The 55057-nt window shown below is 71.5% G+C and carries 58 protein-coding genes and 2 tRNA genes (1 of these 60 cut by a window edge); 43 read left to right on the top strand and 17 right to left on the bottom strand.

The window, feature by feature from the left end; translation table 11 throughout:
* From ACFQO7_RS31805 to ddaH, 3 genes are all read left to right on the top strand, one after another.
* On the top strand, positions 1 to 198 hold the 3' end of the coding sequence (locus tag ACFQO7_RS31805; RefSeq protein WP_376809845.1) for a hypothetical protein. Its footprint begins 783 nt before the window's first position; the window shows 198 of its 981 coding nt (coding positions 784-981); its start codon lies off the left edge, out of view; its stop codon occupies positions 196 to 198.
* A gap of 13 nt (positions 199 to 211) precedes the next feature.
* On the top strand, positions 212 to 2494 hold the full coding sequence (locus ACFQO7_RS31800) for a heavy metal translocating P-type ATPase (RefSeq protein WP_376809844.1): 2283 nt from the start codon (positions 212 to 214) through the stop codon (positions 2492 to 2494).
* A gap of 152 nt (positions 2495 to 2646) precedes the next feature.
* Positions 2647 to 3492, top strand: a complete 846-nt coding sequence (gene ddaH, locus ACFQO7_RS31795; RefSeq protein ID WP_376809843.1) for a dimethylargininase — start codon at positions 2647 to 2649, stop codon at positions 3490 to 3492.
* A 255-nt stretch (positions 3493 to 3747) separates the two neighbouring features.
* Here ddaH and ACFQO7_RS31790 read toward each other — a convergent pair whose 3' ends face one another.
* Entirely contained in the window at positions 3748 to 4701 is a 954-nt protein-coding gene (locus ACFQO7_RS31790) for an HpcH/HpaI aldolase/citrate lyase family protein (protein ID WP_191840206.1), read from the bottom strand.
* Between the two features lie 72 nt (positions 4702 to 4773).
* Here ACFQO7_RS31790 and ACFQO7_RS31785 point away from each other — a divergent pair, with 72 nt between their 5' ends.
* Entirely contained in the window at positions 4774 to 5586 is an 813-nt protein-coding gene (locus ACFQO7_RS31785; RefSeq protein ID WP_376809842.1) for an SDR family NAD(P)-dependent oxidoreductase, read from the top strand.
* Positions 5587 to 5686: 100 nt separating this feature from the next.
* Here ACFQO7_RS31785 and ACFQO7_RS31780 read toward each other — a convergent pair whose 3' ends face one another.
* Positions 5687 to 6256, bottom strand: a complete 570-nt coding sequence (locus ACFQO7_RS31780; RefSeq protein WP_376809841.1) for a DUF4190 domain-containing protein — start codon at positions 6254 to 6256, stop codon at positions 5687 to 5689.
* A gap of 12 nt (positions 6257 to 6268) precedes the next feature.
* Entirely contained in the window at positions 6269 to 6808 is a 540-nt protein-coding gene (locus tag ACFQO7_RS31775; protein ID WP_376809840.1) for a DUF4190 domain-containing protein, read from the bottom strand.
* A 162-nt stretch (positions 6809 to 6970) separates the two neighbouring features.
* Here ACFQO7_RS31775 and ACFQO7_RS31770 point away from each other — a divergent pair, with 162 nt between their 5' ends.
* The gene (locus ACFQO7_RS31770; protein WP_376809839.1) at positions 6971 to 8170 is read left to right on the top strand and encodes an acyl-CoA dehydrogenase family protein; all 1200 of its coding nucleotides are present in this window, start codon (positions 6971 to 6973) and stop codon (positions 8168 to 8170) included.
* A 5-nt stretch (positions 8171 to 8175) separates the two neighbouring features.
* Here the strand turns inward: ACFQO7_RS31770 and ACFQO7_RS31765 are convergent, their stop codons facing one another.
* On the bottom strand, positions 8176 to 8859 hold the full coding sequence (locus ACFQO7_RS31765) for a hypothetical protein (RefSeq protein ID WP_376809838.1): 684 nt from the start codon (positions 8857 to 8859) through the stop codon (positions 8176 to 8178).
* A 79-nt stretch (positions 8860 to 8938) separates the two neighbouring features.
* On the opposite strand from ACFQO7_RS31765, the gene ACFQO7_RS31760 reads away from it, so the two are divergent.
* Both ACFQO7_RS31760 and ACFQO7_RS31755 read left to right on the top strand, forming a co-directional pair.
* Positions 8939 to 9346: a hypothetical protein gene (locus ACFQO7_RS31760; protein WP_376809837.1), complete on the top strand. Its 408-nt coding sequence runs from the start codon at positions 8939 to 8941 to the stop codon at positions 9344 to 9346.
* Complete coding sequence (locus ACFQO7_RS31755) at positions 9343 to 9666, top strand: DUF3817 domain-containing protein (protein ID WP_203698679.1); 324 nt, start codon at positions 9343 to 9345, stop codon at positions 9664 to 9666. Before ACFQO7_RS31760 ends, ACFQO7_RS31755 begins: the two co-directional genes overlap by 4 nt.
* Here the strand turns inward: ACFQO7_RS31755 and ACFQO7_RS31750 are convergent.
* Complete coding sequence (locus ACFQO7_RS31750) at positions 9653 to 11719, bottom strand: intein-containing Rv2578c family radical SAM protein (protein WP_376809836.1); 2067 nt, start codon at positions 11717 to 11719, stop codon at positions 9653 to 9655. The two genes, ACFQO7_RS31755 and ACFQO7_RS31750, sit on opposite strands and share 14 nt — an antisense overlap.
* A gap of 27 nt (positions 11720 to 11746) precedes the next feature.
* The gene (locus tag ACFQO7_RS31745) at positions 11747 to 12103 is read right to left on the bottom strand and encodes a thioredoxin family protein (RefSeq protein ID WP_360536966.1); all 357 of its coding nucleotides are present in this window, start codon (positions 12101 to 12103) and stop codon (positions 11747 to 11749) included.
* A 151-nt stretch (positions 12104 to 12254) separates the two neighbouring features.
* Between ACFQO7_RS31745 and ACFQO7_RS31740 the strand changes: the two genes are divergently transcribed.
* Complete coding sequence (locus ACFQO7_RS31740) at positions 12255 to 12638, top strand: thiol-disulfide oxidoreductase DCC family protein (RefSeq protein ID WP_376809835.1); 384 nt, start codon at positions 12255 to 12257, stop codon at positions 12636 to 12638.
* A gap of 101 nt (positions 12639 to 12739) precedes the next feature.
* Here the strand turns inward: ACFQO7_RS31740 and ACFQO7_RS31735 are convergent, their stop codons facing one another.
* Positions 12740 to 13204: a MaoC family dehydratase gene (locus ACFQO7_RS31735; RefSeq protein ID WP_360536970.1), complete on the bottom strand. Its 465-nt coding sequence runs from the start codon at positions 13202 to 13204 to the stop codon at positions 12740 to 12742.
* A 217-nt stretch (positions 13205 to 13421) separates the two neighbouring features.
* Between ACFQO7_RS31735 and ACFQO7_RS31730 the strand changes: the two genes are divergently transcribed.
* The 10 genes from ACFQO7_RS31730 to ACFQO7_RS31685 all read left to right on the top strand — a co-directional run bounded on the left by ACFQO7_RS31730 (position 13422) and on the right by ACFQO7_RS31685 (position 21314).
* Positions 13422 to 13955, top strand: a complete 534-nt coding sequence (locus ACFQO7_RS31730) for a hypothetical protein (RefSeq protein WP_376809834.1) — start codon at positions 13422 to 13424, stop codon at positions 13953 to 13955.
* A gap of 26 nt (positions 13956 to 13981) precedes the next feature.
* Positions 13982 to 14620, top strand: coding sequence for a TrmH family RNA methyltransferase (locus ACFQO7_RS31725; protein ID WP_361043892.1), 639 nt, complete (start codon positions 13982 to 13984; stop codon positions 14618 to 14620).
* Positions 14621 to 14682: 62 nt separating this feature from the next.
* Entirely contained in the window at positions 14683 to 15339 is a 657-nt protein-coding gene (locus ACFQO7_RS31720; RefSeq protein WP_376809833.1) for a DUF6758 family protein, read from the top strand.
* Between the two features lie 155 nt (positions 15340 to 15494).
* The gene (locus ACFQO7_RS31715) at positions 15495 to 15653 is read left to right on the top strand and encodes a hypothetical protein (RefSeq protein ID WP_170213147.1); all 159 of its coding nucleotides are present in this window, start codon (positions 15495 to 15497) and stop codon (positions 15651 to 15653) included.
* Between the two features lie 5 nt (positions 15654 to 15658).
* Entirely contained in the window at positions 15659 to 16561 is a 903-nt protein-coding gene (locus ACFQO7_RS31710) for a PH domain-containing protein (RefSeq protein ID WP_361043463.1), read from the top strand.
* Positions 16562 to 16797: 236 nt separating this feature from the next.
* Positions 16798 to 17505 carry a SigE family RNA polymerase sigma factor gene (locus tag ACFQO7_RS31705; protein WP_376809832.1) on the top strand — a complete coding sequence of 236 codons (708 nt, stop codon included), beginning with the start codon at positions 16798 to 16800 and terminating at the stop codon, positions 17503 to 17505.
* Complete coding sequence (locus tag ACFQO7_RS31700) at positions 17502 to 18734, top strand: hypothetical protein (protein ID WP_376809831.1); 1233 nt, start codon at positions 17502 to 17504, stop codon at positions 18732 to 18734. The genes ACFQO7_RS31705 and ACFQO7_RS31700 overlap by 4 nt, the downstream gene beginning before the upstream one ends.
* The gene (locus ACFQO7_RS31695; RefSeq protein WP_376809830.1) at positions 18731 to 19597 is read left to right on the top strand and encodes a PHP domain-containing protein; all 867 of its coding nucleotides are present in this window, start codon (positions 18731 to 18733) and stop codon (positions 19595 to 19597) included. The genes ACFQO7_RS31700 and ACFQO7_RS31695 overlap by 4 nt, the downstream gene beginning before the upstream one ends.
* A 28-nt stretch (positions 19598 to 19625) precedes the next feature.
* Positions 19626 to 20243, top strand: a complete 618-nt coding sequence (locus tag ACFQO7_RS31690) for a MarC family protein (protein WP_360536984.1) — start codon at positions 19626 to 19628, stop codon at positions 20241 to 20243.
* 243 nt (positions 20244 to 20486) lie between these two features.
* Positions 20487 to 21314 carry a RecB family exonuclease gene (locus tag ACFQO7_RS31685; RefSeq protein WP_376809854.1) on the top strand — a complete coding sequence of 276 codons (828 nt, stop codon included), beginning with the start codon at positions 20487 to 20489 and terminating at the stop codon, positions 21312 to 21314.
* Between the two features lie 106 nt (positions 21315 to 21420).
* Here ACFQO7_RS31685 and ACFQO7_RS31680 read toward each other — a convergent pair whose 3' ends face one another.
* Positions 21421 to 21885, bottom strand: coding sequence for a Fur family transcriptional regulator (locus ACFQO7_RS31680; RefSeq protein ID WP_376809829.1), 465 nt, complete (start codon positions 21883 to 21885; stop codon positions 21421 to 21423).
* Between the two features lie 148 nt (positions 21886 to 22033).
* On the opposite strand from ACFQO7_RS31680, the gene ACFQO7_RS31675 reads away from it, so the two are divergent.
* Positions 22034 to 22519: a DUF2231 domain-containing protein gene (locus tag ACFQO7_RS31675; RefSeq protein ID WP_376809828.1), complete on the top strand. Its 486-nt coding sequence runs from the start codon at positions 22034 to 22036 to the stop codon at positions 22517 to 22519.
* A gap of 4 nt (positions 22520 to 22523) precedes the next feature.
* Here the strand turns inward: ACFQO7_RS31675 and ACFQO7_RS31670 are convergent, their stop codons facing one another.
* Positions 22524 to 22811 (bottom strand): translation initiation factor 2, encoded by a 288-nt coding sequence (locus ACFQO7_RS31670; RefSeq protein WP_376809827.1) that lies wholly within the window; start codon positions 22809 to 22811, stop codon positions 22524 to 22526.
* Between the two features lie 62 nt (positions 22812 to 22873).
* Between ACFQO7_RS31670 and ACFQO7_RS31665 the strand changes: the two genes are divergently transcribed.
* A complete protein-coding gene (locus tag ACFQO7_RS31665) occupies positions 22874 to 23047 on the top strand; it encodes a hypothetical protein (RefSeq protein ID WP_376809826.1) in 174 nt (57 codons plus the stop codon).
* A gap of 73 nt (positions 23048 to 23120) precedes the next feature.
* On the opposite strand, the gene ACFQO7_RS31660 is transcribed toward ACFQO7_RS31665, so the two are convergent.
* Positions 23121 to 23435 (bottom strand): FmdB family zinc ribbon protein, encoded by a 315-nt coding sequence (locus tag ACFQO7_RS31660; protein ID WP_376809825.1) that lies wholly within the window; start codon positions 23433 to 23435, stop codon positions 23121 to 23123.
* A 171-nt stretch (positions 23436 to 23606) separates the two neighbouring features.
* Positions 23607 to 24197 (bottom strand): 5-formyltetrahydrofolate cyclo-ligase, encoded by a 591-nt coding sequence (locus tag ACFQO7_RS31655; protein WP_376809824.1) that lies wholly within the window; start codon positions 24195 to 24197, stop codon positions 23607 to 23609.
* A 163-nt stretch (positions 24198 to 24360) separates the two neighbouring features.
* On the opposite strand from ACFQO7_RS31655, the gene ACFQO7_RS31650 reads away from it, so the two are divergent.
* The 6 genes from ACFQO7_RS31650 (at position 24361) to ACFQO7_RS31625 (ending at position 31080) form a co-directional block, all read left to right on the top strand.
* Positions 24361 to 26949 (top strand): GGDEF domain-containing protein, encoded by a 2589-nt coding sequence (locus tag ACFQO7_RS31650; protein WP_376809823.1) that lies wholly within the window; start codon positions 24361 to 24363, stop codon positions 26947 to 26949.
* A gap of 9 nt (positions 26950 to 26958) precedes the next feature.
* Positions 26959 to 27909, top strand: a complete 951-nt coding sequence (locus ACFQO7_RS31645; protein WP_376809822.1) for a UTP--glucose-1-phosphate uridylyltransferase — start codon at positions 26959 to 26961, stop codon at positions 27907 to 27909.
* A gap of 1 nt (position 27910) precedes the next feature.
* A complete protein-coding gene (locus ACFQO7_RS31640) occupies positions 27911 to 29212 on the top strand; it encodes a molybdopterin molybdotransferase MoeA (RefSeq protein ID WP_376809821.1) in 1302 nt (433 codons plus the stop codon).
* 55 nt (positions 29213 to 29267) lie between these two features.
* Entirely contained in the window at positions 29268 to 29894 is a 627-nt protein-coding gene (locus ACFQO7_RS31635; protein WP_376809820.1) for a GNAT family N-acetyltransferase, read from the top strand.
* A 129-nt stretch (positions 29895 to 30023) separates the two neighbouring features.
* Positions 30024 to 30788, top strand: coding sequence for a divisome protein SepX/GlpR (gene sepX / locus ACFQO7_RS31630; protein WP_376809853.1), 765 nt, complete (start codon positions 30024 to 30026; stop codon positions 30786 to 30788).
* A 218-nt stretch (positions 30789 to 31006) separates the two neighbouring features.
* A tRNA-Ala gene (locus ACFQO7_RS31625) sits at positions 31007 to 31080 on the top strand.
* Between the two features lie 115 nt (positions 31081 to 31195).
* Here ACFQO7_RS31625 and ACFQO7_RS31620 read toward each other — a convergent pair.
* A complete protein-coding gene (locus ACFQO7_RS31620; protein WP_376809819.1) occupies positions 31196 to 32722 on the bottom strand; it encodes a dolichyl-phosphate-mannose--protein mannosyltransferase in 1527 nt (508 codons plus the stop codon).
* Between the two features lie 85 nt (positions 32723 to 32807).
* On the opposite strand from ACFQO7_RS31620, the gene rsmI reads away from it, so the two are divergent.
* Positions 32808 to 33638 (top strand): 16S rRNA (cytidine(1402)-2'-O)-methyltransferase, encoded by an 831-nt coding sequence (rsmI, locus tag ACFQO7_RS31615; RefSeq protein WP_376809818.1) that lies wholly within the window; start codon positions 32808 to 32810, stop codon positions 33636 to 33638.
* 40 nt (positions 33639 to 33678) lie between these two features.
* On the opposite strand, the gene ACFQO7_RS31610 is transcribed toward rsmI, so the two are convergent.
* Positions 33679 to 35142, bottom strand: coding sequence for a hypothetical protein (locus ACFQO7_RS31610; RefSeq protein ID WP_376809817.1), 1464 nt, complete (start codon positions 35140 to 35142; stop codon positions 33679 to 33681).
* A 124-nt stretch (positions 35143 to 35266) separates the two neighbouring features.
* Between ACFQO7_RS31610 and metG the strand changes: the two genes are divergently transcribed.
* Entirely contained in the window at positions 35267 to 37042 is a 1776-nt protein-coding gene (gene metG, locus ACFQO7_RS31605) for a methionine--tRNA ligase (protein ID WP_376809816.1), read from the top strand.
* Here the strand turns inward: metG and ACFQO7_RS31600 are convergent.
* On the bottom strand, positions 37039 to 38271 hold the full coding sequence (locus tag ACFQO7_RS31600; RefSeq protein WP_376809815.1) for a hypothetical protein: 1233 nt from the start codon (positions 38269 to 38271) through the stop codon (positions 37039 to 37041). The genes metG and ACFQO7_RS31600 overlap by 4 nt on opposite strands.
* Before the next feature lie 133 nt (positions 38272 to 38404).
* On the opposite strand from ACFQO7_RS31600, the gene ACFQO7_RS31595 reads away from it, so the two are divergent.
* From ACFQO7_RS31595 to ACFQO7_RS31570, 6 genes are all read left to right on the top strand, one after another.
* Positions 38405 to 39259, top strand: coding sequence for a TatD family hydrolase (locus tag ACFQO7_RS31595; protein ID WP_376809814.1), 855 nt, complete (start codon positions 38405 to 38407; stop codon positions 39257 to 39259).
* Between the two features lie 50 nt (positions 39260 to 39309).
* The gene (rsmA, locus tag ACFQO7_RS31590; RefSeq protein WP_360537018.1) at positions 39310 to 40167 is read left to right on the top strand and encodes a 16S rRNA (adenine(1518)-N(6)/adenine(1519)-N(6))-dimethyltransferase RsmA; all 858 of its coding nucleotides are present in this window, start codon (positions 39310 to 39312) and stop codon (positions 40165 to 40167) included.
* A 69-nt stretch (positions 40168 to 40236) separates the two neighbouring features.
* Positions 40237 to 41193: a 4-(cytidine 5'-diphospho)-2-C-methyl-D-erythritol kinase gene (locus ACFQO7_RS31585; protein ID WP_376809813.1), complete on the top strand. Its 957-nt coding sequence runs from the start codon at positions 40237 to 40239 to the stop codon at positions 41191 to 41193.
* A gap of 7 nt (positions 41194 to 41200) precedes the next feature.
* On the top strand, positions 41201 to 42997 hold the full coding sequence (locus ACFQO7_RS31580; RefSeq protein ID WP_376809812.1) for an ABC-F family ATP-binding cassette domain-containing protein: 1797 nt from the start codon (positions 41201 to 41203) through the stop codon (positions 42995 to 42997).
* An 85-nt stretch (positions 42998 to 43082) separates the two neighbouring features.
* Positions 43083 to 43544, top strand: coding sequence for a DUF4383 domain-containing protein (locus ACFQO7_RS31575; protein ID WP_376809811.1), 462 nt, complete (start codon positions 43083 to 43085; stop codon positions 43542 to 43544).
* A 49-nt stretch (positions 43545 to 43593) separates the two neighbouring features.
* Entirely contained in the window at positions 43594 to 44088 is a 495-nt protein-coding gene (locus ACFQO7_RS31570; RefSeq protein WP_376809810.1) for a DUF4383 domain-containing protein, read from the top strand.
* 7 nt (positions 44089 to 44095) lie between these two features.
* Here the strand turns inward: ACFQO7_RS31570 and ACFQO7_RS31565 are convergent, their stop codons facing one another.
* Positions 44096 to 44701, bottom strand: coding sequence for a TetR/AcrR family transcriptional regulator (locus ACFQO7_RS31565; RefSeq protein ID WP_360537056.1), 606 nt, complete (start codon positions 44699 to 44701; stop codon positions 44096 to 44098).
* Between the two features lie 128 nt (positions 44702 to 44829).
* Complete coding sequence (locus ACFQO7_RS31560; protein ID WP_360537028.1) at positions 44830 to 45819, bottom strand: acyl-CoA desaturase; 990 nt, start codon at positions 45817 to 45819, stop codon at positions 44830 to 44832.
* Between the two features lie 135 nt (positions 45820 to 45954).
* Here ACFQO7_RS31560 and ACFQO7_RS31555 point away from each other — a divergent pair, with 135 nt between their 5' ends.
* From ACFQO7_RS31555 to glmU, 3 genes are all read left to right on the top strand, one after another.
* A complete protein-coding gene (locus ACFQO7_RS31555; RefSeq protein ID WP_376809809.1) occupies positions 45955 to 46665 on the top strand; it encodes a helix-turn-helix domain-containing protein in 711 nt (236 codons plus the stop codon).
* Between the two features lie 13 nt (positions 46666 to 46678).
* Positions 46679 to 46750 (top strand) — tRNA-Gln (locus ACFQO7_RS31550).
* 31 nt (positions 46751 to 46781) lie between these two features.
* The gene (gene glmU, locus ACFQO7_RS31545; protein ID WP_376809808.1) at positions 46782 to 48221 is read left to right on the top strand and encodes a bifunctional UDP-N-acetylglucosamine diphosphorylase/glucosamine-1-phosphate N-acetyltransferase GlmU; all 1440 of its coding nucleotides are present in this window, start codon (positions 46782 to 46784) and stop codon (positions 48219 to 48221) included.
* 68 nt (positions 48222 to 48289) lie between these two features.
* Here glmU and ACFQO7_RS31540 read toward each other — a convergent pair whose 3' ends face one another.
* Positions 48290 to 48529: a response regulator transcription factor gene (locus ACFQO7_RS31540; protein ID WP_203698612.1), complete on the bottom strand. Its 240-nt coding sequence runs from the start codon at positions 48527 to 48529 to the stop codon at positions 48290 to 48292.
* Between the two features lie 227 nt (positions 48530 to 48756).
* On the opposite strand from ACFQO7_RS31540, the gene ACFQO7_RS31535 reads away from it, so the two are divergent.
* The 6 genes from ACFQO7_RS31535 to cysD all read left to right on the top strand — a co-directional run bounded on the left by ACFQO7_RS31535 (position 48757) and on the right by cysD (position 54922).
* Complete coding sequence (locus ACFQO7_RS31535) at positions 48757 to 49737, top strand: ribose-phosphate diphosphokinase (RefSeq protein WP_360537034.1); 981 nt, start codon at positions 48757 to 48759, stop codon at positions 49735 to 49737.
* Between the two features lie 342 nt (positions 49738 to 50079).
* Entirely contained in the window at positions 50080 to 50718 is a 639-nt protein-coding gene (locus tag ACFQO7_RS31530) for a 50S ribosomal protein L25/general stress protein Ctc (RefSeq protein ID WP_376809807.1), read from the top strand.
* A gap of 71 nt (positions 50719 to 50789) precedes the next feature.
* Positions 50790 to 51386 carry an aminoacyl-tRNA hydrolase gene (pth, locus tag ACFQO7_RS31525; RefSeq protein WP_376809852.1) on the top strand — a complete coding sequence of 199 codons (597 nt, stop codon included), beginning with the start codon at positions 50790 to 50792 and terminating at the stop codon, positions 51384 to 51386.
* Between the two features lie 125 nt (positions 51387 to 51511).
* Positions 51512 to 53155 carry a sugar transferase gene (locus tag ACFQO7_RS31520; RefSeq protein WP_360537038.1) on the top strand — a complete coding sequence of 548 codons (1644 nt, stop codon included), beginning with the start codon at positions 51512 to 51514 and terminating at the stop codon, positions 53153 to 53155.
* Complete coding sequence (locus ACFQO7_RS31515; RefSeq protein WP_361043403.1) at positions 53155 to 53934, top strand: 3'(2'),5'-bisphosphate nucleotidase CysQ; 780 nt, start codon at positions 53155 to 53157, stop codon at positions 53932 to 53934. The genes ACFQO7_RS31520 and ACFQO7_RS31515 overlap by 1 nt, the downstream gene beginning before the upstream one ends.
* Before the next feature lie 61 nt (positions 53935 to 53995).
* A complete protein-coding gene (cysD, locus tag ACFQO7_RS31510) occupies positions 53996 to 54922 on the top strand; it encodes a sulfate adenylyltransferase subunit CysD (protein WP_376809806.1) in 927 nt (308 codons plus the stop codon).
* Positions 54923 to 55057 lie beyond the last annotated feature (135 nt).

The following is a 55057-nucleotide window of genomic DNA, read 5'->3' as shown; positions in this document are numbered from 1 at the left end:
CTCGGCTCGTTCGGGCACCTGGTGGTGCTGCGCGAGCTGGACCTGGCATACGTGCACGTGCACCCGGAGCCCGCACTGGTCAACGGGGGCGTGAAGTTCTGGCTGGCCGCCCCGAGTCCGGGGCGCTACCGGATGTTCTTCGACCATTCCGTGGGCGGCAAGGTGCGCACGGCGCAGTTCACGCTGGACGTGAAGTAAGGGGCAAGGGGTCATGGACCTGCGGCAGGCGAACGTCATCGAGCTGAACATCGGCGGGATGACCTGCGCCACCTGTGCCGGCCGGGTGGAGAAGAAGCTGAACCGGGTGGACGGCGTGTCCGCCACCGTCAACTTCGCCACCGAGACCGCGCACGTGACCTACCCGGAGACGGTCTCCCTCGACGACCTGATCAAGGTCGTCGAGGCCACCGGGTACACGGCCGCCGTGCCGCAGGCCACTGCCTCCGCCGACGAGGCCGCCCGGCCCGAGCCCGACCCGCTCGGGCAGCGGCTGCTGGTCAGCGGGCTGCTGACCGTGCCGGTGGTGCTGCTCAGCATGATCCCGGCGCTGCAGTTCACCCACTGGCAGTGGCTGGCGTTCACGCTGGCGACTCCGGTCGCGGTGTGGGGCGCGTGGCCGTTCCACCGGGCCGCCGCGCTCAACGCGCGCCACGGCGCGGCCACCATGGACACGCTGATCAGCCTCGGCGTGCTGGTGTCGTACAGCTGGAGCGCCTGGGCGCTGTTCTTCGGCGGCGCGGGTCTGCCCGGCATGACCATGTCGCTGACCTGGCTGGCCACCCGGGGCGAGGACCCGGGCATGCACCTCTACCTGGAGGTGACCACCACCCTGACGACGTTCCTGCTGGCCGGGCGCTGGTTCGAGCACCGGGCCAAGCGCCGGGCGGGCTCGGCCCTGCGGGCCCTGCTGGGCCTGGGCGCGAAGGACGCGGTGCTGCTGCGCAACGGCGTCGAGCAGCGGGTCCCGGTGGACCGGCTCGCGGTCGGCGACCTGTTCGAGGTGCGCCCCGGCGAGAAGATCGCCACCGACGGGGTGATCGTGGAGGGCAGCAGCGCGGTGGACACCGCCCTGCTGACCGGCGAGAGCATGCCGGTCGAGGTCGGCGTCGGCGACGCGGTCGTCGGCGCGACCGTGAACGCGGGCGGCCGACTGGTGGTGCGGGCGACCCGGGTCGGCGCGGACACCCAGCTCGCCCAGATGGCGAAGCTGGTCACCGAGGCCCAGTCGGGCAAGGCCCCCGTGCAGCGGCTGGCCGACCGGATCTCCAGCGTGTTCGTCCCGGTGGTGATCGCGCTGTCGGTGGGCACGTTCGCGTTCTGGACGGCGTACGACGGCGGCGTGTCCTCGGCCGCGGTCACCGCGGCGGTGGCCGTGCTGATCGTGGCCTGCCCCTGCGCGCTGGGCCTGGCCACGCCGACCGCGCTGCTGGTGGGCACCGGTCGGGGCGCGCAGCTCGGCATCCTGATCAAGGGCCCCGAGGTGCTCGAATCGACCCGCCGGGTGGACACGATCGTGCTCGACAAGACGGGCACGGTCACCACCGGGGTGATGGCGCTGGCCGACGTGCGCCCGGCCGCCGGAATCGAGGAGCAGGACCTGCTGCGGTACGCCGCGGCGGTGGAGCACGCTTCCGAGCACCCGATCGCGCGGGCTGTCGTCACCGGCGCGGCCGCGCACGGCATCGCCCCCGGCGCGGTGCGCGACTTCCAGTCCCTGCCCGGTCTGGGTGCACAAGGCGTCGTCGAAGGCCGCAAGGTGCTGGTCGGACGTGCCGCACTGCTCGCTGAGCAAGGTGTGGCCCTAGACCCGGCGCCTGTCGCGAACGCCGTGGGCGGCGTGACCGGGTCGGTGAGGCAGGCCGCGCCCGGCGGGAAGCAGGCGGAGGGAGTGCCGGCCGACGAGGCGCGGACCGCGGTGGCGGTGGCGCTGGACGGCGAGTTCGCGGGCTGGTTGCTCGTCGCGGACACGGTCAAGCCCGGCTCGGCGGCCGCGGTGGCCGAGTTCCGGCGGCTCGGGCTGCGTCCGGTGCTGCTGACCGGTGACGCCGAGGGCCCGGCGCGGGCGGTGGCGGCCGAGGTGGGCATCGACGAGGTGGTCGCGGGAGTGCTCCCGGCCGGCAAGGTCGACGCCGTACGCCGGCTGCAGGAGCAGGGGCACACGGTGGCGATGGTCGGCGACGGGGTGAACGACGCGGCCGCGCTGGCCGCTGCCGACCTCGGCCTGGCGATGGGCACCGGCACCGATGCCGCGATCGAGGCGGCCGACCTGACGCTGGTCCGCGGGGACCTGACCGTCGCGGCCGACGCGATCCGGCTGTCCCGGGCCACCCTGCGCACGATCAAGGGCAACCTGTTCTGGGCGTTCGCCTACAACGTGGCCGCGCTGCCGCTGGCCGCGGCGGGCCTGGTCACGCCGGTGCTCGCCGCCGCCGCGATGGCACTGAGCAGTATCTTCGTGGTGACGAATTCGCTCCGGCTGTTCCGTTTCCGCTGATCCGTCACGCTGGGTGCGCTCGGATCCGTAAACGAACCTGCCCTTTTGCGCAACAGACCGCCGGTCGACGGGCCGAAGACGCAACAGACCAGCACAAGGACGCAATCCTTCCCGCTACTGAGCGGCGGCTCAGGTGCGTAACCTTGCTGATCGTGACAGAGCGTGACTTGATCCCCACTGCCCGGCGGCCCCGTCCGCGTACCTACCTGATGTGCGCCCCGGAGCACTTCGTCGTGGAGTACGCCATCAACCCGTGGATGGACACCACCGCGCCGGTGGACACCGACCTGGCGGTCAAGCAGTGGGACGTGCTGCGGCAGACCATGGTCGACCTCGGCCACACGGTGCACGTGCTCACCCCGCAGGCCGGCCTGCCGGACATGGTCTTCGCGGCCAACGGCGGGTTCGTCGTCGACGGTGTTGCGTACGGCGCGAAGTTCCGCTACCCGCAGCGCGCCGACGAGGCCGCCGCGCACCGGGCCTTCTACGAGTCCCGCGCCGAATACGCCTTCGTCGCGCCGACCCAGATCAACGAGGGTGAGGGCGACTTCGCCTACCTGCCCGACGCCCACGGCGGCATCGCGCTCGCCGGGTACGGCTTCCGCACCGAGCCCGCCGCGCACGCCGAGGCCGCCGAGGCGCTGGGTCGCCCGGTGATCTCGCTGAAGCTGGTCGACCCGCGCTTCTACCACCTCGACGTCGCCCTGACCGTGCTCGACGACGAGAACATCGCCTACTACCCGGGCGCGTTCTCCGAAGCGTCGCAGAAGGTCATCGCGCAGCTGTTCCCGAACGCGGTGATCGCCGACGAGGCCGACGCGCTCGCGTTCGCCCTGAACCTGGTCAGCGACGGCCGCAACGTCGTGATCAACACCGAGTCGACCGCGTTCGCCGACAAGCTCACCGCGGCCGGCTACCACCCGGTCCTGGTCGACCTCGCCGAGCTCAAGAAGGGCGGCGGCAGCGTGAAGTGCTGCATCGCCGAACTCCGCGACTGACGGTGTACCCCCTGATCGAAAGCTGCGGCCGGGACCTACAGGTCCCGGCCGCATTTGCTCTGCACCCAAAAGCTTGCTCTGCACCCATTGGCGCAACCCCCTAGGCACCGCAGCGGCGGCCGCCGAGCGAGCCCCCTGCGCCGTTGCGTCCGCGGGTGCAGAGCAAGGAAATGGGTGCAGAGCAAATGCGTTCGAGCGCGATATCCCCGTGGCCGGGGGCGCGTCGCCGGGCCGGCGGGTGAGTCGCGGCGAAGGTCAGGCGGGGGGCGTGAACGACGTGGTGCGGGTCATGCCGGCCGCGCGGCCCTTCGCGGAGATGACCAGGGCCATCTTGCGGGAGGCCTCGTCGATCATCTCGTCGCCGAGCATCACCGCACCGAGGCGGCCGCCCTGCTCCGAGGTGTAGTAGTCGTACGCGTCGAGGATGAGCTCGGCGTGGTCGTAGTCGGACTGGGCCGGCGAGTAGACCTCGTTGGCGGCGTCGATCTGGCCGGGGTGCAGCACCCACTTGCCGTCGAAGCCGAGCGCGGCCGAGCGCCGGGCCACCTCGGTGAACCCGTCCACGTCCTTGATCTGCAGGTACGGCCCGTCGATGGCCTGCTTGTCGTGCATGCGGGCGGCCATCAGGATGCGCATCAGGATGTAGTGGTACGGGTCGCCCGGGTAGCCCGGGATGAGCGAGCCGACGACCAGCGACTTCATGTTGATCGAGGCCATGAAGTCGGCGGGGCCGAAGATGATGGTCTCGACTCGCGGCGACGCGGCCGCGATGGCGTCCACGTTGACCAGTCCGGCGGCGTTCTCGATCTGGGCCTCGATGCCGATCGCGCCGACCGGCAGGCCGAGCGACTTCTCCAGCTGGGTCAGCGTCAGGTCGAGCCACTCCACGTGCGACGCGCTCTGCACCTTGGGCAGCATGATCGCGTCCAGGTTGGCGCCCGCGCCTTCGACGATCTCGATGACGTCGGTGTACGTCCACGGCGTGGTCAGGTCGTTGACCCGTACCACGCGGGTCTTGCCGGCCCAGTCGCCCTCGTTGAGCGCGGCGACGATGTTCTTGCGGGCCTCAGGCTTGGCCAGCGGGGCCACCGCGTCCTCCAGGTCCAGGAAGACCTGGTCGGCCGGCAGGCCTTGGGCCTTGCCGAGCATCTTGACGCTGGAACCCGGCACGGCCAGGCAGGACCTGCGGGAACGCCCGAGAGCGGCCATCGATACTCCTTAGGGAGCGTTCAGTAGTTGACGCCACGGTAACCTCACAGCCGTCGAGAGGAGAACGGGACTGTGGAAGATCTCACGCGCCATGCGGTGATCACCGGAGCCACGTCCGGCATCGGGCAGGCGGCTGCCGTTGCACTGGTGCGACTGGGCTGGCAGGTCACCCTGGTCGGACGCGATCCGGGACGGCTGGACGCGGCACTGGGCGCGGTGCGCGAGGCCGCGGCGGGCCCCGAGCCGGTCGGCCTGCTGGCCGACTTCGCGCAGCTGTCGCAGGTGCGCGACCTCGCCGCCAAGCTCTCCGGCCAGCGCGTCGACGTGCTGGCCAACAACGCCGGCCTGGTCGCCAACCGGCGCACCACCACCGTGGACGGTCACGAGCTGACCATCCAGACCAACCACCTGGCCCCGTTCCTGCTGGCGAACCTGCTGCGCGACCAGCTGGCACCGGGCGCCCGCATCGTGAACACGGCATCGATGGCGCACTCGTTCGGCACCCTCGATCCGGACAACCTGGACCGGCGCGGTGGGATCTACAGCGCCTGGCTGGCCTACGGCGGCTCGAAGCGGGCCAACATCCTGTTCGCGGCCGAGGCCGCCCGGCGCTGGCCGGACCTGCTCAGCTTCTCGTTCCACCCGGGCGTGGTGCGCACCCGGTTCGGCACCCCCGCCGCCCGGCTGTTCTACAAGATCGGCCCTGGGATCGCCACCCCCGAGCAGGGCGCCGACCAGCTGGTATGGCTGGCCACGGAGGACCCGGCCCAGCTGAGCAACGGTGCGTACTACGTGCTGCGCAAGCCGACCCGCCCGCACCCCAGTGCCGGCGACCCGCAGTTCGCCGACCGGCTCTGGGACGCGAGCGCCGCCGCCGTGCTCTGACGAGACGGTCAACCGAGTCGAGGCTCCGGCCTGCTGTCACAGCAGGCCGGAGCCTCGATCGCGTTCGCCGGTGTGCCCGGCTGTCCCGAGCAGGCCGGTGTCAGTTGTAGGTGCTCGCGCCGCTCACGCCGATCATGGCCAGGAACGGCAGGCCGAAGGCGCAGAGGCAACCGATCACGCCGAGACCGGTGATGATCCAGCCGACGATGATGGCGGCCTTGGCCATGCCCTCGCCGTCCTCGCCGGTCTGGCGGATCTGCTTCATCGCCGAGTGGCCGAGGATCGCGCCGATCGGGGCGGTGATCCAGGTCATCAGGCCGACGAGGGACAGGATCAGCGCGACCAGGGCCATGCTGTTCTGCTGCCGCGGCGGCGGGTAGCCGCCGTACGGCTGCTGCCCGTACGGCGCCTGCCCGTACTGCGGCTGCGGCGCGGCGTACGGGTCGCCGGACTTGTAAGGGTCGCCGTAGGGCTGCGGTGCGGCCGGCGGCGCGCTCATCGGCGGCACGCTCGCGGGCGGCGCGCTCATCGGCGGCGTCACCGGGGAGCCGGGCACGGCCGGCGGGCCGTAGGCCGGCGCGCCGTACGGGTTCGGGGCGGCCGGCGGCGGTGCGTACGGGTCCGGCTGGGCCGCGTACGGGTCCTGGCCGGCGGGCGGCGGATACGTCATGGCTGTCTCCTGTCAGTCCCAGTCGCTGCTGTTGCCGCTTTGCACCGCGTCCCAGAAGGTCGGGTCGTTGGCGATGAGGATGGCGACGATCGCGACCCCGATGACGGTCAGCGCGACGGCGGACCATCCGGTGATGATGCCGGCGATGGCCATGCCCCGGCCCTCCTGCTGGCGCTCCCGGATCTGCTTCTGGCTCACGTGGCCGAGGATCGCGCCGATGAGGCCGGGCAGCGCGCCGATGCCGTAGCACCAGCACATCAGCAGGCCCACGATGCCGAGCACCATCGACGCGATCGCCATGCCGTTGGTGCCGGGCGTGGCCGGACCTGCCGCCGGGTACGGGGTGTAGGGCACGCCGTACGCGCCGGTCGGCTGCGGGGAGTACGGCGCACCGCTGACGGCCGGCGCCGCGTACGGGTCCGCGCTGACCGGCGGCGCCGCGTAGGGGTCGGCCGCGGGCGGCGGGGAGTACGGGTTCGGGGTGGCGGGTGCGGCGTACGGATCAGGCTGCTGGCTGAAGGGATCCGGGCTCGCGGGCGGCGGGTAGGTCATGGGGGGCTGGTGCCTCGTCTCTCGGATATGGGTTCAGGGCACGGTAGCGAACCCGGTGAACCTTTTCACAGTGACGGTGCTGTCAAGCGCCTTGGATGGGACGGTGGCCCGGCTCATACTCAGCTCACCTGAAGGTTCGTTCAGTGCCCAGGAGGCTGACATATGGCTCGTCTCGCCCGTACTCCCGGCTTGTCCGATGTGCAGACCGCCATCCTTGAGACGGTACGTGAGTTCGCGGACAAGGAGATCATTCCGCGCGCGCAGCGGCTGGAGCACGCCGACGAGTACCCCGAGGAGATCCTCGCCGGGATGAAGGAGATGGGCCTGTTCGGCCTGACCATCCCCGAGGAGTACGGCGGCCTCGGCGAGTCGCTGCTGACCTACGCGCTGGTCGTGGAGGAGCTGTCCCGCGGCTGGATGTCGGTGTCCGGCATCGTCAACACCCACTTCATCGTGGCGTACCTGGTCGGCCAGCACGGCTCGGAAGAGCAGAAGCAGCGGCTGCTGCCGCGCATGGCCACGGGTGACGTGCGCGGCGCGTTCAGCATGTCCGAGCCGGAGACCGGCTCCGACGTCTCGGCGATCAAGACCCGCGCGGTGCGCGACGGCGACACGTACGTGCTCAACGGCCAGAAGATGTGGCTGACCAACGGGGCGTACTCCTCGGTGGTGGCCACGCTGGTCAAGACCGACCAGGGTGCGGACAGCGTCTACGGCAACATGACCACGTTCCTGCTGGAGAAGGAGCCCGGCTTCGGCGAGACCGCGCCCGGCCTGACCATCCCCGGCAAGATCGAGAAGATGGGCTACAAGGGCGTCGAGACCACCGAGATGGTGCTCGACGGCCACCGGGTGCCCGAGTCGGCGATCCTCGGCGGTGCCGACAAGGCGGGCCGCGGCTTCTACCAGATGATGGACGGCATCGAGGTGGGCCGCGTCAACGTGGCCGCCCGCGCCTGCGGCATCTCGATCCGCGCGTTCGAGCTGGCGGTGGCGTACGCCCAGCAGCGCTCGACGTTCGGCAAGCCGATCGCCCAGCACCAGGCCATCGCGTTCAAGCTGGCCGAGATGGGCACCAAGATCGAGGCTTCGCACGCCCTGATGGTCAACGCGGCCCGGCTGAAGGACTCCGGCGAGCGCAACGACGTCGAGGCCGGCATGGCCAAGCTGCTGGCCAGCGAGTACTGCCACGAGATCGTCACCGAGTCGTTCCGCATCCACGGCGGCTACGGCTTCTCCAAGGAGTACGAGATCGAGCGCCTCATGCGCGAGGCCCCGTTCCTGCTCATCGGCGAGGGCACCAGCGAGATCCAGAAGACCATCATCTCCCGCGGCCTGCTCAAGGAGTACCGCTCCCGCTGAGCACGTCAGTGGGAGCGGAGCTCCGGCGGGGCGGTCGGGAGGTGGGCCAGGTCGCCGCGGCGTTCGGGGTGGTCCAGGTAGTACTGGAGGACGCCGGCTATGTCGGTGTCGCGCATGCGGTATTCGGCCCCGCGCAGGCGCAGGGCGCCGTCGGTGGTCTCCAGGCGCAGGCCCGACCCGCTGTTGAGACGTGCGGAGCGGAGCTGCGACCAGGGGAAGTGGCGGCGGTGCACGCGGACCCCGCTCGCGTTGAGCACGATCTGGCGGGCGCTGCCGTGGGCGGGGCGCACGACGATCCAGAGCAGCCCCAGCGTGAGCAGGGTCCACACGATCGCGAAGGCGAGTTCGCGGCCGTCGTTCAGCCGCGCCCAGCGGGCGATGATCGGCAGTTGCACGGCGAACCAGATCCCGGTCAGCACCCGGTCGGACACCGGGGTGAGGACGAGGCCGGGTTCGCCGTCGGCGGCGCCCTGCCGCCACTGCCCGGTTGGGTGGCGGCTGAGGTGGAAGGAGCGGGCGAGCGCGGCCCCGACGCCGATGACGACCAGCCAGAGGGTTCCCGCCTCGTCCTGGGACAGCGGGTGGATGGGCGTGGTGCGCCCGTACCACCACGCGCCGGCGATGAGCAGCAGCCCGGCCGCGGTCAGGTAGGCGGAGCGGGCGCGCGGGGTCGTCGGCACGGCGATCACCCGGAAAGGCTACGAGACCACCTCACCTCCACCAACGGCGCGGCCGGTGTCGATTTCGGGGCAGGCTATTCTGGCCGACGTGCGACGACTGCTCACCCCCGGCTGGCTGGCCGGTCATGCGCTGGCGCTGCTGGCCGTCGTCACATGTCTGGCCCTCGGCTGGTGGCAGGCGGGCCGTGCCGCCGAGGGAAACACCTTGAGCTGGGCGTACACCTTCGAGTGGCCGATCTTCGCGATCTTCGTGGTGGTGATCTGGGTCCGGGAGATCCGGCTCACCCTGCGCAAGGGCCGCGCCGAGCCGGCGGCCGCGGCCGTTGACCCGGTGGACCGGCCGCGGCCGGTCATCACCCGCCGGGTGAGCCGGCCCACTGCCGCGGACGAGGACTCCGGTGATCCGCAGCTGGCCGAGTACAACCGATACCTGGCGTGGCTGAACGAGAACCCCGAGGCACGACCCAGCGACTATCCCGCTAAGGAGTATCGATGAACGGCGCACTCACCCGGTATCGCGTCATCGCCTGGATCGTGGGCGTCATGCTGCTGCTGCTGACGCTCGTCGCCATGCCGATGAAGTACTTCGGCGACAACAACCTCGGTGTCGTGATCATCGCCCCGGTGCACGGCTGGCTGTACGTGGTCTACCTCGCCGCGGTCGGCGACCTGGCGCGCCGGGTGCAGTGGCCGGTCACCCGCATCCTGCTGGTGGCGCTGGCCGGCACCGTCCCGTTCCTGTCGTTCGTGATGGAGCGGCGCACGGTCGCCTGGATCCAGGGCACCGACCGGCAGCCGTCGTTCACAGAAGCGTGAGCTGGACGCCCGCCGCCTGCCCGGCGGCGGGCTCCGCCTCCCCGGTGGCGGGCTCCGCCTCCCCGGTCAGCACCAGGTCGCGCGCCGGCGTGTCGCGCGCGGGCAACCCGTGCCGCCGGCAGGCCCGGCGCACCTTCGCGGTGACCAGCCGCTGGTAGTCGGCGCTCACGTACGCCCGCCCGCGCGGGTAGAGGCGCTCGTAGAACGGCACCAGGTCCGGATGGTCGGCGGCGAGCCAGCCCAGATACCACTCCCGGGCGCCGGGCCGCAGGTGCAGCACCAGCGGCGTGATGCTGGCCGCGCCCGCGGCGACGAGCGCGCCGACCGTCGCGTCGAGCTGCTCCTCGCTGTCGGACAGCCCCGGCAGGATCGGCGCCATCAGCACCCCGACCCGCAGCCCCGCGTCGCTCATCCGGCGCACCGCGTCCAGCCGCCGCGACGGGCTCGGCGCGCCCGACTCCACACTGCGCCACAGCTGCTCGTCGAGGAAGCCGATGGAGAACGACACGGACACGCTCGTGCGCCGCGCCGCCCGTTCCAGCAGCGGCAGGTCGCGCAGGATCAGCGTGCCCTTGGTGAGGATCGAGAACGGGTTCGACCAGTCCGACAGCGCCTCGATGATGCCCGGCATCAGCCGGTAGCGGCCCTCCGCGCGCTGGTAGCAGTCGACGTTGGTGCCCATCGCGATCGGCTTGCCCTCCCAGCGGGACGAGCCCAGCTCGTGGCGCAGCAGCTCGGGCGCGTTCACCTTGACCACGATCTTCGAGTCGAAGTCGTGCCCGGTGTCCAGGTCGAGGTAGCTGTGCGTGTTGCGGGCGAAGCAGTTGTGGCTGACCACGCCGTTGGCGATGAAGTCGCCGGTGCCGGTGGTGATGTCCCACAGCGGCAGCTCCAGGCCGAGCGGCTCGATCGAGGTGACGTGCAGCGGCACCGCGCCCTTGACCGCGATGCCCTGCACCGCGCGCCGCCGGGTGACCGCGGGGTCGGTCAGGTGGAAGAAGCGCAGCTTCTCCGGCAGCCCGCCGAGCAGCCGGAGGCTGAGCAGCCCGATCGGGTCGCGCCGGTCCTCGATCACGAACTCGAAGCCGAACGCCCGCAGCGCCGCCCGGGTGGGCTCGACCAGCTCCGGATCGGTGTGCACGATGCGCCACAGGCCTTGGGTGTGGCTGCCCTCGGCGTCGAAGACGCCGGCCAGGAAACCCTTGTCCCATTCGGCGTCGCGCTCGTCGGGCCGCTCCAGCAGGCTGCTCACCAGGTCGAGATCACGCCGGGCGTACGTGCGCAGCCCGGTGCGCTGGCCCAGCGGCGCGAACTCGGCGGTGTGCGCGCCCGACTCGCGCAGATACCCGATGGTGCGGCTGAGCACCTGCGGCTCGGCACTGGCCAGCCGGAACCGGGGCACGGTGCCGTACGGGTCGCGGTAGCCGGTGTCCGGCTCCGGGCGCAGCATCGCGTGCAGGTAGCCGCGGCGGTATTCCGGCGACTCCTTGGGCTGCTCGGCGAAGCGGCCGGTGCCCATCAGCTTGTTGCCCGTGGTCAGGTGCGGCCGCTGGTCGGGCCCCGACCGGGCGCCGGTGACGTGCTTCCAGCCCCGGTCGGTGAGGAAGCGGTGGTCGCCGCTGGCCACCAGCTCGGTGCCGTCGCGCAGGGTCAGCCGGTAGGCCGGCTTCACGGTGGACCACTTGTCGCGCACGTGGGTCACCGCGTAGCGCCGGTAGGAGCCCTCGCGGACGGTGCCGATGATCGCGTCGCCGACCCGAAGCTCGGCGATGGGTTTGGTGCGCCCGTCGGCCATCAGGACCGGCGTGTCACCAGATAAGCAGTACGAGCAGGCATGGGTGCAGCCGCGATAGGGGTTGATCGTGTATTCGAACGGCACGCCGCGCGGCTCGCCCGCCACCTTGTTGATCAGTGACTTGGCGCGTACCTCGTAGAACGTCATCCCGGCGAAGCCCGGAGTGTCGAACGTACGCACGACCGCGCCGGGCAGCGGCTGCTGCACCGGCGCGGTCGCGTCCGGCGGGGTGCTCTCGGTGAGATGACTCCAGCGCACCCCGCTATTCAAACATATGTTCGAAGACTAGGCAGCCGTCGCGTCCGCCTTGACCTTCTCCATGTCGAGCTCGCGCACCTTCTGGATCAGGTCCAGGAACGCCGCCTCGGGCAGTGCGCCCGGCTGGGCGTACACGATCACCCCGTCGCGGACCGCCATGATCGTGGGGATCGACTGGATGTTGAACTGCATGGCCAACTCCTGCTGGGCCTCGGTGTCCACCTTGCCGAAGGTGACATCCGGGTTCGCCTCCGCGGCCCGCTCGTAGACGGGCGCGAAACGGACACACGGACCACACCAGCTCGCCCAGAAGTCGATGAAGGTGATGCCGTCCCCGCTCGTCTTCTCGCCGAAGTTGGCGGTCGTGAACTCCACGGTGCCCATTGTCGTGCTCCTCATTCCGATCGAGTGACCAACGTCCATGTAAACCGCTGCGCCACCTTGCACATTCCCGTCTTGTCCACGGTACCGACGGTGACGTGACACACAGGGCATCCGGCGATATGGCGGGCGAGTTGCAGGCGACGATGTAAGGGTGCCCGCAACCTTCGTGTACGACGGCGACTGCGCGTTCTGCACCCGGTGCGCTGAGTTCCTCCGCCGGCGGGTGCCCACCGACGCGGAGATCGTGCCCTGGCAGCGCGCCGACCTGCCCGCCCTGGGCCTGACCCGGGAGCGGTGCATCGAAGCGGTGCAGTATGTGGTGCCCGGCCGGCCCGTGCTGGCGGGGCCCGACGCGATCGCGGCGCTGCTGCGCGCGAGCCGGTCGGCGGCGTGGCGTCCGGTGGGCGGCGCGTTGGGCCTGCCCGGCGTCGGGTTCGCGGCCTGGCCGGTGTACCGCCTGATCGCCCGACACCGCCACCGGCTTCCGGGTGGCACCGCCGCCTGTGCGCTGCCCCCGTCGACGCCCCGTCCTTGAATCGACGTTGGCCTATTACGTCGACTCCGGGCCACGGAAACCCGACGTAATAGGCCAACGTCTATGAAAAGCGCGGTGCGGCGAGGCGCTCGCCGGACCGGCTACTCCGCGGTGTCGGGGCGCTTGGGGACCATGACCTTGCGCTTGAAGATGCAGACCAGGGTGCCGTCCTGGTTGTAGCCGCGGGTCTCGACGCTGACCACGCCGCGGTCGGGCTTCGAGCCGGACTCGCGCTTGTCGAGCACCGTGGTCTCGCCGTAGATGGTGTCGCCGTGGAAGGTCGGCGCGACGTGGCGCAGGCTCTCGACCTCGAGGTTGGCGATGGCCTTGCCGCTGACGTCGGGCACCGACATGCCCAGCAGCAGCGAGTAGATGTAGTTGCCGACCACCACGTTGCGCTTGAAGTCCGTCTGCGTCGCCGCGTAGTGGGCGTCCAGGTGCAGCGGGTGGTGGTTCATCGTCAGCAGGCAGAAGAGGTGGTCGTCGTACTCGGTGACCGTCTTGCCGGGCCAGTGCTTGTAGATCGCCCCGACCTCGAACTCTTCGAAGTAGCGCCCGAACTGCATTGTCCGTCTCCCGCCCCTGGATGCAGCGAACGGCGGGGCCCTCCCCGGCACCCGCCGCCCGCGCTTGTGAAAAGGAGTCTGCACGAGCGTTACCGACGAGTACATAGGCCGCGCCGAGAACTACATCACAGACAACGGCTCCGATCCTCCAGGGTGATTGGCACGCTTCGCGGCAAGCGTCCGCGCTCGCGGCATATGCTGACGGCAGGAGGTCGCCATGCCGAGCAATTCCGCAGCGGATCACCTGATCTCGCGCCAGCTGTACCGGCGGGAGATCGCTCCCCTCACCTTCGAACCGCACGAGTGGGAGCTGCTGACCCGGCTCCCGGCCCGTGTCATGATCGCCGCCACCTCCGCCGAACCCGACAGCGACCGCCGTACGGTCGACGAGGGCCTGGCCGGCATCAACGCCATCGCCGCCGGAGCCGACATCGACTCCGAACTCGTGAAAGCCATCGTCGGCGCGATCTACGCCGAGGCCGACCCCGATCCGCCCGCCGCGGAGCAGTTCCGCGACCCGCACGCCGCCATCACCGAGGTGCTGGTCGGCTGCCGCGCGGCGGCGATCGTGCTCGACGCGCGGGCCACGCCGGCCGACGGCCAGGCGTACCGCCGCTGGCTGGAGTCGATCGCGGACCAGGTCTGCGGCGCGGCCCGGACCGGTGGCCTGCTGGGCATCGGCGGGGTCACCCGCAGCCCGGCCGAGCAGCGTTTCCTGACCGACCTGGTGGACGCGCTGCGCAACGTGTGACCAGCTAAAATCCTTCACTTGTGACCATCGAACGCGAACGGGTCGTAGACGACGAACTGGAGGTCGGTGTCGGTCCCTGGGCCGGCGCCTGGCCCGAGGGCGCGCACTACGACCCTGAGCTGTTGGCCGCCGGTGACCGGCGCAACGTGGTGGACCGGTACCGGTACTGGCGGCACGAGGCGATCGTGGCCGACCTGGACACCCGGCGGCACGACTTCCACGTCGCCATCGAGAACTGGCAGCACGACTTCAACATCGGCACGGTGGTGCGCACCGCGAACGCGTTCCTGGCCGCCGAGGTGCACATCGTGGGCCGCCGCCGCTGGAACCGGCGCGGGGCGATGGTGACCGACCGCTACCAGCACGTACGCCACCACGACTCGGTCGAGGCCTTCGCCTCCTGGGCGCGCGGGGCGGGCGTGGCCGTCATCGGCATCGACAACCTGCCCGGCAGCGTGCCGCTGGAGACAACGACGCTGCCGCGGCACTGCGTGCTGCTGTTCGGCCAGGAGGGCCCGGGGCTGTCCGAGGCGGCCAGGGCGGCCTGCGACCGGATGTACTCGATCGCCCAGTACGGCTCGACCCGGTCCGTCAACGCCGGGGTGGCCTCGGCGGTGGCCATGCACGCCTGGATCCGCGCGTACGCCGGACCACCCCCCGCCTGACGACTCGCCGATCTTGGCGAGTGGCTTGACGTGCTCCGACGACGGGGCGGACAGTGGTGGTCATGGGGCTCGCGGTGTCATGTCCGCGGTGCGGTGGCGATCTGCGGCCGCCCGGTCTTGCGCACTCCGACTGGGTCTGCGAGCGCGACGGGCCGGTCCCGCCGCTGCACACCGCCCAGCATGTCAACCATGACGTCTTCGCCTGCGCGACCAAGCGCGCGGCCGAGTCGGGGGTCCCCCTGTGGTGTCCCTGGCCGCTGCCGACCGGCTGGACCGTCACCGGCGTGGCGTGGGCGGGCGACGACCGGTCCGGGGTGTCCGCCACGGCACTGGCGTGCAGCGGGCCGACACCGTTCAGCGACGGCCCGGCCGACGTGGTGATCGTGGCCGAGGAGCCGGGCGTGGGCCTGGGGGCGCGCTTCGCGGGCCTGTCCGGCCCGGACCCCGGACCCGCCCTGCTCGACCGGGAGGGCGGGCACGGCGCGCACGCGAAGGTCAAGGCCGACGGGCACCCCACTCCACTGTGGGCGGTGTCCACGCCCGACGACCGCAGCGCGTACGCCGGCGAGGCCCGGGGCCGCTGGCTGTACGCCGTGACCTGGCCCGCGCAGGCGGGCTACCTCCTGTCCGAGGAGGTCGTGCTGCAGGACCTGAGCGACTGGCTGCCGCCGGAACTGGTGTTCGGAGCGCTGTCGCCGCGGCTGCGGCCGACCCGCTGAGTCGAGTTCCTTACTTTCCTCATCGGACGCTGCTCAAGGCGCTGGCACGGATATGCGCTAATGATTCTCGGCAGGCACCGTTACTGATACGCTGAGTCTCGCCACGGCCACCAAATGTCGAGTGGACACGGCCAGGCGGAGGGGGATAGCCCGACATGCTCAAGAAGATCCTTACGTGGGGCGGCATCGCCTTTTTGATCTTCTTCGTGGCGTTCCGGCCCGATTCTGCGGCGAACGTCGTGAAGACGCTGGGCGGCACTGTCATGGACATCGCCCAGGGTTTCGGTGACTTCTTCGGCAGCCTGGTCGCTTAGCTCACATGATCGGCGGTCTCGGGCCGGACGAGCCAAGCGAGGAGCGCACTCCGGGGCCTGATGGTCCGGAGTGGTCCGGTCGCCGTGAACGCGACACGGAGCCCATCCCGCGGACGCGAGCGGAGTCTCAGCCACCGGCTGAGAGCGAGCTGCACGCCGATCCGGGCGACCACGCACACTTCATCGGCAAGGCCACTGTGGGGGCGAGCGCCGGCACCGCTTCGGGCGGCGCCGGAGGCAGACCCCCCGGTGACAACGCCACCACGGCGCCACTCGGTGACGAGCTTCCGAACTTCACCGAGGAGGAGCTCGCCGGGCTGCGGTTCGACGCGTCCGGAGTGCCGCTGGGGCCACGCCGGGTGCTCCCGCTCGAGGACGAGCCGAGCGCCATGGTCGCGCGCTACCTGTTCCCCACCGAGCGTTATCGCGGGGAGTGGAAGCGGCACTGGGTGCACCTCACCAACCCGCTGCTGATCGGCGTGTTCGCCACCTTCGCGCTCGGCTACCTGTCCGGCTTCCTGGCGAAGTCCGACATCGCCGGCATGTGGGTGATCGCCGTCGTGGTCTGGGCGCTGGTGATGAGCTGGGTCGCCTGGACCGTCGCCGACTGGTACTTCGACCGGTTCATCCTGACCAACAAGCGGCTGATGCTCGTCAACGGGCTCATCACCCGCAAAGTGGCGATGATGCCGCTGTTGAAGGTCACCGACATGAAGTACGAGCAGTCGCCGCTGGGCCGCATGCTCAACTACGGCACGTTCGTGCTCGAGTCCGCCGGTCAGGACCAGGCGCTCAGCAAGGTCGAGCACATGCCGAACCCGAACGAGCTCTACCTGCGCATCGTCGAGGAGATGTACGAGCCCGCGGCAGTGGAGGCGCGGCTCGGGCGCGAGGCGGAAGAGGAATAGTCGCCACTATTCGGCCACCGCCGAAATGCCCGATCGGCGACAGGAAAGTTCTCTACCAGATCTAGATCCGCTAGCGCGAGTGTGCCAGTCTGTCCGTTGAGGTCGACGCATACGGGGTATCCACCCGACACCGGGAACCGAACGGCGTGCGAAAGCCTCTTACACGGGGTGATGGGCGCGTCCGACGCGCCTCGGTCAGGCGTCCGCGACGTACGCCTGCGATGGGAGGTGCGTCTGTGAGCCACCGGTCGGCCATGGAGGACGAGTTCCGCGAGTTCGTGACCGCACGTTCGGCTGCCCTGCTGCGCACGGCATACCTGCTGGCCGGTGACTGGGCCACCGCGGAGGACCTGCTGCAGACGGCGCTCACCAAGACGTACCTGGCGTGGAAGCGCCTGGGCCAGATCGAGGCGGTGGAGCCGTACGCCCGCCGGGTGCTCGTGAACACCGCGACCAGCTGGTGGCGGCGACGCTGGCACGGCGAGCGACCCACCGAATTCCTACCGGAACGGGCTGCGCCGGACAATCTCGAAGAGCAGCTCGAGCGCGATGTGATGTGGAAACATGTCAAAGCCCTTCCGGCACGACAACGCGCCGTGCTGGTCCTGCGTTTCTACGAGGACATGTCTGAGGCGCAGACAGCCGCGATGCTGCAGATCTCGCCCGGGACCGTGAAGAGCCAGACCTCACGGGCGCTCGGGACGCTGCGGTCGCGGTTGGCAGCCGAGGGAATCACCGGCAGGCTGCCGGCCGCGCAGGCGGCGGCGGAGCCGGCGGTCCCGAAGCAGCGGGCGGGCACGGTCGCCACGGAATCGCTCGACCTGCCGGTCGGCGAGGTCACCCTGACGGCTGAGCCCACCCCGGTCGCGGCACCCGTGGTGCCGTCGCCTCGGCGGGAAGCTGTTCGACCGGCCCGCGTGCCGGTCGGCCAACCTGGGCGGTGACCATGCTCGAGGACGAGCTGCGTGAGATGTTCGCGGCTCGCGCGCAGACCCTGCCTGCCGCCGCCGACCCGGCTGGCCGCGCCATCCGACAGGCGCGCCGGACGACCCGGCGACGGCGCACGGCGACCGGCACGATGACGGTGTTCGCCTTCGCGACCGTGCTCGGCGGTGCCGTGGCGGCGCAGGGGCTCGGTGCCGCGGCGACGACGGCCGCGGACCCGAACCGGGTCACCTTCCAGAACCTCTTCGGCGGCGAGGCTCCCGTCGCCGCCCGCCAGACCCAGCTGCCGACCATGGACCTGCCGGTCGACCTGCTCGTCGGCCAGCAGCTGTGGACCGCCGACGGGCAGCGAGTGGACCTCGACCACGACGGTGACGTCTCCAAGATCGCCAGGGTGCCGGACGGCTGGGTGTACTCCGACTCCAGCACGGTGCGCCTGCTCCCCAACAGCGCCGGTGGGACGGTCACGCTGTCCGGCCAGGGCGAGTGGGCGGTGAGCCACGACGGCACCCGGGTCGCCACCAACGACCAGGGCACGCTGGCGGTCACCAAGGTGGCCGGCGACGACCGGGGCACCACGCTCGCGTCGACGCCGGTGCCCGAGACCGCGGCCCCGGTCACGTTCTTCGGCGACCGCGTGGTCGTGGCCAGCGAGAAGGGCTTCGACTACTGGAGCGCCGAGGCGCCCTCGAAGTACAAGGACACCTGGAACGCCGAGCTGCTCGCCGTGTTCGGCGGCGCCGCGGCCAACGTGGCCGTCGGCGTCGTGCGCGGCAAGGGCGAGCTGCTGTGCCTGGTCGACGTCACCGCGATCAAGAACGGCCTGAAGATCGGCGCGCAGCTGGGCTGCGGCGACCTGGTCGGCAAGGCGCTGGTCAAACTCCACGCGGCGCTCTCTCCCGACGGCCGGCTGCTCGCCGTGGCCTCGCCGAGCGGCCTGCAGATGATCGACCTGGACCGGGCCCGCATCGACGCGGCGGCGAACAGCGACAAGAAGCAGCCAGAGGCACAGGCGCAGGCCCAGGTCCAGGCGCTGGTGCTCCGGGCGGACTGTCCGATCACCGCCGTCGACGCCGTGGTCTGGTCGGGCAACACGACGGTGGTGACGCAGACCGAAGGCGGCGGCATCTTCGCCTGCAAGAGCGACGGCACCAAGTTGCAGGTGGCACTGCCCCCGGACGTTCAGCCCGGCTGGACGATGATCCCTTCGTACGGCACCGGCAAGTGACGATCGACCTGCACCTGCACTCCACCGCGAGTGACGGCACCACTCCTCCCGACGAGTTGATGCGCCTGGCCGGCGCGGCGGGGCTGCGGGTGGCCGCGCTCACCGACCACGACACCACCGCCGGCTGGGCGGCCGCCGCGCAGGCGCTGCCGCCCGGCCTGACCCTCATCCGAGGGGCCGAGCTGAGCTGCCGCTGGCACGGCGAGGGCGAGTCCATCGCCCTGCACATGCTGGCCTACCTGTTCGACCCGGCCGACCCCGCGCTGGTCGCGGCGCTGGCCCGGGTCCGCGAGTCGCGGCTGGGGCGCGCCGAGCGCATGGTCGCGCTGATGCGGGCCGACGGCATCGACGTGGACTGGGCCGACATCCTGGCCCACGCCGCCGGGGGCACCATCGGCCGGCCTCACCTGGCCGCCGCGCTGATCCGAGCCGGGCTCGTCGCCGACACGCAGGAGGCGTTCGGCCCGCGCTGGCTCGGCACTGGCAGCCCGTACCGGCTGCCCAAGGAGGACCTCGACGTCTTCGGGGCGCTGCGCCTGGTCAAGGCCGCCGGCGGGGTGACCGTGTTCGCCCACCCGCGCGCCTCGGTCCGCGGGCGAGTCGTGCCCGAGGAACTGTTCGGGCACCTCGCGGCCGCCGGTCTGGACGGCCTGGAGGCCGACCACCACGACCACAGCCCGGCCGAGCGCGCCGAGGTGCGCCGCATCGCCGCCGAGCTGGGCCTGTTCACCACCGGCAGCTCGGACTTCCACGGCACCCACAAGAAGGTGCGCATCGGCGAGTTCACCACGGCCCCCGAGGCGCTGGATCGGATCGTCGCCGGTGCGACGGGCGCCACCCCGGTCACGGGAGTCGCCGGATAACCCTTGCCGGTCGTGCTATGCATCCGGTGTGGATTGGAAGTTCTTCGGCGAGGTCTTCGTCACCCTGCTCGTCATCACCGACCCGCCGGGAATGGTGCCCATCTTTCTCGCGCTGACCGGGGCGCTGCCCGCCCGGGACCGGCACAAGGCGGCCACGCACGCGGTCGCGCTGGCCCTGGGCGTCATCGCCGTGTTCGCGGTGGCCGGCCAGACCATCCTGGACTACCTGCACATCCAGCTGCCCGCGCTGCAGGGCGCGGGTGGGCTGCTGCTGGTCCTGGTCGCGCTGGAACTGCTCACCGGCAAGGCCGACGACCCCGACCAGCAGTCGACCTCGAACATCGCTCTGGTGCCGCTCGGCACGCCGCTGCTGGCCGGTCCCGGTGCGATCGTGGCGACGATGCTGTTCGTGCAGCGCGCCGACAGCACCGCGCAGTACGTGGCGATCGGGCTGGGCATCGTGGCGGTCATGGTCGCGGTGTGGCTGGTGCTGCGCTACTCCGGGATCATCGTGAAGGTGCTGCGGCCCGGCGGCATCGAGGTGCTCACCCGCATCGCGGGTCTGCTGCTCGCCGCGATCGCGGTCCAGCTGATGGCCGACTCGATCGGCGCCTTCGTCGAGCTGTTCACGACCGCGCATCCCTGACCGGGGCCGGTCGGGCGGCGCGGGGCACATTCCGTTCGGAATATACGCCGACCTATCTCGTCGACTTCGATCTCGTGGGAGTCGACGAGATAGGCCGGCGTCTGTGAAGAACGGGTTCTCGGGCGAGCGGGCGGGCGGGTCGGCTCGCGCGTGTCCGACCGGGCTGGCACGATCTGCCAGGTGAGCCGAACCCCCAGCCCCCGCCGCGGCAAGGACGTCCCGGAGCAGCTCGGCTTCGACATGATGCCCGAGCGCCTGTTCGTGTGCACCCCGAGCAAGCTCTCGTCGTACGCCGACTGCCCGCGCCGCTACCGGCACACCTACCTCGACCGGCCCGCGCCGCAGAAGGGGCCCGCCTGGGCGCACAACTCGCTCGGCGCGAGCGTGCACACGGCGCTGCGCAACTGGTGGGACCTGCCGGTGGAGCGGCGGGACAATGCCGCGCTGCCGCGGCTGCTGAGGGCGACCTGGGTGCGCGAGGGCTACCGCGACGACGAGCAGGAGCGGGCGGTCTACGAGCGGGCGCTGGGCTGGCTGGAGGCGTACACCGCCGATCTGGACCCCGAGCTGGAACTGCTGGGCGTCGAGCGCACGGTGGCCGCGAAAACGGCGGTGCTGGCGCTGAGCGGCCGGGCCGACCGGATCGACGCGCGCGGCGGCGAAGCCGTGATCGTCGACTACAAGACCGGCCGCACCGGTCTGGACGTTGACGATGCGCGCGGCTCGCTGGCGCTGGCGCTCTACGCGTTCGCCGCCGAGCGGGTGTTCCGCCGCCCGTGCCGCAAGGTCGAACTGCACCATCTGCCGACCGGTACGGTGGCCGCGCACGAGCACACCCCGGAGTCGATCGCTCGGCACGTGTCCCGCGCCGAGGACACCGCGCGCGACATCGTGGCGGCGGAGAAGGCGCTGGCCGAGGGCACGCCACCGGACGAGGCCTTCCCGACCCGGCCGGGCAGTCTGTGCAGCTGGTGCGACTTCCGCCGGGTGTGCCCGGCGGGCGCGCAAGCTCCGGTCAAGGAGAGCTGGGCCGCCGTGGAGACGACCCCGACCGGCCCCGTTCCTGCCTAGATCACTCGACTTGCCCGGCACCTGGGCGAATGGCGTTCCAAGATACGCACAGGTGCCAGGCAAGTCGGACGATCTTGACGGCGCGGGCAGGCGCGGCCGGTGCGGGTCAGGCCGGGGTGACGGTGGTGCGGTCCTCGGCGGCGAGTTGCTGGCAGGACGGGCACAGGCCCCAGTAGGTGACCTCGGCCTCGTCGAGGGCGAAGCCGTGCGTCTGGCTCGGGTCGAGGCAGGGCGCGGCACCGACGGCGCAGTCCACGTCGGCGATCGCGCCGCAGCCGCGGCAGACGATGTGGTGGTGGTTGTCGCCGGAGCGGGCCTCGTATCGGGCGGGGGAGCCAGCGGGCTCGATGCGCCGGGCCAGTCCCGCGCGGGCGAGCGCGCCGAGCACGTCGTAGACCGCCTGGGTGGAGACCGAGTCGAGGCGCTGCCGGGCCTGCCGGGTGATCTCCTCGACCTCGAGGTGGCCGCCCTGCCCGAGGATGTCGAGCACGGCGAGCCGCGGCCGGGTCACCCGCAGGCCCCGCGCGCGAAGGAGAGCCTGTGGCTCGATGTCGCCGTACATGAACACCATTTCAGCAGCTAACTTGGATCTCCTCAAGAAAAGGTCCGATATACGTGCTCTGCGACACGGGCCATTCCCCCTCTGTCCCATCGACGTGGGCGGGTCTAGGCTCACCTTGACCTTGGGTACGCACCCCCGGAATCCACGTGGAGGCACAGTGTTCGAGGACCTTCTCGGCCTGCCGGCTCACCCCCTGCTCGTGCACGCCGCAGTCGTGTTCGCCCCGCTGCTGATCGCCGGCGTGGTGGTCTATTCGTTCGTGCCATCCGTGCGCCGCTACATCGGCTGGGCGGTGCTGCTGCTCGGCGTCGGCGCGCCGATCGCGCTGTGGTTCGCGCGCCAGAGCGGCGAGGCGCTGTTCACGACGCTTGTCGAGAAGGGCTACCCGCCGCAGATCCTCGCCCAGGTGGACCTGCACAAGGACTTCGGCGACGCGGCGGCCTGGGCGGGCACCCTGCTCGGTGTGCTGGCGATCGCGCTGGTGTTGTTCACGCACTCGGCCGCGAAGAAGCCGGCGACCAGCGGTTCCCGTGCCACGGGCTGGGCGCTGATCGCGCTGAACCTGCTGGCCGCCGGAGCCACCGCCTACTACGTCTTCAAGACCGGCGACACCGGAGCCCAGGCGGTCTGGAGCAACATCTGACGGGTCAGGTCCGCCACTGCAGGCACGCGATCAGGATCAGCACGACGCCCGCGGCTATGCCGAGCGCGTTGGTGAACCGGTCCGCGCGCTCCTCGGCGGCGTCGATGGCGTCGTGGTCCACTTCGGGCAGCCGCCGCGGGGGCACGACACGCGGGGCGACCTCCGGGTGCCACCCCGGCGGCGGCGGCACCGCGGGCGGCGGACCGGGGTACGCCGCGGCGGCCTGCTCGGCGTCGGCCCCGTCCGCGGCCGGGGCCGGCCGGCGCCACTGATCGTCGGCGGGCCGGTTCACAAGGGCCGACCGACTGGCAGGCGGCGGGACCAGCCGATCCTGGCTGGTCCTATGCTGCGGTGGTGAGCAGTGACGCTGTCCCCGCCGGTCGCGACGACGACCGCGTGGTGGAGTTCGACGACGAGAGTCCGGTGCTGCCGGAGCAGACCCGTGACGACACGGACCGGGGCTGGGGCGAGCGGTCGTGGAGCAACGACGACCGGCTGCGCGACGAGCGCCCGCCGCACTGGGACTGACCGCCGGCCACAGCGATGGCGGGGCTGACGCACCGCCGTACTATAGCGCGGAACCGGACATTGCGGACGTAGCTCAGGAAGCGCTGCTGCTCGCGGTCGAGGACGAGGTGCTCGACGACGGCGTGCTGCTGCTCGACGAGGAGCTGCTGCCGCTGGTCGAGCTGCCGGACGACGAGCTGCTTGACGCCGCGGGGGCCGTGCCGGAGCCGCTGCCGCGCGAGTCGGTGCGGTAGAAGCCGGATCCCTTGAAGACCACGCCGACCGACGAGAACAGCTTGCGCAGGGTGCCCTCGCACGTCGGGCACTCGGTCAGCGGCTCGTCCGCGAACGACTGCACGGCCTCCAGCTGGTGACCGCAAGCGGTGCAGGCGTACTGGTAGGTGGGCACGTTCCCCTCCATGATCATTGCTGGCACTCGGGTATACCGAGTGCTAATAGTGCCTGACCGCCCCGCGACGTGCCAAGTAGCTGTCGCCGATCACACTGTGTGCCTTCTCCTCGCTGCGCTCGTCGGCGGCAAGGCCGAGCCTTCCGGTTCGCTCGCGAAGCTCGCTCAGCGTCAGCCCGGAATGCGCCGCAGGCCGCTCGGCATGAGCGCGCCGTGCACGCGCTGGTCGTGCGCCTCGGCGGGGATCCCGTCGAGCAGCTCACCGTCGTACAGCAGCGCGATCACCGGTGCGCCGCCGCGTACCCGGGCCAGGGCGCGGTCGTAGCTGCCCCCGCCGCGGCCGAGCCGCGTGCCGCGCCCGTCGACCGCGACCGCCGGGACCAGCACCAGATCGGCCGTGGTGATCCCCGTCACGCCGAGGCGGGGACCGGTGGGCTCGTGTAGCCCGAACGGGGCGGGTGCCAGCGACTCCGGCCCGGCGTACGCGGCCCAGTCGAGATCGCGGTCGGGCCGCAGCACCGGCAGCAGCACCCGGGCCACGCCGGGCGTGGCGGCCAGCCGATCGGGCAGCCCGGGGCCGCCGGGTTCGCCGACCATCGGCACGTACGCGCAGACGGTCAGCGCCGCACCGGGCGCGACCAGCTCCGGCAGCCGCGCGGCCAGCGCCGTGTCCGCCTCGTCGAGCGCGGCCGGGGTCAGTGCGCGGCGGGCCGCCAGCACCGCGGCGCGCAGCTCACGCTTGGTGGGCGCGGGCGTCGTCACCGCGGGGAATCAGCCTGGACGTGACGGTGCACGCGGTTCGCCACAGCGGTTACTGACAAAACGGAATATTCACTCATAACGTCCTCAGGTTGTACAAGCGACGCATCCTAGTTCGACGTTCGCCGTTGACCCCGGTGACTTCACCGCCGCCGAGGGGGAAAGTGTGACACTGCGCGCCCGGCTCACCACCGCCTTCCTGGCGGTGGTCCTCAGTCCCGTCCTGCTCGGCGCGTTCTTCGTCGGCACGATGGTCAGCAAGCTGTCCCACGAGCGCGCCACCGAACGGCTGGCCGTCGCCGCCGGCTCGGTGCGCACCTCGGTCGGCTCGCTCTGCGGCCAACTGCGCGCCGTCGCCGAGGGCGTCGCCGCCGCACCGGCCGACCAGCGCCTGGCCACCGCCGAACGTATGGTCGCCGCGGGGCTCGCCGGCGGTGTGCACATCGACACCGGCGTCGACGGCGTCACCACCGCCCAGGCCCCGGCCCCGCCGTGGGCCGACTGTGCCGGGCCCGACCCGCAGGTGCGCCCGGACGCGGTGGCCGGGTTCGAGGCGCTGTCGGCCCGGGTGCCGCTGGCCGGCGCGAACGGCGAGCCGACCGGCATCGTCTCGGCCGCCCTCACCGTCGACGGCGACCTGATCCGCCGTCTGGCCCAGGCCAGCGGCGCGCAGCTGACCCTGCTGCCCGGGGCCGGCGTCCCGGCGGGCGCGTCCGCCGCTGACCCCGACCTGGCTGCGGACCCCGACGGCACCCTCGGCGAACCGGACGGCACGGCCGACACCATCGACGACGCGGATGACACCGAGAACGACGCGGGCGGCATCGGTGGCATGCCCGGGGCTGTTCCGGGCGGCATCGGCGCGATCGGCCCGGGCGGCACCGGAACGAACGGCGCGCCCGCCGGCACCGGAGCGAACGGGCAGGCCGTCGCAGGCGCCGGGGCCGACAGCGCGGCGGCAGGTGTGGCGGCGGGGCAGCCCGGCGACCTCACCGGCGGCGCGCTGCCCGTCGACCCGACTGCCGACGGGCCGGGCGGCGCCGACTCCCTCGCCGCCCCGGGCGACACCGCGACGAACGGTGCGGCGGGCGTGGACGCGGCCCAGGGGACCGGCGTCGCCGGGGACGAGCCGGTCGGCGGTGACTTCGGCCGTGAGGTCGACCTGGCCCCCGCGCCCGAGGAGACCGCCCCGGGCGGGCCGGTGCACACCACGATGCTCGGCGCGGACGCGGCCACCATCAGCGGGTACGCGGGCAAGCTGGGCGACGGCGCGACCGGCTCGGCCGACAACGGCCACCTGGTGGCCCGGATCGGGCCGGTGGCCGGGGAGCCGCAGCCGCTGGCCGTGTCGCTGACCGCCCGCCCGCCCACCGGTCTCTACCTGCTGCTCACCCTCGTCGTCCTGATCACCGCCGGGGTGGCCGTGACGGTCGCCTGGTGGCTGGCGAAGACCGCGACCGAACCCGTGGTCGAACTGGCCGCGGCCGCGGACCGGGTGGCCGGGGGCGATCTGGACGCCCGGGTGCCGGTCCGCGGCAACGACGAGATCGGACGGATGGCCACCGCGTTCAACCACATGACCCGCGAGCTGCACACCTACGTGGCGGCGCTGACGGCCAGCCGGGACCAGCTGCGCGGGCACCTGGGCGTGCTCGGCGACACCCTGTCCAGCACGCACGACCTGGACCGCATCCTGCGGGTCATCCTGCAGACCGCCCGGCACGCCACCGGCGCGTCGGCCGGCATGGTGCTGCTGGCCGACCCGGCCACCGGCGCGCTGGTCGGCCAGTGCACCGAGGGCCTGCCCGAGCAGTGGACCACCGGGGAGCGGGGCACCCTGCGCGTGCCGTACGGGCTGGGCCTGACCGGTTCCGTCGCCGCCACCGGGGTGCCCCGGCTGGGCCGCGTCGAGCGCGACGGTCCGCGCCTGGACCCGGGCGAGCCGGACTGCCGGACGTACATGGTGGTGCCGTTCTCCGCGCCGGGGCTGGGCGAGGCGAGCTCGTTCCCGCAGCCGGGGGCGCTGCCCGCGGCGCGCGGCGTGCTGGCCCTCTACGACCGGCTCGGCCGCGACGAGTTCGACGACTCCGATCTGGTCACCCTGCGCACCTTCGCCGGGCAGGCCGCGGTCGCGGTGGACAACGTACGGGTGCACGAGGAGGCGCAGCGGCTGTCGGTGACCGACCCGCTGACCGGGCTGTTCAACTACCGCTCGCTGCGCGAGTCGCTGCGCCGGGAGTCCGAGCGGGCGGTGCGCTTCGGCCGGCGGCTGTGTGTGCTCGCCCTGGACCTGGACCGGTTCAAGGAGATCAACGACACCTACGGCCACGCGGCCGGGGACGCCGTGCTGGCCGAGTTCGCCCAGCGCATCCGGTACGAGATCCGCGAGGTCGACGTGGCCTTCCGGCACGGCGGCGAGGAGTTCGTGGTGCTGCTGCCGGAGACCGACGAGGTGGGCGGGGTCGCCGTCGCCGAGCGGCTGTGCGACGCGGTGCGCCGTGAGCCGATCATCGTGCCGGCCCGGGACGGCGGCGCGGACCTCTACGTCAATGTCACGGTCTCCATCGGACTGGCCGTGCTGCCCGACCACGGGTCGCAGGGCGCCGGGGTGCTCCAGGCGGCCGACGAGGCCCTGTACGCCGCCAAGGCGGCCGGGCGTGACACCTTCCAGGTCGCGCTGCCCGGCGGCATCCTGTGCCCATCCGGCGGCGCGTCGAGCAGCCCACAAGCCCCTCGACAGGCTCGGGGCCGTTAGTCTCGCGACATGTCGGAGCACACCCCCCACGCACAAGCGCACGGTCAGCGGGCCACCAAGGCGGTCATCCCGGCCGCCGGACTGGCGACCCGGTTCCTACCGGCCACCAAGGCGGTGCCCAAGGAGTTGCTGCCGGTCGTCGACCGGCCGGTTCTGCAGTACATCGTGGAAGAGGCGTCGCGGTCGGGCATCAACGACGTCCTGCTGATCACGGGTCGCGGCAAGACCAGCATGGTCGACCACTTCGACCGCCAGCCCTACCTGGAGGCGCGGCTGGAGGCCAAGGGCGACCTGGAGCGGCTGGCCGCCGTCCGCGGGACCTCGGAGCTGGCCGAGATCTACACCTGCCGCCAGGGCGAGCCGCTGGGCCTGGGCCACGCGGTCTCCTACGCCGAGTCCCACGTGGGCGACGCCCCGTTCGCGGTGCTGCTGGGTGACGAGTTCACCGAGGAGTCGCACCCGCTGCTGCCGCAGATGATCGAGCTGCAGTCGCGCACCGGCGGCATCGTGCTGGCGTTCATCGAGATTCCGCAGGACCAGGTCAACCGGTACGGCATCGCCTCGGTGTCCGACGCCGGTCCCGAGTACGCCGATGTGGACAACGTCGTGCGGGTCACCGGGCTGGTGGAGAAGCCGGCCGTCGAGGAGGCCCCGAGCAACCTGGCCGTCGTCGGCCGGTACGTGCTGCCCGGCACGATCTTCGACGCGATCCGGCGCACCAAGCCGGGCAGCGGCGGCGAGATCCAGCTCACCGACGCGATGGCGCTGCTGCTCGCGGAGGGCACGCCGGTGCACGGCATCGTGTACCGCGGGCACCGCTACGACACCGGCATGCCGCTCGGCTACCTCCAGGCCGTCGTGCAACTGGCCAGCGAACGCGACGACCTCGGCCCCGCCTTCACGGCGTGGCTGAAGTCCTTCGTCGCGGGCCTCGACCGCAATGCGGGGAAGGCCTCCTGACATGACCGCCACGGTCAGGTCCACTCCGGACCCCGTCCATCTCGACGCGGCAGCCGCGGCCGAGCTGACGCCACTCGCCGACTACCTGGGCAGCGTGCTGCGCAGGCTGCGGGCGCTGCCGGCGTTGGATCTGGACCTGACCCAGGCGCACGGCAACGTGCTGGCCGACAACGTGGTGGCGAGCCACCCGTACCCGGCCTTCGACCAGGCCGCGATCGACGGTTACGCGGCCCGGTCCGAGGACGTCGCCGCGGCGGCCGCGGGCCGGCCCGCCCGGCTGAACGTGGTGGGCGACCTCGCCGCGTCCAGCTGGCGGCCGGCCCGGCTCACGCCAGGCACCTGCTTCTCCGTCGCCGCCGGGGCGGCCCTGCCGCAGGCCGCCGACGTGGTGGTGCCGATCCGCTGGACCGACCAGGGCATGGCCTCGGTCGAGGTCTACCACCCGGTCAAGCGCGGTCTGGGCGTACGCCGCACCGGCGAGATCGTCGCCGAGGGCATGGTGCTGGCCCGCGCCGGGACCACGGTCACTCCCGCGCTGGTCGGGGCGCTGGCCGCCAGCGGGATCGGGCACGTCGTGGTGCGGCCCAGCCCGCGTGTCGTGATCGTGTCCACGGGCGACGAACTCGTCGAGGCGGGTCGGGTCTCCCAGGCCGGGCAGGTCGTCGACGTCAACTCGCACGCGTTGACCGCGGCCACCGCGGAGGCGGGCGCGCACGCGTACCGCGTGGGGATCTGCGACGACGACCCGGAGGCGCTGCGCGCGCTGCTGGAGGACCAGACGCTGCGCGCCGATCTGATCATCACCACCGGCGGGTCCGGCACCGGGCCGGGCGACATGGTGCGGCGCATCCTGTCGCGCCGCGACGGCAGCCGCGCGGGCATGGTGACCTTCACCGACGTGTCGCTGTACCCGTGCGGCACGCTCGGCTTCGGCACCGTCGGCAGCGCCGAGGAGGTGCCGATCGTGTGCCTGCCCGGCGAGCCCGGGGCCGCGCTGATCGGCTTCGAGGTGCTGGCCCGGCCCGTGATCCAGGTGCTGGCCGGGGCCGAGCCGGTGTTCCGGCCCTCGGTGCGCGGCCACCTGCTGGAGACCGTCGCCTCGCCGGGCGGGCTGCGCGAGTTCCGGCCCGCGCTGGTCGCCGAGCGCCGCGGGGGCGGCTACACGGTGCAGCCCCTGCCGGGCGGTGCCCGTACCCTGGCCGGTATGGCGGAGGCGAACGGACTTCTGGTGCTGGGTGAGCGGGTGACCAGCGCGGCCGCGGGTTCCACCGTGGACGTGCTGCTGCTGGACCGCCGGCGATGAGGGGGCAGGTCCTGCGCCTCCCGCTGTCGTGTCCCGCCGCCGCGCAGGCGATGGCATGAGCAGCGCGGTGGGGTATCCGGCGGTGCTCACCGACGGCAACGTCGTGCTGCGGCCGTACCGGCGCGGCGACGCCGGGCAGTGGGTGGAGGTGCGCACCTACAACGAGGCCTGGCTGCGGCAGTGGGAGGCCATCCCGCCCGCGCCGTGGGCCGAGCTGAACTCGACCGCCGCCTTCCACATGATCCGGCGGGCCATGCGCAAGGGCGCCCGCCAGGGCGAGTCGATGCCCTTCGCGATCTGCGTACGCGAGCAGGGCCGCGAACGCCTCGTCGGGCACATCAACCTGGGCAGCATCGTGCGCCGGGCGTTCTCGTCGGCGTACTGCGGCTACTGGATCGACTCGCGGGTGGCCGGGCGCGGCATCATGCCCACGGCGCTCGCGCTCGTCGTCGACCACGCGTTCGGGTCGGGCCGGCTGCACCGGGTCGAGGTCAACATCCGGCCGGAGAACAAGCCCAGCCGCCGCGTGGTGGAGAAGCTCGGCTTCCGGGAGGAGGGCTACCACCCGCACTACATGTTCATCGACGGCGCTTGGCGCGATCACATCGGATACGCGCTGACCTGGGAGGACGTCGCCACCGACGGCGGCCTGATGGCCCGCTGGCGGCGCCGGCGCGGCTGAACCCGACTTCACCTTCCTACGGTGTGGCGTTGTGCGATCACGTGATCACGAACGTAGGCTCCCCTCACTGGAAGTCTTACGGTGGCCGATCGATAGGCCGGTCACCGCACTACGGGTGTGACGGGAGGGGTGAGGGTGCCGACCTCGGTGCTCCTCGCCGTCCTCGCCGCTGCGGGCCTGCTCGCTCTCGCCCCGGCGCTGGTGCGCCGGTACGACGCCACCGAGCGGCTGGTGGCGGAGCGGGCGATCTCTACCGCGCGGGTGCTGTCGCGCCGGCGCCGCCGCCGCACGGTGCCCGGCCGCCGCCCGATCCGGCCGTCCCGGGCACTGTGCACCGCCCCCGTATCCGCCCCGCCAACGTCCGGCAAGGGCCCCTCCCGCACCCCGCTGCGACTCGTCGGCCAGGGCGAGCGGGCCAAGGCCAAGCCCCGCCGCCGGCACCGCCCCGCCGTGTACCGCCGCCGGCGGCTGCTCGCCGGGCTGGTGCTGCTGAACCTGGTGCAGCTGGCCGGCGTCGCGCTGGTCAGCCCCGGCTTCCTGATCAGCGTGTCGGTGACCGGCTCGATGCTGCTGCTGTACGTCGCCCACCTGCGCGGACAGGCTCTGCGTACGGCACGTCGCCGCCGGGCCGAGGAGCGGCAGGCGCAGTGGCTCGCCGAGCAGCAGGCGCAGGTCCGCCTCGCCCAGCGGCGGCGTGCCGAAGCCCGCCGCGAGGCCGCGAGGCTGCTCCAGGAGGAGCTGCTGCGGGCCCAGGAGCAGCTGGCGGCGTTGCAGGCCCAGGCGGAGTCCCTGGCCGCCGAGGCGCCCCCGCCACCCCGCGTGGCCACCATCTCCTACCGCGGCCGCCAGGGCGGCGTACGCGGCAAGCCGTACCACGCGGGCCCGGCCGCCTGAGGCCGTGCCGCTGCGGGTGGCAAGACCGCTGTTTGCGGTCAGATTGTGCGGTGCGACCCGAGGTTCTGCCCTGAAACGGCGATCTGCGGCGGCGACGCCGCGCGCCGGACGGAGCGGGGACGCGGCAGGCGGGACGTGACGCGCGACGCACGGGGTATGGATTCGCGATCGTCCGGCGGACCTGCTAACCTTGGCCGGTCCGTGAAACGGACCAACTCGGGGACGTGGCGCAGCCCGGTAGCGCACCTCGTTCGCATCGAGGGGGTCAGGGGTTCGAATCCCCTCGTCTCCACCCGAGAAAGCCCAGCTCATAGAGCTGGGCTTTCGCCATTTCCGGGTGTGGGTGGAACCGGGAACGCCGAAGGCCCGCGGCGGCTCGCCACGGGCCTTCGGGAGGCGTCCCGCCGTCAGATCCAGCGGTTGCCCAGGAACATGCGGTGCTGCCAGTCCACGTACGGGATGGACTGGCCCGTGTAGATCGGGTAGAAGAACGCGAACATGATCACGACGAGCAGCACGTACGCGCCGAGCGCGATCGAGCCGATGAGCTGCCTGTTCTCGTCCTGTGGCAGGCCCGGCGGGGAGGTGAGGATCGCCCCGAAGACGAACACCACGGCCAGGATCAGGAACGGCTCGGCCGGCATCGCGTAGAAGTAGAACATCGTGCGGTGCGGGAAGAAGAACCACGGGATCAGCGCGGCGGCCGTCATCGCCAGGATCGCCCCGGCCCGCCAGTCGCGGCGGGCGATGCCGAACCACAGCGTCGCGCCCAGCGCGGGCAGGAAACTCCACCACAGCAGTGGCGTGCCCAGCAGCAGCACCTCGGCCGCGCACTGGTCCACCCCGCAGCCCGGGTCCCCGGACCAGTAGAAGGCCACCGGGCGGCCCAGCAGCAGCCACTGGATGGGCGCCCACGCCCCCTCGGACTGGTACGTGTGCTCCGAGCTGAGGCCTTCGTGGAAGTTCAGCGCCTCCTGGTGGTAGTGCAGCAGGCTGCTGAACCAGTTCGGCGACCAGGTCCGGTAGTAACCGCCGTCGGTGAAGATCCAGCCGCTCCAGCTCGCCAGATACACACCCAGCACGATCGGGATGCAGGCGAGGATCCACAGGCCCTCGTCGAGGATGGTGTCGATGATCGGGTGGCGCACCCCGGCACTGCGCCGGGCGCCCACCTCCCACCAGATAACCAGCAGCACGACCACCGGCAGGAACGCCAGTGCCGACCACTTCACGGCCAGGGCGCAGCCCAGCAGGGCCGCCGCCGCCAGCCGCCACCACGGCACCGCGCACGGCGGCCGGTTGTCCCGGCCCCGCCCGTGCGGATTTCCGCCCCCCTCGATGAAGCGCAGCCAGCGCAGGCGGCGCTGATCACGGTCGAGGACCAGCGCGCCGAACGCGGCCAGCAGGAAGAACATCAGGAACAGGTCCAGCAGCGCGGTGCGTGACAGCACGAAGTGCATGCCGTCGAACGCCATCAGCAGGCCCGCCGCGCAGCCCAGCACCACCGAGCCGAACATGCGCATGGCGATGCGGGTGAACATCAGCACCGAGATGGTGCCGAACACCGCCGCCGACAGCCGCCAGCCCGCCTCGTTGTAGCCGAGGACCTGCTCACCCAGCCCGATGATCCACTTGCCGAGCGGCGGGTGCACGACGTAGCCGGCGGTGCCGTTCTTCTCGTCCCACTCGAACCCCTTCTCCCACAGCCAGTGGGCGTCGGTGGCGTAGTAGGTCTCGTCGAAGATCTTGCCGGGCGGCTTCGCCAGGTTGTAGAGGCGCAGCACGCCCGCGAGGAACGTGACCGCCAGCGCGGCCAGCCACGCGTACGGGTTCAGCCGCTGCTCCAAGGGCAGCAGCCGACGCCGAACGACATTGAGCACGTGCGGCTCGGAAGTGATGGGCGCCTGCGGGGGCGCCGTCGCCGTCTGGGTCACGCCAAGGATCGTAGGCTGAAAAACTCGGAATCCGTCGCCTCAGTTCGCGGTGATCGGCAAAAGAACGCATCGAAGGCAGGGACAGATGGCGGAACTCACCGGGCTGGTGCTGTGCGGCGCGCCGCTGGGCAACCCCGCGGACGCCTCGGCGCGGCTGCGCCAGGTGCTCACCGAGGTGGACCTGGTCGCGGCCGAGGACACCCGGCGGCTGCTCCGGCTGGCCCGCGACCTCGACGTCGTCATACCAGGAAAGATCGTCTCGTACTTCGAGGGCAACGAGGAGCGGCGTACCCCCGAACTGGTCGAGGCGATGCGCGACGGGCAGCGGGTGGCGCTGGTGACCGACGGCGGCATGCCCAGCGTCAGCGACCCCGGCTACCGGCTCGTCGCGGCGGCGCTCGCGGCCGGGCTCCCCGTCACCTGCGCCCCCGGCCCCAGCGCGGTCACCACCGCGCTGGCGCTGTCCGGGCTGCCCTGCGACCGGTTCTGCTTCGAGGGCTTCCTGCCGCGCAAGGGCGGCGAGCGGCGCGCCCGGCTGGCGGCGCTCGCGGCCGAGGAGCGCACCCTGGTCTTCTTCGAGTCCACCCACCGCGTCCAGGACACCCTCGCCGACCTGGTGGCGGCGTTCGGCGGCGACCGGGCCGCGGCCCTGTGCCGCGAGCTGACCAAGACCTACGAGGAGGTACGCCGCGCGCCGCTGGCCGAGCTGGCGGAGCTGGCGGAGTTCCGGGGCGAGATCACCCTGGTCGTCGCGGGCGCGGTGCCCGACACGACCCGCCCGACCGACGAGCAGCTCATCGCCGAGGTCGCCGCGCACGTGGCCGAGGGCATGTCCCGCCGTGACGCCGCCGCCGCCGTGGCCGCCGCCCACCGCCTCCCCAAACGCGACGTCTACCACCTCTCCACCCGCCGCTGACCCCGCGCACCCGGAGGTGGCGGGGTCAGCCGGCGGCGGGTCAGAAGGTGGCGGCGAGGAAGCCGATGGTGACGAGGAGGGGGCCGGCGAAGGCGAGGCCGACGGCGGCGAGCCGTTCGCGGGGCTCCGGCAGGCGCAGGGCGCCGGTGGCGAAGACGATGGCGACCGAGCAGAGCAGCACGATCGACAGTCCGACGATCCAGCGCAGGTGCAGGCCGCCGGTGCCGTTGGTGACGTACGCCCGGTGGCTGTTCGCCCCGACGATGCGCGCCGGGGCGCTCAGGCCCTCGGCCTGCCCGGGCGGGCCGAACACGTCGACCGAGACGGCGGTGAAGTCGCGCGCCGGGGTGGCGAACTCGCCCACGCAGCGCTGCAGCAGTCCGCTGCCCGCGCAGCCGGTGACGGTCAGGGTGCCGGTCTTGCCGTGACCCATCGCGAGCCACAGCGGCTCCGCGCTGACCCAGCTGAAGAACGCCGCGACCAGCGCGAACAGGATCAGCAGCGGCATCGCGACGACGGTACGCCGGGGCGCGCGCGGCGGCCGCGCCCGCTTGCGTTTCGGGGCGTCCTCCTGCCGGGCGCGACGGCCGCCGCGCAGCCGCGGGTCGATCCAGCTCTCCCGGGGGACCTCCTGCACCGGCATGGTGAACGCCTCGGTGGGCGCGGCGTACCCGGTGGCATGCGGCTGAGCGGCTCCGGCCGACACCGGCCGCTGCGCCCCGGGTGGCGCGGGGATGGTGGGCGGAGAACCGGGCTCGGACCCGTCGACGGCGTCCGGCAGGTCGGCGTGCCAGTCGTCCTCGGCCAGGTCGATCGTCACGGCGTCCCGCGCCGCCCGCCCCGGCCGGCCTTGAGCCACGGTGTCGAAGGCCCGGCCGAACGTGGCCCGGGGCGGGTCGTCATCCAGGGCGTACTGGTCGAACGGCTCGTCGGGGTCGGGGCGGCGGGTCGGCTCGCCGAGCCAGGACGGGTTCGTGCGGCCGTGTTCGGGCAGGTCCAGGTCGAAGCGGCCGGTCGGCTCGCCGAGCCAGGCGGGGTGCACACGCTCCGCGGGCTCCGCGGCGTGCGCGGATTCCGTGGCGGGGGTGGGCTCGACGGCCTGGGTGGGCTCGACGGCTTGCGCGGGCGTCGCAGGTGGCGCGGGTTTCGCTTCAGCGACCGGGCCCTGATCCGGATCCGCAGGTGCGCTGTCCACGTGCTGCGGTGCTGCCGCACCGTCCGGCTGCTCCGCGTCGCGCGCCTGTGGTGCCGGGTCGGACGCCTGCGGTGCCGGGTCGGACGCCTGCGGTGCCGGGTCGGACGCGGCGGCCCGGCGCGAATGGGGCGCCTCATCGGGGCGGCGCCACGGGGCGTCCAGGTCGGTCGGCAGGGCCACCAGGCCCGGCGGGGGCGGCGCGATGAGCGTGCCGGACCGTACCGGCCGGGAGGGGTGGGGTTCGTCGCGGCCGGAGGCCGTGCCGGGCTCGACCCGCTGGGTGGGCTCATCGTGTGCGAGGCTGTCCACGTTATCCCTCATACCTGGTCATTTCACTCCAGTCGGACACCCGACAAGCGGATTTGCCGCGCGTGTCGTACGAGGTGACAACCGGTGCATCGGCCAGCGGCGGCCTTCACTACGCTGGTTAGTCATGAGTCACGTTCTCGCCGCGGTCGCCTGGCCTTATGCCAACGGCCCGCGCCACATCGGTCATGTCTCCGGTTTCGGAGTGCCCTCCGACGTCTTCAGCCGGTACATGCGCATGGCGGGCCACGACGTGCTCATGGTGTCGGGCACCGACGAGCACGGCACGCCGATCCAGGTGCAGGCCGACGCCGAGGGCATCACGCCCCGCGAAGCGGTCGACAAGTACAACCGCATGATCGTCGAGGACCTGCACGGCCTGGGCCTGGCCTACGACCTGTTCACCCGGACCACCACCCGCAACCACTACGCCGTGGTGCAGGAGCTGTTCACCGCCCTGTTCGACAACGGGTACGTGATCGCGAAGACCACCCAGGCCGCGATCTCCCCGTCGACCGGCCGCGGCCTGCCCGACCGGTACATCGAGGGCACCTGCCCGATCTGCGGCTACACCAGCGCCCGCGGTGACCAGTGCGACAACTGCGGCAACCAGCTGGATCCGATCGACCTGATCAACCCCAAGTCGAAGATCAACGGCGAGACGCCGGAGTTCGTCGACTCGGAGCACTACTTCCTGGACCTGTCGGCGTTCGCCGACGCGCTGGGCGCGTGGCTGGACACCCGGGAGGGCTGGCGGCCCAACGTGCTGCGCTTCTCCAAGAACCTGGTGGCCGACCTGCGCCCCCGCGCGATCACCCGGGACCTGGAGTGGGGTGTGCCGATCCCGAAGGAGGGCTGGGACACCAAGCGCTTCTACGTCTGGTTCGACGCGGTCATCGGCTACCTGTCGGCCTCGATCGAGTGGGCCCGCCGTTCCGGCGACCCGGAGGCGTGGCGCAAGTGGTGGCAGGCCGAGGACGCCCGCTCGTACTACTTCATGGGCAAGGACAACATCGTCTTCCACTCGCTGATCTGGCCGGCGATCCTGCTCGGCTACGACGGCAAGGGCGACAAGGGCGGCAAGCCGGGCGAGCTCGGCGAGCTGGGCCTGCCCACCGAGGTCGTGTCCAGCGAGTACCTGACGATGGAGGGTCGCAAGTTCTCCTCCTCGCGCCGGGTCGTCATCTACGTGCGCGACTTCCTGGCCCGCTACGACGCCGACGCGCTGCGCTACTACATCGCGGTGGCCGGTCCGGAGACCACCGACACCGACTTCACCTGGGCGGAGTTCCTGCGCCGCAACAACGACGAGCTGGTCGCGGGCTGGGGCAACCTGGTCAACCGCACCATCTCGATGGCGGCGAAGAACTTCGGGGCGGTGCCGGTGGCCAGCGACCTGACCCCCGAGGACAGCGCGCTGCTGGAGACGGTGCGCGGCGGCTTCGCCACGGTCGGCAACCTGCTGGAGAACCACAAGCAGAAGGCCGCGATCAACGAGGCGATGCGCATCGTCGGCGAGGCCAACAAGTACCTGTCCGACCAGTCGCCGTGGAAGATCAAGGCGGAGGAGGACCGGCCGCGGCTGGCCACCATCCTGCACACCGCGCTGCAGGCGATCACCGACTGCAACACGCTGCTGACGCCGTTCCTGCCGCACGCCGCCCAGAAGATCCACACGCTGCTCGGCGGCGAGGGCGTGCACGCGCCGATGCCCGAGATCGTCGAGGTGTCCGATATCGACGGCGGCCCCGGCTACCCGGTGCTGACCGGCGACTACACCGTCGGAGCGAAGTGGGAGCCGCGCGAGCTGCGCGCCGGCACGCCGCTGAGCGCGCCGACGCCGGTGTTCAAGAAGCTGGACCCGTCCATCGTGGACGAGGAGCTGGCCCGGCTCGAAGGCTAGAGCGGGTACGGGATGTTGACGTCCTGGGCGTCGGTGACCTCGGTCGCCGGCGCCCAGGCCTCGTAGATGCCCCGTTCGTAGCACTGCGCGCCCAGCGCGGCCACGTTCTGCGGGTCGGGGCGGCACAGGCGCAGCCGCACCCAGGTGCTGTCGGCCGCGAGCACGGTGCAGGGCGCGCCGCGCCAGTGCGCGTAGCGGGTGCGCCGCTGCAGCGACTCGACCGGGTAGCGGGCCGCCCGGCTCATCGCCAGCACCCGGAACTCCTCCGGCGGGTCGGCGACGGCCTCGTACTCCTCGCCCCGGAACGTGCCGATCAGCCGGCTGAACACCGCCTCCGTACGGGGGATCGGCAGGTACTCCTGATCCGCGCTGATCTCGCGCAGCGGGTGCAGCAGCCGCCGCCACTGCGGCCCGACCAGGCGCAGCCAGCCCCGCTGCTCGGGCTGGAAGGTGTACAGCACGATCTCGGTGCCGTCCGGCACGTACGCGACCAGCGCCGCGTGCGCGGGCAGCGGCAGGTCGGCGAAGTCCGCCGTGACCCACTCGGGGATCAGCTCGCTGCTGCTCGGCGCGAACCCGGTGCCCAGCACGGCCGCGCCGACCCGGTCGTGCGGCGGCATGGCGACCAGCCCGGCCACCGCGTCCCCGATCGACGGCATGTAATCGCGCGGGTCGACGGCCCGCCAGCGCAGCACGTAGGCGATCTCGTCGGCCGCGTCCTGGGCCCCGGTGCCGCCCGCGCCCAGCACGGCGAGTTCGGCGGGGGTGCGCAGGTGGGCGATGTCCCACTCGCGGTAGCAGAAGCCGTGCGGCAACCGGCCGCGCAGCAGCGCGGTGACACCGGTGGGGTTCAGCGGCATGATCATCCGGGTGCCGCGGCGCACCGTCGCGCTCGCCCGCACGGTGCCGACCAGGTCGGCGGCCTGCCGGTCACGGGGTGGGCGCTGGCTGAGCCGGTGCACGTGCTCCCAGCTCACCGCGCGGGACAGCGGCGCGCACAGCGGCGACTCCGGGTGCGACGCGGCCAGCGCCTGCGCGCCCGCGGTGACCTCGGCGGCCGGCACGAACCGGTGGTACGCCCACCGGGCCGGGTTGTCCAGGCGCAGGAAGCCCGGCGCGGGCGTCTCACTGAACAGCTCGTACGCGGCGCCGCCGGCGATCGCGTCCGCGGCGTAGGCGCGGCCGTCCACGAGGACCGTGCCGCGCTCGGTGTCATTGACGGTCGTCACGAACTCCGACGCTAATCTCCGCGCGTGCCGCCCAGGTGAACACGGCCTGAACAGAAGGCCGCGCGCAGGGTGATCGACCTCGCAGCGGGACGGTCCGCTCACCGACGGCAGCACCGGGTGGGATCATGGCCGGGTGACGAACGATCGCACCGCGCGGGCCGCCGAACGCCGCTGGGAGTCCTTCCCGCCCGCCCCGGAGCCGCTGCCCCACCCGGTGCTGGACAGCCACACCCACCTCGACATCGTCGCCGAGGACGGCGGCGACCCGGCCACCCAGATCGACGCCGCCGCCAACGTCGGCGTGGACCGGCTGGTGCAGGTCGGTGTCGACGTGGCCTCGTCGCGCTGGGGCGCGGCCTGCGCCGCCGAGCACCCCGCCGTCGTCGCCACCGTGGCGCTACACCCGAACGAGGCTCCCCGACTGGCCGATCTGGACGCGGCGCTCGCCGAGATCGCGGTGCTCGCCGAGGACCCGCGGGTGCGCGGCATCGGCGAGACGGGCCTGGACTTCTTCCGTACCAAGGAAGAAGGGTTGCAGCCGCAGGAACGCAGCTTCCGCGCGCACATCGCGCTGGCCAAGCGCGTCGGCAAGCCACTGGTCATCCACGACCGGGACGCCCACGCCGACATCCTGCGCGTGCTCGACGACGAGGGCGCGCCCGAGACGGTGGTGATGCACTGCTTCTCCGGTGACGAGGCGTTCGCCGCCGAATGCGCGCGGCGCGGCTTCGTGCTGTCGTTCGCCGGCACGGTCACCTTCAAGAACGCCCCGCAGCTGCGAGCGGCCGCCGCGCTGACCCCACCCGGTCAGATCCTGGTCGAGACCGACGCGCCCTACCTGACGCCGATGCCGTTTCGGGGCAGGCCCAACGCCTCCTACCTGATCCCGCTGACCGTACGGGCCCTCGCCGAGGCCAAGGGCATGCCGCTGGCCGAGATGTGCGAGGCGATCTCGGACAACGGGAACCGGATCTTCGGCCCCTGGTGAGTGTCGCCGGGCACGTCCAACCCGCGCGGGCCGCCCGATAGCCTGATGGTGTGACCGTTGAACAGGCAAGACTGCTCGGCCCGGCGGAGATCCGGGAGCTGGCCGCGCGGCTCGGCGTCGCGCCGACCAAGAAGCTCGGGCAGAACTTCCTGCACGACCCCAACACCATCCGGCGCATCGTGGCCGCCGCCGAACTCGATCCGGCCGACGTCGCCGTCGAGGTCGGGCCCGGCCTGGGCTCGCTGACCCTGGGCCTGCTGAGCGCCGCCGCGCACGTGCACGCGGTCGAGATCGACCCGCCGCTGGCCGCCGCGCTCGGCGCGACCGCCGCCGAACGCGCCCCCGGGCTCGCCGACCGGCTCACCATCCACAATGGCGACGCCATGCGGGTCACCGCCGCCGAGTTCGACCCGTCGCCCACGGCGCTGGTGGCGAACCTGCCGTACAACGTCGCCGTGCCCGTGGTGCTGCACCTGCTCGCCGAGCTGCCGAGCATCCGGCACGGGCTGGTCATGGTGCAGAAGGAGGTGGCCGACCGGCTCACCGCCCAGCCCGGCAACAAGATCTACGGTATCCCGTCGGTGAAGCTCGCCTGGTACGCCTCGTCCCGGCAAGCCGGGAAGGTGCCGCCCGCGGTGTTCTGGCCGGTGCCCAACGTGGACTCGGGCCTGGTCTCGTTCACCCGCCGCGAACCGCCGCGCGACGACGTCAGCCGCGACGCGGTGTTCGCGGTCGTCGACGCGGCGTTCGCGCAGCGCCGCAAGACGTTGCGGGCCGCCCTGGCCGGCTGGGCCGGGGGCGCCCCCGCCGCGGAGGCGCTGCTGCGCCAGGCGGGCATCGACCCGTCCACCCGCGGCGAGCAGCTCGACGTGCACGCGTTCGCCGCCCTGGCCGCCGCGAAGGGCTGACCGGAGCTGCCGTGGGAGCGGGGTGCCGCCCCGCCGGGTGATCCGGGCGGGGCCAGTACGCTGGTCGGCGTGACAGAGGCATGGACGCTCGGCGACGACGACGATGACCTGGCGGGAGCCTCGTCAGGACCGGTCCGGGTGAGAGTGCCCGCGAAGATCAACCTGCACCTCGGGGTCGGGCCGCTGCGCTCCGACGGCTACCACGAGCTGCACACCGTCTACCACGCCATCTCGGTGTACGACGAGGTCACCGCGCGGTCTGGGGACACCCTCAGCCTCACCATGCAGGGCGAGGGCGTCGGCGAGCTGGAACTCGACGACAGCAACCTGGTCATCCGCGCCGCGCACGCGCTCGCCGCGGCCGCTAAGGTGCCCGCGCACGCCCGCCTGCACCTGCGCAAGACCATCCCGCTCGCGGGCGGCCTGGCCGGCGGCTCCGCCGACGCCGCCGCGACCCTGGTCGCGCTCGACGTGCTGTGGGGCACCGGCCTGGGCCGCGACGAGCTGGCCCGGATCGCTGCGACCCTCGGCTCCGACGTGCCGTTCCTGCTGTACGGCGGCACCGCGCTGGGCACCGGCCACGGCGAGGCGGTCAGCCCCGTGCTGGCCCGCGCCAACAAGTGGCACTGGGTGGTGGCGTTCGCCGACGGCGGCCTGTCCACCCCGCAGGTCTACGGCGAGCTGGACCGGATGCGCGCCGCCGGCACCGCGCCCGCCCCGCTGGGCAGTAGCGACGACCTGCTCAGCGCGCTGCGCCAGCGCGACCCGGCCGTGCTCGGCGCGGCGCTCGGCAACGACCTGCAGGCGGCCGCCCTGTCGCTGCGGCCCTCGCTGGCCGACACGCTCGACGTCGGCGACAAGGCGGGCGCGCTCGCCAGCCTCGTCTCCGGCAGCGGCCCGACCTGCGTCTTCCTGGCCCGTGACGAGGCCCACGGCGCGGACCTCGCGGCCGCGCTGCGCGAGTCCGGCCTGTGCCGCGGCGTGCAGCAGGCGTACGGAGCCGTGCACGGCGCCCGGATAGGCTGATCGGATCATGGCCAACATCATCAATCTCGACCGGGTGAGCAAGGGTTACGGCCCGACCGGCCCGCTGCTCACCGACGTCTCCCTAGGGTTGGACGACGCGGACCGGATCGGCGTGGTCGGCCTCAACGGCGCGGGCAAGTCGACCCTGCTGCGGATGCTGACCAAGGCCGAGGACCCCGACTCGGGGCGCGTCACGCACCGCCGCGACCTGCGCGTGTCCGCGCTGCCGCAGGCGCTCGACCTGGCCCCCGACCTGACCGTGCGCGACGTGGTGCTCGGCGACGCCTGGCTGCCCGCCGCGTTCCAGGCCGAGCACGAGTGGGCCGGCGACGCGGGCGTCCGCAACATCCTCGACGGCCTCGGCATGCCCGGCCTCGGGTTGGACCAGCCCGTCGGGCCGATGTCCGGCGGCGAGCGGCGGCGCATCGCGCTGGCGGCCCTGCTGGTGCGCCCGACCGACCTGCTGATCCTCGACGAGCCCACCAACCACCTCGACATCGCGGGCGTCAACTGGCTGGCCCGCTACCTCAACGAGAGCCTGCGTGGCGCGCTGGTCGTGGTCACCCACGACCGGTGGTTCCTCGACGCGGTCTGCAACCGCATCTGGGAGGTCGCCGACCAGCAGGTGCGGGCCTACGACGGCGGCTTCGCCGCGTGGATCCTGGCCCGCGCCGAGCGGGAGCGCGTCGCCGCGGTCACCGAGTCCCGCCGCCAGAACCTGCTCCGCAAGGAGATCGCCTGGCTGCGCCGCGGCCCGCCGGCCCGCACCTCCAAGCCGAAGTTCCGCATCGACGCCGCCAACGCGCTCATCGCCGACGTGCCCGAGGCCCGCGACCAGGTCACCCTGGCCAAACTGGCCACCGCCCGGCTGGGCCGCCAGGTGTACGACCTGGAGAACGTCACCCTGTACGCCGGGCCGAAGCTGATCCTCGACGACGTGACCTGGCACGTCGGCCCCGGCGACCGGATTGCGCTGCTCGGCGCGAACGGCGCGGGCAAGTCGACGCTGCTGCGGCTGCTGGCCAGGGTCACCGACGCGGCCGGTTTCCGGGCAGGTCAGACGGTGCGCCCCGCGTTCCTGTCCCAGGAGCTCGCGGAACTGCCCGGTGAGCTGCGGCTGCTGGAGGCCGTCGAGCAGGTCGCCCGGCGGGTCAAGCTCGGCGACCGGGAACTGTCCGCGTCGCAGCTGGCCGAGATCTTCGGCTTCACCGATCGCCGGGTGTGGACCCCGGTCGCCGACCTGTCCGGTGGCGAACGCCGTCGGCTGCAACTGCTGCGCCTGCTCGCCGGCGAGCCGAACGTGCTGATCCTCGACGAGCCCACCAACGACCTCGACACCGACACCCTGGCCTCGCTGGAGGACCTGCTCGACACCTGGCCCGGCACGATGATCGTGGCCAGCCACGACCGCTACCTGGTCGAGCGCGTCTGCGACAAGGTGTACGGCCTGCTCGGCGACGGGAAGATCCGGCACCTGCCCGGCGGCGTCGACGAGTACCTGCAGCGCGTCGACCACGAGGCGGCGCAGGCGGGCGGCACCGCACCGGTCAAGGAGCAGAAGGCGGAGCGCTCCGGCGGACCGAGCGCGGCCGAGGTGCGCGCGGCGAAGAAGGAGGTCTCCCGCGTCGAGCGGCAGATCGACAAACTCGACCAGCGCGTGGAGAAGCTGCACGCGCAGATGGCCGAGCACGCCACCGACTTCGCGAAGATCGCCGAACTGGACGCGAGCCTCAAGGCGCTGCAGGACGAGCGCGGCCTGCTCGAAGACGAGTGGCTCAATCTCGCGGAGCTCATCTCCGAGTAACGGCCCGCACTGGCGGGTAGCGGGTCAGGGGAGGCCTGATAGCCTCACGCATCCCCTGACCCCTCGAACCCGTCGGAGCTGCGACATGGCTTCCCACATGCCCGTCAACCACTCCCTGCGCCCGCTCTACCGTGCGCTGGCCCTGTTCGCCGGGCTGTTCGTGCTGGCGTTCGGCGTGCTCGGCTACCTCGACAGCCAGGGTGAGCCGCTGTTCCACCAGGGCGAGTCCAGCGCGCTGGGCCTGAAGACCAACCCCGCCTTCTCGTACGCGAGCATCGCCGCCGGTGTCGCGGTGCTGCTCGCCACGCTCGTCGGCCGCAACCTGGACCGCTTCGTCGACATGTGGGTCGGCGTCGGCTTCATGCTCGCGGGCACCGCGATGCTGGCGCTCATGCACACCGACTCGAACGTGCTCAACTTCGAGATGGCGACCTGCATCGTCTCGTACCTCATCGGATCGGTCCTGTTCACGGCCGGCATGTACGTCAAGGTCGGCCCCGCCGCCAAGGCCGCCGCCGAGGAGAAGCACCGCCTCGGTAAGGCCTGATTGCCGCGAATCGGTCCCGCCGGGACACTCCCGGCGGGACACTGGGGTCATGCATATCCCGGTCAATCACCGACTAAGGCCCCAGTGGCGCTTCCTGGCGGGACTGTCGGGTGCGTACCTGCTGACCTTCGGCATCGCCGGCGCGATCCGCACCGCCGGTGAACCGTTCTTCAGCCGCGAGGACACCGAAGCGCTCGGCCTGAAGACCAACCCCGCGTTCGCCTGGCTGTCCATCATCGTCGGCGCGATCGTGCTCGGCGGCGCGATCATCGGCCGCAACATCGACCACTTCATCAACATCTGGGGTGGCGCGGTCTTCCTGCTGGCCGGGCTCATCATGCTCACCGTCATGCAGACGCCGCTGAACAAGCTCAACTACGAGATATCCACCTGCGTGGTCTCGTTCATCATCGGCACGATCATGCTGATCGCCGGCCTCTACGGCAAAGTCGGCACTCCGGCCGAGTCCATCGCCGAAGAGGTGCTGCGCCACAGCACCCGTCCCGGCGACAAGTTCGCCGTCAAACCGCACGCCAACAAGTAGCTGTGAGCTACTTGTTGCCCTTGCGGGTCAGCAGGACCGGCTTGGCCTCCAGCTGCGCCAGGCCGTTCCAGCACAGGTTCACCAGGTGCGCGGCCACCGTCTCCTTGCGCGGCTTGCGCACCTCCAGCCACCAGCGGCCGGTCAGCGCCACCATGCCCACCAGGGCCTGCGAGTACAGCTCCGCGAGCTTCGGGTCGTAGCCACGCGCCTTGAACTCCGCGCCGAGGATGTGCTCGACCTGGTGCGCGACATCGTTGAGCACCGACGAGAAGTTGCCCGAAGAGGACATCACCGGCGACTCGCGCACCAGCACGCGGAAACCGTTGGTCTCCTCCTCGATGTAGTCCAGCAGCGCCAGCGCCGCCTGCTCCAGCAGCTCGCGCGGATGCCCCGCGGTCAGCGCCGAGGTGACCCGGGTCAGCAGGGAGGTGACCTCGCGGTCCACCACGACGGCGTACAGGCCCTCTTTCCCGCCGAAGTGCTCGTACACCACAGGTTTGGAGACCTTGGCGCGGGAGGCGATCTCCTCGATCGAGGTCGCGTCGAAACCGCGCTCGGCGAACAGCTGCCGACCGACGGCGATCAGCTGCTCGCGGCGCTGGGAGAAACTCATCCGCACCCGTGAGCCGGTCTTCGGGGCGGCAGCCTGCCGGGCCGGCCGGGCGTCACGGGAGTCGTCTGCCACGCCCCCATCCTGCCAGGAGGACGGGGGCGGTGTGGGAGTGCCGGTTGTGTCGACAGTCACCGGGCGAGCTTGAGCTCGGCGTCGCGGTCGATCATCTTCGCCTGGAGCCGGTCGGCCTTGGGCCACTTGACGTTCGTGGCCCAGCCGAACTTCTCGAAGAACCAGATCACCCGGGCCGAGATGTCGATCTGGCCGCGCATCACACCGTGCCGGGCACAGGTCGGGTCCGAGTGGTGCAGGTTGTGCCAGCTCTCGCCGAACGACATGATCGCCAGCGGCCAGAAGTTCGAGGCCTTGTCACCCTCGCGCATCTCGAACGGGCGCTCGCCGTACACGTGGCAGACCGAGTTGATGGCCCAGGTGACGTGGTGCAGCAGGCCGATGCGGATCAGGCCGGCCCAGAAGAACGCGGTCAGCGCGCCCTGCCACGACATGGTCACCAGGCCGCCGACGACGGCCGGCGCGAACGCGGTGGTCAGCGACAGCAGGCCGAACATCTTGTCGACCTTGGCGATGTCCTTGTCGGCCAGCAGGTCCGGCGCGAAACGCTTGCGGTTGGACAGCTCGCGGGCGAACAGCCAGCCCACGTGGGCGTGGAACATGCCCTTGGTCAGGCCCTTGAACGAGTTGCCGAAGCGCCACGGCGAGTGCGGGTCGTCCTCGAGGTCGGAGTACTGGTGGTGGCGGCGGTGGTCGGCGACCCACTGGGTCGGCGAGCCCTGCACGGCCATCGCGCCGGCGACCGCCAGCGTCACGCGCAGCCAGCGCGTCGCCTTGAACGAGCTGTGCGTCAGGTAGCGGTGGTAGCCGACGGTGATGCCGAGGCCGGTCACCACGTACATCACCGCGAAGATCACCACGTCGGTGACGTTCAGCCAGCCGCCCCAGGCGACCGGGACCACAGCGAACAGCGCCAGGAACGGCAGGACCACGAAGGCCCAGAGCCCGATCAAGGTGCCCTTGGACTGGGCTCCCTCGGTCAGCGGCTTCTGTCCGCGTGCAGTCGCCGCGGTGCCGGTGGGCGTGTCGATGGCTGTCGTGGTCATGGCACCTCGCTGGAGCTGGTGGAAGGCATGGTTTGTACTACCTACGACACCGTAACCTACGGGACCGTAGTTTGACAGATCCCCTCTCTGTGAATTTCCCGCACAAAGGTCGTACGCCCGTTCTAAAGTCACCGAGTGGCCAAGCCGGAACTTCGGGAACAGGCAGTGGTGCTGCGTAAGGCGGGATGCTCGGTGCCGGACATCGCGTCGAGGCTGGGCGTAGCCCGATCCACCGCGTTTCAGTGGGTACGTCACATCCCGCTCGACTCGGATGTCGCGGCAGCCGAGCGCCGCCGTGCGCACTCGCGTGCCATGACCGACGCGCGCTGGGGAGCGCACCGGGTGCAGACCGCGCAGCGCAGGCAGGATGCGCAGGACGTCGGGCAGGCAGTTGTCGAGGAGTTGGCGGAACGGGATCTCGCACTACTGGGCGCGGTGATCTTCTGGTGTGAGGGGACCAAAGAGAAGCCCTGGCGGGCCAACGACGGCCGCGTGACGATCACCAACACGGATCCCCGCTTGTTGCGGATCTTCATCCGATTTCTGGAGTCGGTGGGCGTCAGCCGCGGCGAACTCAGCTACCGCGTGAGCATCCACGAGACCGCCGATCCGGACGAGGCGGCGCGCTGGTGGGCTGCCGAACTCACCATACCGCTGGAGTGTTTCCGCCGAGCGACCATCAAGCGCCACCGTCCCACCAGCACACGACACAATCAGGGGGACGGATACCACGGCTGCCTCGTGGTGACCGCACGACGCAGGCGGGATCTCTACTGGCGGATCGAAGGGATCATCGACGAACTCGATCGTCGCACCGGTGCAGCGTTCGCGGGCGAACCACGATAAGCTTTGGCGCCGATGGGGCGTGGAGTAATGGCAGCTCACCAGACTTTGAATCTGGAAGGTCCTGGTTCGAATCCAGGCGCCCCAGCTAGCAAGTCAAGTAAGGAGATGGGCGGCTCGTGACTCGTACGGTGATCGTCCTCGCGGCTGGCGAGGGTAAGCGGATGAAGTCGGATCTGCCGAAGATGCTGCACCCGCTTCTCGGCCGCTCCCTGGTCGGCCACGTGCTGGCGGCCGCCGCGCCGCTCGCGGCGGAGCGCACCCTGGCCGTGGTCGGCAACCGTGCCGACCAGGTCACCGCACACCTCGCCGAGATCGCGCCGGACGTCGCGACCGCGCTGCAGGCCCAGCAGAACGGCACCGGACATGCGGTGCGCATCGCGATCGAGGCGCTCGGCGAGCTGGACGGCACCGTGGTCGTGCTCAACGGCGACGTGCCGCTGCTGCGCGCGCAGACGCTGCGGGACCTGGTCGAGGCGCACGAGTCGGCGGGCGCGGCGGCGACCGTGCTGGGCGCGTCCGTGCCGGACCCGACCGGTCTGGGCCGGCTGGTCCGCGACGCCGACGGCGGGCTGTCCCGCATCGTCGAGGAGCGCGACGCGACGCCGGAGCAGCGGGCGATCCGCGAGATCAACGCGGGCATCTACGCCTTCGACGCGGCCGCGCTGCGGACCGCGCTGGCGAAGCTGACCACCGACAACGACCAGGGCGAGGAGTACCTCACCGACGTCTTCGAGCTGTTCGTCACGGAGGGCTCGCCGGTGCGCGTGCACCTGGCCGGTGACGCGAGCGAGACGCTGGGCTGCAACGACCGGGCCGAGCTGGCCTCGCTGCGGGCGCTGCTGCGCGACCGGATCAACCTCGCCCTGATGCGGTCCGGGGTGACCATCATCGACCCGGCCACGACCTGGGTCGACGCCACGGTGACCGTGGAGCGCGACGCGCTGCTGGAGCCGAACGTCCAGCTGCGCGGGGCGACCAGTGTCGGCACGGGCGCGGTGGTGGGTCCGGACGTGACGCTGATCGACACCATCGTGGGCGAGCAGGCCCAGGTCGTACGCGCGCACGCGGTGCAGGCCGAGATCGGCCCGAACGTGTCCGTGGGCCCGTACGCGTACCTGCGTCCGGGGGCGCGGATCGGGCGCAAGGGCAAGGTCGGCACGTTCGTCGAGATCAAGAACGCGTCGCTGGGCGAGGGCACCAAGGTGCCGCACCTGACGTACGTGGGTGACGCGACGATCGGCGAGCAGACCAACATCGGCGCGGGCAACCTGTTCGCGAACTACAGCGGCAGCACCAAGAGCCACACCGTGATCGGCTCGCACGTGAAGACGAGCTGTGACACGACGTTCGTGGCACCGGTGCAGGTCGGCGACGGGGCGTACACGGCGGCCGGTTCGGTGATCGACAAGGACGTGCCGCCGGGGGCGCTGGCGGTGGCGCGGGCGCACCAGCGCAACATCGAGGGCTGGGTGCGCCGGTCGCGTCCGGGCAGCGCGGCGGCAGAGGCGGCCGAGCGGGCCGAGTCGGCGCGGCAGAACGCCCCCGAAGAGGGCTGACCCCCAACGAGTGCGAAAGGCGCGACCCCGCGGGGGTCGCGCCTTCTTCGTCTGCCGAGTGGGCCGGGTCAGCGGCGGCCGGGCTGCTCGTCCTCGTCCTCGAGCCAGCCGCGCTTGGCGGCCTCGGCCCCGAGGGAGAACTGGTTCTTCGCGCCGGTGGTCTGCTTGAGGCTGGCGATGTGGTCGTGCACGGCGCGCTCGCTGAGGAAGACCAGTTTGGTGATCGTCTGCACGGTGAAGCCCGCGGCGAGCAGCAGGAGGATCCGGCGCTGAACGAGCGTCGGTTCTCCGGACCGGTCCCTGGCCATCGAGCGCAGCCTTTCTTTACGGGCACTTGTGCTTAACGAAGGTAGCGCCCGCCGTCGGGGCCGGGCAAGGCACCCCGGTGTCACCTGCGTGAACTCCGGGGCAAGCGGTCTGTCCGTGATCTGTCGCACCCGGGAACGGGCTTGCTGGCCGGTTGGCGAACCGCCGGGAGAGGATGAACCGAAAAGGTGATACTGACCGCAGACCATCGTGAAGGGGCGGCAAGCCGATGGGCAGCATCGTCACTGAGAACCGCAAGAACCTGATGCTCTTCTCGGGCCGGGCCTACCCCGAGCTCGCGAAGGAGATCGGCGAGGTGCTGGGCGTGGGGGTGACCCCGACGACGGCGTACGACTTCGCCAGCGGTGAGACGTTTGTCCGTTACAAGGAGTCCGTCCGCGGTTCGGACGCCTTCATCGTGCAGTCCATGAGCGCCCCGGTGAACAACTGGATCATGGAAACGCTGCTCATGGTGGACGCGGCCAAGCGCGGCTCGGCCAAGCGCATCACCGTGGTGCTGCCGTTCTACCCGTACGCCCGCCAGGACAAGAAGCACCGCGGCCGCGAGCCGATCTCCGCCCGCCTCATCGCGGACCTGCTCAAGACGGCCGGCGCGAACCGCATCCTCACGGTCGACCTGCACACCGCGCAGATCCAGGGCTTCTTCGACGGACCGGTGGACCACCTGTTCGCGATGGACGTGTTGGCCGACTACGTGCAGGCCAACTACGGCCACCGCGAGCTGACCGTGGTGTCGCCGGACTCGGGCCGAGTGCGGGTCGGTGAGCGCTGGACCGACCGCCTCGGCGGCTGTCCGCTGGCGTTCATCCACAAGACCCGCGATCCGCTCAAGCCGAACCAGGTCGTGGCGAACCGGGTCATCGGCGAGGTCGCCGGGCGCACCTGCATCCTGGTCGACGACATGATCGACACTGCGGGCACCATCTGCAAGGCCGCCGACATCCTGTTCGACAACGGCGCCGCGGACGTCATCGTGACCACCACGCACGCCGTGCACTCCGACCCGGCCACCGAGCGCTTGAAGAACAGCCGGATCAGCGAGGTCATCGTGACCAACACGCTGCCGCTGGGCTCGGACAAGCAGTTCGACAAGCTGACCGTGCTGTCCATCGCGCCGCTGCTGGCCCGCGCGATCCGCGAGGTCTTCGACGACGGCTCCGTCACCACCCTGTTCGGCGGCCTCAGCTGACCGACGCGTCCGCGCCGTCGGGGCGGGGGCGCGCCGTAGCCCCGCCTTGCATCGACGTTGGCCTATTGCATCGAATCGGAGCGCCGATTTCTCGATGTGATAGGCCAACGTCGATGTAAAGCGCGGTAGGCCGCAGGTGCGCGGAGCTGGGGTGATTTGAGCCGCCCCGCCGGGGATCACCGAAAGTGATCGGGTACAGTAATCGGGTTGCCACGGCGAGGGTGCCCTGCGGGTCGAAAGCCTGTTGATGGCGCCGTGATCGACGCGGTGCTCCGGGTCATGTTACCCCGCGCGCCCTCGTTCGCTCGGCCTGACAGAGACCCGTTGAGCAGGAGAAGAATCGTGTCTGAAGTAAAGATCAGCGCCGAGCCGCGTACCGAGTTCGGCAAGGGCGGCGCGCGCCGCACCCGCCGTGCGGGCCTCGTGCCCGCCGTCATCTACGGTCACGGTGAGGCCCCGCGCCACATCGCCGTCCCGGCCCGTGAGTTCGCCGCCGCGATCCGCCACGGTGGCATCAACACCGTCTTCGAGCTGGTCGGCCCCGACGGCACCAAGACCCTGGCCCTGCCGAAGGCCATCCAGCGCGACCCGCTGAAGGACACCTTCGAGCACATCGACCTGATCATCGTCAAGCGCGGCGAGCAGGTCACCGTCGACGTTCCGGTGCACCTGGTCGGCGAGGCCGCCAAGGGCACGCTGGTCATGCACGAGCACGACAAGATCTCGATCATCGCCGAGGCGCTGCACCTGCCGGAGTTCGTCGAGGCCTCGATCGAGGGCCTGGAGGCCGGCTCGCACGTCACCGCCGGTGACATCAAGCTGCCGAAGGGCGCGCAGCTGGCCGTCGAGGCCGACACCATGGTCGCCGTGGTGACGCAGGCCCCGACCGCCGAGCAGCTCGAGGGCGAGACCGCCGAGGCTCCGGAGGCCGTCGAGGCCGAGGCCGCCGAGGCTGCCGAGACCGTGGCCGCCGAGGCCTGATCCACGTTCGCCCGTGGCGTCCTTCATGCTGTAGAAGCGTGCAGGACGCCACGAGTGTTTTCAGGGGAGTGTTGATGGAGCAGGCCGCACCGTGGCTGATCGTGGGCCTGGGCAACCCGGGGCCGCAGTATGCCGGCAACCGGCACAACGTCGGGTTCTTCATCGCGGACCTGCTGGCCGAGCGCACCGGCGTGAAGTTCGGCCGGCACCGCAAGGCCGTCGCCGACGTGGCCGAGGCACGGCTGGGCTACGGCGCGGACGCGCCGCGGCTGGTGCTGGTGAAACCGTTGACCTACATGAACCTGTCCGGCGGTCCCGCCGCGGCGCTGAGCCAGTTCTACAAGGTGCCGGTCGAGCAGATCATCGCGGTGCACGACGAGCTGGACATCCCGTACGGGCAGCTGCGGTTGAAGGTGGGCGGCGGCGAGGGCGGCCACAACGGGCTGCGTTCGATGAGCAAGTCGCTGGCCACCAAGGAGTACCTGCGGGTGCGGTTCGGGGTGGGCCGGCCGCCCGGCCGCCAGGACCCCGCAGACTTCGTGCTGTCCGACTTCTCCACCGTGGAGCGCAAGGAGCTGGACTTCCTGGTGGACCGGGCGGCGGACGCGGTCGAGGCGATCGTCAAGGGCGGCCTGGCCGCCGCGCAGCAGACCTATCACACAGCCTGATCCCGGACAGTTCTTCGCCGTCACATTTGCCCCTTTCTCGCGTTGTAACCGTCAGGCGCATCTGCCACAGACCAGTTTCCGCAGGTCACTCGCAGGTGCCGCCGGGTCGTGACGGGGGGGCATTCATGGAGCAGCGCCGAGACGACGATCGGCGCGGCCCGCGGCCCTACCCGCAGCGCCACCGGCACATCGACGCGTCCGGGGCGCTGTCCTACACCGCCACACCGACCCCGGCGGGTCCGGCGCCGTTCAGCCCCGCGCCGGTGGGACTCGTCGCGGTGCGCCCGCAGACGCCGCAGCACCGGCCCCCGGCCGGACGCCGGCCGCTGCACCGGGGCAGCACCCACATCGGCACGCCGGTGCGTGTGCTCGACCGTCGCAAGGGCTGGGAGCAGCGCTATCTGCGTACGCTGCTCGGCTCCGACCTGCTCGTCGGCGCGGCCGCGGGCGTGCTCGTCTACATGCTGCGCTTCGGCAGCGAGATCACGCCGTACACCAGCACATACGTCCTGCTGTCGCTGGCGCTGCCGTTCGCGCTCGTCGCGTCGCTGGCGCTGACCAGGGCCTACGACAAGCGTTACCTGTATGTCGGCACGCAGGAGTACGACCGGGTCATGCGCGGCGGGCTGTGGCTGATCGCGACCGCGGCCGTCGGCTCGTACGCCCTCGAACTGCCCACCGCCCGCTCGTACGTGCTCATCGCGCTGCCCGCCGCCACCGGCACGCTGGTGCTGACCCGGTTCCTGATCCGCAAGTCGCTGCACCGGCGGCGTGAGCGCGGCGACTGCCTGCGCCGGGTCGTCGTGGTCGGGCACGAGCTGGCCATCATCGGCCTGACCCGACAGCTGTGCCGCGAGCGTTTCCACGGCCTGGAGGTCGTCGGGGCGTGCGTGCCGCGCGGCAGCGACGGCCGCGTCGGCCTGCCCGTGTACGGCACGTTCGAGGACGTCGCGCCGGCCGTGCGTGCCGCGGGCGCGGACACCGTGATCGTGCTCAGCTGCCCCGAGCTCGACGGTCACGCGCTGCGCCGGATGGCCTGGCAGCTGGAGCGCGACGAGACCGATCTGATCGTGGCCAGTTCCCTGATCGACGTCGCCGGCGGGCGCACGACCATCCGCCCGGTCGACGGGCTGCCGATGTTGCACGTGGAACATCCGCGGCTGTCCGGCGGCAGCCGGGTGATGAAGGAGCTGATGGACCGGGTCGGCGCGGCGCTGCTGCTGGTGCTGTCCGCGCCGCTGCTCGTGGTGATCGCGATGGCACTGCGCATCGACTCGCCCGGACCGGCCCTGTTCAAGCAGGTACGGGTCGGCAGGGACGGCCGCGAGTTCGTCATCTACAAGTTCCGTACCATGTACACCGACGCCGAGGCGCGGCTTGCCGAGCTGAAGCATCTCAACGAGCACGACGGAGTGCTGTTCAAGATCCGGGACGATCCGCGGGTGACCGCGATGGGCCGCTGGATGCGCCGCTACTCGCTGGACGAGCTGCCGCAGTTGCTGAACGTGCTGCTGGGGCAGATGTCGCTGGTGGGGCCGCGGCCGCCGCTGCCCCGCGAGGTTGCCGAGTACGCCGCCGACGTGTGGCGCAGGCTGGCGGTGAAGCCCGGCATGACAGGACTCTGGCAGGTCTCCGGGCGATCCGACCTGCCGTGGGAGGAGGCGGTCCGTTTGGACCTCCGCTATGTCGAGAACTGGTCAATGTCCATGGACCTGCTCATCCTCCTGCGTACGCTGACCGCCGTTGCCCGTAGCTCTGGAGCGTACTGATGCCCCCGGTGGAAGACGGCGCCTTCGCCGTATGGCTGGCCCGACAGGCCGGCGACCTGCTGCTCGCCCTGCGCGACGAACTTGGTTTCGACGACCCGGCCGGCCTGCGCGCCGCCGGTGACAAGCGCTCGCACGACCTGCTCATGACCGAGCTGGGTCGCTGGCGGCCCGCCGACGCGGTGCTGAGCGAGGAGGGCGTCGACGACCCCGCCCGGCTCACCGCCAACCGGCTGTGGATCATCGACCCGCTGGACGGCACCCGCGAGTTCGGCGAGCAGGGCCGCGCCGACTGGGCCGTGCACGTGGCGCTGTGGCGGCGTACGGGCGAGAGCACCGGCGTGCTCGCCGCGGGGGCCGTCGGCCTGCCCGCGCAGCAACGGGTGCTCGGCAGCGAGCCGGCCGCGCCGTACCCGCCGCTGTCCCCGGAGGTCGCCGCGGGCGGCCCGATCCGCATCGCGACCAGCCGCACCCGGCCACCGTACTTCCTGGCCGCCGTCGCCGAGCAGGTCGGCGCCCAGCTGGTGCCGATGGGCTCGGCCGGCGCGAAGATCGCCGCCGTGGTCACCGGTGAGGTCGACGCCTACATCCACGGCGGAGGCCAGTACGAGTGGGACTCGGCGGCTCCGGTCGCCGTCGCCGCCGCGGCGGGACTGCACACCTCGCGCATCGACGGCTCGCCGCTGATCTACAACCAGTCGGACGCGAGCCTGCCCGATCTCCTCGTCTGCCGCCGCGATCTGGCCGCTGACCTGCTGTCGGCCGTGTCACAGCATTCTTGATCGGCAAGCGCGACCGCGTGTACGGTAGATTCCCGAGTAATTCACTAGGAAAGGTCTGGATATGATCCAGCCTGCGTCTGAGCAGCCGGCTGCGTACCGGGTCTCCCACCTCGACGCCCTCGAAGCAGAGAGCGTCTTCGTGATGCGGGAGGTGGTGGCGGAGTTCGAGCGTCCGGTGCTGCTGTTCTCGGGTGGCAAGGATTCGATCGTGATGCTGCGCCTGGCGCAGAAGGCGTTCGCCCCGGGCCGGATTCCTTTCCCGGTGATGCACGTCGACACCGGTCACAACTTCCCCGAGGTGCTCGAATACCGCGACCGCCGGGTGGACGAGCTCGGCCTGCAGCTGATCGTGGCGTCGGTGCCGGAGGCGATCGCGCGTGGTCTGGTGACCGAGCCGGCTGGCGGTTCGCGGAACCGTATTCAGACGCCGGTGCTCCTCGATGCGGTGGACAAGTATCGGTTCGATGCGTTGTTCGGTGGGGCTCGGCGGGATGAGGAGAAGGCTCGGGCGAAGGAGCGGGTGTTCTCGTTCCGGGACGAGTTCGGGCAGTGGGATCCGAAGAACCAGCGTCCGGAGCTGTGGTCGCTGTACAACGGCCGGCATCACCCGGGCGAGAGCATTCGGGTGTTCCCGTTGTCGAACTGGACCGAGTTGGACATCTGGCACTACATCGCGCGGGAGGAGATCCCGCTGCCGTCGATCTACTACGCGCACGAGCGTGAAGTGGTCAATCGGGACGGGATGTTGTTCGCGGTGAACGAGTTCATCGCGGCCAAGCCGGGCGAGAACGTGTTCAAGGCGCGGGTGCGTTACCGGACCGTGGGTGACGCCACCCTGACGGCTGCGGTGGCGTCGGAGGCCGACACGGTCGAGAAGGTGATCGCGGAGGTTGCGGCGACTCGGTTGACCGAGCGTGGTGCGACCCGTGGTGATGACAAGGTCAGCGAGGCGGCGATGGAAGACCGCAAGCGTGAGGGGTACTTCTGATGACCGCTGTTGCTGAGCCCGTGGCCGAGGCGCGCCCGGAGGGCCGGGTCGACCTGCTGCGTTTCGCGACGGCCGGGTCGGTCGACGACGGTAAGTCGACGTTGATCGGCCGGCTGCTGTACGACACCAAGTCGC

Origin of the sequence: Catellatospora aurea (assembly GCF_042663325.1) — a bacterium.
Taxonomy (GTDB): domain Bacteria; phylum Actinomycetota; class Actinomycetes; order Mycobacteriales; family Micromonosporaceae; genus Catellatospora; species Catellatospora aurea.
This window is presented reverse-complemented; position numbering and strand designations above follow the sequence as displayed.

What these genes read in the sequence shown, in the direction of transcription:
- ACFQO7_RS31800 (WP_376809844.1), top strand. Translation starts at nt 212, where the DNA reads ATGGACCTGCGGCAGGCGAACGTCATCGAGCTGAACATCGGCGGGATG.
- ACFQO7_RS31790 (WP_191840206.1), bottom strand. Translation starts at nt 4,701, where the DNA reads ATGGCCGCTCTCGGGCGTTCCCGCAGGTCCTGCCTGGCCGTGCCGGGT.
- ACFQO7_RS31780 (WP_376809841.1), bottom strand. Translation starts at nt 6,256, where the DNA reads ATGACGTATCCGCCGCCCGCCGGCCAGGACCCGTACGCGGCCCAGCCG.
- ACFQO7_RS31775 (WP_376809840.1), bottom strand. Translation starts at nt 6,808, where the DNA reads ATGACCTACCCGCCGCCCGCGAGCCCGGATCCCTTCAGCCAGCAGCCT.
- ACFQO7_RS31770 (WP_376809839.1), top strand. Translation starts at nt 6,971, where the DNA reads ATGGCTCGTCTCGCCCGTACTCCCGGCTTGTCCGATGTGCAGACCGCC.
- ACFQO7_RS31755 (WP_203698679.1), top strand. Translation starts at nt 9,343, where the DNA reads ATGAACGGCGCACTCACCCGGTATCGCGTCATCGCCTGGATCGTGGGC.
- ACFQO7_RS31745 (WP_360536966.1), bottom strand. Translation starts at nt 12,103, where the DNA reads ATGGGCACCGTGGAGTTCACGACCGCCAACTTCGGCGAGAAGACGAGC.
- ACFQO7_RS31735 (WP_360536970.1), bottom strand. Translation starts at nt 13,204, where the DNA reads ATGCAGTTCGGGCGCTACTTCGAAGAGTTCGAGGTCGGGGCGATCTAC.
- ACFQO7_RS31730 (WP_376809834.1), top strand. Translation starts at nt 13,422, where the DNA reads ATGCCGAGCAATTCCGCAGCGGATCACCTGATCTCGCGCCAGCTGTAC.
- ACFQO7_RS31720 (WP_376809833.1), top strand. Translation starts at nt 14,683, where the DNA reads ATGGGGCTCGCGGTGTCATGTCCGCGGTGCGGTGGCGATCTGCGGCCG.
- ACFQO7_RS31715 (WP_170213147.1), top strand. Translation starts at nt 15,495, where the DNA reads ATGCTCAAGAAGATCCTTACGTGGGGCGGCATCGCCTTTTTGATCTTC.
- ACFQO7_RS31710 (WP_361043463.1), top strand. Translation starts at nt 15,659, where the DNA reads ATGATCGGCGGTCTCGGGCCGGACGAGCCAAGCGAGGAGCGCACTCCG.
- ACFQO7_RS31685 (WP_376809854.1), top strand. Translation starts at nt 20,487, where the DNA reads ATGCCCGAGCGCCTGTTCGTGTGCACCCCGAGCAAGCTCTCGTCGTAC.
- ACFQO7_RS31680 (WP_376809829.1), bottom strand. Translation starts at nt 21,885, where the DNA reads ATGGTGTTCATGTACGGCGACATCGAGCCACAGGCTCTCCTTCGCGCG.
- ACFQO7_RS31645 (WP_376809822.1), top strand. Translation starts at nt 26,959, where the DNA reads ATGTCGGAGCACACCCCCCACGCACAAGCGCACGGTCAGCGGGCCACC.
- ACFQO7_RS31640 (WP_376809821.1), top strand. Translation starts at nt 27,911, where the DNA reads ATGACCGCCACGGTCAGGTCCACTCCGGACCCCGTCCATCTCGACGCG.
- ACFQO7_RS31635 (WP_376809820.1), top strand. Translation starts at nt 29,268, where the DNA reads ATGAGCAGCGCGGTGGGGTATCCGGCGGTGCTCACCGACGGCAACGTC.
- rsmI (WP_376809818.1), top strand. Translation starts at nt 32,808, where the DNA reads ATGGCGGAACTCACCGGGCTGGTGCTGTGCGGCGCGCCGCTGGGCAAC.
- metG (WP_376809816.1), top strand. Translation starts at nt 35,267, where the DNA reads ATGAGTCACGTTCTCGCCGCGGTCGCCTGGCCTTATGCCAACGGCCCG.
- ACFQO7_RS31580 (WP_376809812.1), top strand. Translation starts at nt 41,201, where the DNA reads ATGGCCAACATCATCAATCTCGACCGGGTGAGCAAGGGTTACGGCCCG.
- ACFQO7_RS31575 (WP_376809811.1), top strand. Translation starts at nt 43,083, where the DNA reads ATGGCTTCCCACATGCCCGTCAACCACTCCCTGCGCCCGCTCTACCGT.
- ACFQO7_RS31570 (WP_376809810.1), top strand. Translation starts at nt 43,594, where the DNA reads ATGCATATCCCGGTCAATCACCGACTAAGGCCCCAGTGGCGCTTCCTG.
- ACFQO7_RS31565 (WP_360537056.1), bottom strand. Translation starts at nt 44,701, where the DNA reads ATGAGTTTCTCCCAGCGCCGCGAGCAGCTGATCGCCGTCGGTCGGCAG.
- ACFQO7_RS31560 (WP_360537028.1), bottom strand. Translation starts at nt 45,819, where the DNA reads ATGACCACGACAGCCATCGACACGCCCACCGGCACCGCGGCGACTGCA.
- ACFQO7_RS31540 (WP_203698612.1), bottom strand. Translation starts at nt 48,529, where the DNA reads ATGGCCAGGGACCGGTCCGGAGAACCGACGCTCGTTCAGCGCCGGATC.
- ACFQO7_RS31535 (WP_360537034.1), top strand. Translation starts at nt 48,757, where the DNA reads ATGGGCAGCATCGTCACTGAGAACCGCAAGAACCTGATGCTCTTCTCG.
- ACFQO7_RS31520 (WP_360537038.1), top strand. Translation starts at nt 51,512, where the DNA reads ATGGAGCAGCGCCGAGACGACGATCGGCGCGGCCCGCGGCCCTACCCG.
- ACFQO7_RS31515 (WP_361043403.1), top strand. Translation starts at nt 53,155, where the DNA reads ATGCCCCCGGTGGAAGACGGCGCCTTCGCCGTATGGCTGGCCCGACAG.
- cysD (WP_376809806.1), top strand. Translation starts at nt 53,996, where the DNA reads ATGATCCAGCCTGCGTCTGAGCAGCCGGCTGCGTACCGGGTCTCCCAC.